The 56,991-nt window shown below is 63.5% G+C and carries 52 protein-coding genes and 1 pseudogene (1 of these 53 only partly in view); 28 read left to right on the top strand and 25 right to left on the bottom strand.

The genetic code is table 11. The annotated features are described in order from the left end of the window. Together hutZ and hutX are read right to left on the bottom strand one after the other, a co-directional pair. Positions 1-162: the beginning of a heme utilization protein HutZ gene (gene hutZ, locus BN1134_RS09820; RefSeq protein ID WP_042046932.1), read on the bottom strand. The gene continues 396 nt to the left of window position 1, outside the view; the window shows 162 of its 558 coding nt (coding positions 1-162); it begins with the start codon at positions 160-162; its stop codon lies off the left edge, out of view. Then, positions 155-658 (bottom strand): heme utilization cystosolic carrier protein HutX, encoded by a 504-nt coding sequence (gene hutX, locus BN1134_RS09815; RefSeq protein WP_042046931.1) that lies wholly within the window; start codon positions 656-658, stop codon positions 155-157. The genes hutZ and hutX overlap by 8 nt, the downstream gene beginning before the upstream one ends. Before the next feature lie 156 nt (positions 659-814). Between hutX and BN1134_RS09810 the strand changes: the two genes are divergently transcribed. The 3 genes and pseudogenes from BN1134_RS09810 (at position 815) to BN1134_RS09800 (ending at position 3,464) form a co-directional block, all read left to right on the top strand. Beyond that, positions 815-1,648: a heme/hemin ABC transporter substrate-binding protein gene (locus BN1134_RS09810; RefSeq protein WP_156991729.1), complete on the top strand. Its 834-nt coding sequence runs from the start codon at positions 815-817 to the stop codon at positions 1,646-1,648. 12 nt (positions 1,649-1,660) lie between these two features. After that, positions 1,661-2,685, top strand: a pseudogene (locus BN1134_RS09805) (FecCD family ABC transporter permease). 8 nt (positions 2,686-2,693) lie between these two features. Further along, entirely contained in the window at positions 2,694-3,464 is a 771-nt protein-coding gene (locus BN1134_RS09800; protein ID WP_042046930.1) for a heme ABC transporter ATP-binding protein, read from the top strand. 30 nt (positions 3,465-3,494) lie between these two features. Here BN1134_RS09800 and BN1134_RS09795 read toward each other — a convergent pair whose 3' ends face one another. Continuing rightward, positions 3,495-4,094, bottom strand: coding sequence for a YitT family protein (locus BN1134_RS09795; protein WP_042046929.1), 600 nt, complete (start codon positions 4,092-4,094; stop codon positions 3,495-3,497). A 242-nt stretch (positions 4,095-4,336) separates the two neighbouring features. On the opposite strand from BN1134_RS09795, the gene BN1134_RS09790 reads away from it, so the two are divergent. Then, positions 4,337-5,335, top strand: coding sequence for an NAD-dependent epimerase/dehydratase family protein (locus BN1134_RS09790; RefSeq protein WP_042046928.1), 999 nt, complete (start codon positions 4,337-4,339; stop codon positions 5,333-5,335). Here BN1134_RS09790 and BN1134_RS09785 read toward each other — a convergent pair. Genes BN1134_RS09785 through BN1134_RS09775 form a run of 3 tightly spaced genes read right to left on the bottom strand, consistent with a single transcriptional unit; the run spans position 5,332 to position 8,104 of the window. Beyond that, on the bottom strand, positions 5,332-7,020 hold the full coding sequence (locus BN1134_RS09785; RefSeq protein WP_042046927.1) for an ArnT family glycosyltransferase: 1,689 nt from the start codon (positions 7,018-7,020) through the stop codon (positions 5,332-5,334). The two genes, BN1134_RS09790 and BN1134_RS09785, sit on opposite strands and share 4 nt — an antisense overlap. Next, positions 7,014-7,367: a lipid-A-disaccharide synthase N-terminal domain-containing protein gene (locus tag BN1134_RS09780; protein WP_198133163.1), complete on the bottom strand. Its 354-nt coding sequence runs from the start codon at positions 7,365-7,367 to the stop codon at positions 7,014-7,016. Before BN1134_RS09780 ends, BN1134_RS09785 begins: the two co-directional genes overlap by 7 nt. Then, positions 7,364-8,104, bottom strand: coding sequence for a glycosyltransferase family 2 protein (locus BN1134_RS09775; protein ID WP_042046925.1), 741 nt, complete (start codon positions 8,102-8,104; stop codon positions 7,364-7,366). The genes BN1134_RS09780 and BN1134_RS09775 overlap by 4 nt, the downstream gene beginning before the upstream one ends. 237 nt (positions 8,105-8,341) lie before the next feature. Here BN1134_RS09775 and BN1134_RS09770 point away from each other — a divergent pair, with 237 nt between their 5' ends. The 4 genes from BN1134_RS09770 to BN1134_RS09755 all read left to right on the top strand — a co-directional run bounded on the left by BN1134_RS09770 (position 8,342) and on the right by BN1134_RS09755 (position 12,852). Further along, a complete protein-coding gene (locus tag BN1134_RS09770) occupies positions 8,342-9,157 on the top strand; it encodes a lytic transglycosylase domain-containing protein (protein WP_042046924.1) in 816 nt (271 codons plus the stop codon). Between the two features lie 147 nt (positions 9,158-9,304). Continuing rightward, positions 9,305-10,972 carry an energy-dependent translational throttle protein EttA gene (ettA, locus tag BN1134_RS09765; protein ID WP_042046923.1) on the top strand — a complete coding sequence of 556 codons (1,668 nt, stop codon included), beginning with the start codon at positions 9,305-9,307 and terminating at the stop codon, positions 10,970-10,972. A 75-nt stretch (positions 10,973-11,047) separates the two neighbouring features. Then, positions 11,048-11,371 (top strand): hypothetical protein, encoded by a 324-nt coding sequence (locus tag BN1134_RS09760; RefSeq protein ID WP_042046921.1) that lies wholly within the window; start codon positions 11,048-11,050, stop codon positions 11,369-11,371. A 152-nt stretch (positions 11,372-11,523) separates the two neighbouring features. Continuing rightward, the gene (locus BN1134_RS09755; protein WP_042046920.1) at positions 11,524-12,852 is read left to right on the top strand and encodes an NCS2 family permease; all 1,329 of its coding nucleotides are present in this window, start codon (positions 11,524-11,526) and stop codon (positions 12,850-12,852) included. Between the two features lie 18 nt (positions 12,853-12,870). On the opposite strand, the gene BN1134_RS09750 is transcribed toward BN1134_RS09755, so the two are convergent. Further along, positions 12,871-13,215, bottom strand: coding sequence for a DUF3135 domain-containing protein (locus BN1134_RS09750; RefSeq protein ID WP_042046917.1), 345 nt, complete (start codon positions 13,213-13,215; stop codon positions 12,871-12,873). 262 nt (positions 13,216-13,477) lie between these two features. On the opposite strand from BN1134_RS09750, the gene mog reads away from it, so the two are divergent. After that, the gene (gene mog, locus BN1134_RS09745; protein WP_042046916.1) at positions 13,478-14,014 is read left to right on the top strand and encodes a molybdopterin adenylyltransferase; all 537 of its coding nucleotides are present in this window, start codon (positions 13,478-13,480) and stop codon (positions 14,012-14,014) included. A gap of 215 nt (positions 14,015-14,229) precedes the next feature. Beyond that, positions 14,230-14,958 (top strand): carbonic anhydrase, encoded by a 729-nt coding sequence (locus BN1134_RS09740; RefSeq protein ID WP_042046915.1) that lies wholly within the window; start codon positions 14,230-14,232, stop codon positions 14,956-14,958. Between the two features lie 61 nt (positions 14,959-15,019). Here BN1134_RS09740 and BN1134_RS09735 read toward each other — a convergent pair whose 3' ends face one another. Beyond that, entirely contained in the window at positions 15,020-15,937 is a 918-nt protein-coding gene (locus BN1134_RS09735) for a pseudouridine-5'-phosphate glycosidase (RefSeq protein ID WP_042046913.1), read from the bottom strand. Beyond that, entirely contained in the window at positions 15,931-17,022 is a 1,092-nt protein-coding gene (locus BN1134_RS09730) for a PfkB family carbohydrate kinase (protein WP_042046910.1), read from the bottom strand. The genes BN1134_RS09735 and BN1134_RS09730 overlap by 7 nt, the downstream gene beginning before the upstream one ends. A gap of 161 nt (positions 17,023-17,183) precedes the next feature. On the opposite strand from BN1134_RS09730, the gene BN1134_RS09725 reads away from it, so the two are divergent. Continuing rightward, positions 17,184-17,639 carry an RNA methyltransferase gene (locus tag BN1134_RS09725; RefSeq protein ID WP_042046909.1) on the top strand — a complete coding sequence of 152 codons (456 nt, stop codon included), beginning with the start codon at positions 17,184-17,186 and terminating at the stop codon, positions 17,637-17,639. On the opposite strand, the gene BN1134_RS09720 is transcribed toward BN1134_RS09725, so the two are convergent. Further along, positions 17,630-18,382 carry a substrate-binding periplasmic protein gene (locus tag BN1134_RS09720; protein WP_332309659.1) on the bottom strand — a complete coding sequence of 251 codons (753 nt, stop codon included), beginning with the start codon at positions 18,380-18,382 and terminating at the stop codon, positions 17,630-17,632. The two genes, BN1134_RS09725 and BN1134_RS09720, sit on opposite strands and share 10 nt — an antisense overlap. Before the next feature lie 155 nt (positions 18,383-18,537). On the opposite strand from BN1134_RS09720, the gene BN1134_RS09715 reads away from it, so the two are divergent. Beyond that, the gene (locus BN1134_RS09715) at positions 18,538-18,978 is read left to right on the top strand and encodes a universal stress protein (RefSeq protein ID WP_042046906.1); all 441 of its coding nucleotides are present in this window, start codon (positions 18,538-18,540) and stop codon (positions 18,976-18,978) included. Between the two features lie 55 nt (positions 18,979-19,033). On the opposite strand, the gene BN1134_RS09710 is transcribed toward BN1134_RS09715, so the two are convergent. The 6 genes from BN1134_RS09710 to gpt form a co-directional block, all read right to left on the bottom strand. After that, positions 19,034-19,639: a murein L,D-transpeptidase catalytic domain family protein gene (locus BN1134_RS09710; protein WP_404800049.1), complete on the bottom strand. Its 606-nt coding sequence runs from the start codon at positions 19,637-19,639 to the stop codon at positions 19,034-19,036. A 110-nt stretch (positions 19,640-19,749) separates the two neighbouring features. After that, positions 19,750-21,021 (bottom strand): glutamate-5-semialdehyde dehydrogenase, encoded by a 1,272-nt coding sequence (locus BN1134_RS09705; RefSeq protein ID WP_042046904.1) that lies wholly within the window; start codon positions 21,019-21,021, stop codon positions 19,750-19,752. Positions 21,022-21,060: 39 nt separating this feature from the next. Next, positions 21,061-22,164: a glutamate 5-kinase gene (gene proB, locus BN1134_RS09700; protein WP_042046902.1), complete on the bottom strand. Its 1,104-nt coding sequence runs from the start codon at positions 22,162-22,164 to the stop codon at positions 21,061-21,063. An 88-nt stretch (positions 22,165-22,252) separates the two neighbouring features. Next, a complete protein-coding gene (gene crl / locus BN1134_RS09695) occupies positions 22,253-22,645 on the bottom strand; it encodes a sigma factor-binding protein Crl (protein WP_042046901.1) in 393 nt (130 codons plus the stop codon). 43 nt (positions 22,646-22,688) lie between these two features. Then, positions 22,689-23,960, bottom strand: a complete 1,272-nt coding sequence (gene frsA, locus BN1134_RS09690; protein ID WP_042046900.1) for an esterase FrsA — start codon at positions 23,958-23,960, stop codon at positions 22,689-22,691. Positions 23,961-24,094: 134 nt separating this feature from the next. Then, complete coding sequence (gene gpt, locus BN1134_RS09685) at positions 24,095-24,562, bottom strand: xanthine phosphoribosyltransferase (RefSeq protein WP_042046899.1); 468 nt, start codon at positions 24,560-24,562, stop codon at positions 24,095-24,097. Between the two features lie 672 nt (positions 24,563-25,234). On the opposite strand from gpt, the gene BN1134_RS09680 reads away from it, so the two are divergent. Beyond that, on the top strand, positions 25,235-26,686 hold the full coding sequence (locus tag BN1134_RS09680) for an aminoacyl-histidine dipeptidase (RefSeq protein WP_042046898.1): 1,452 nt from the start codon (positions 25,235-25,237) through the stop codon (positions 26,684-26,686). Positions 26,687-26,743: 57 nt separating this feature from the next. On the opposite strand, the gene nrdG is transcribed toward BN1134_RS09680, so the two are convergent. Both nrdG and nrdD read right to left on the bottom strand, forming a co-directional pair. Continuing rightward, positions 26,744-27,223 carry an anaerobic ribonucleoside-triphosphate reductase-activating protein gene (gene nrdG, locus BN1134_RS09675; protein ID WP_042046897.1) on the bottom strand — a complete coding sequence of 160 codons (480 nt, stop codon included), beginning with the start codon at positions 27,221-27,223 and terminating at the stop codon, positions 26,744-26,746. Between the two features lie 80 nt (positions 27,224-27,303). After that, positions 27,304-29,421, bottom strand: coding sequence for an anaerobic ribonucleoside-triphosphate reductase (gene nrdD / locus BN1134_RS09670; protein WP_042046895.1), 2,118 nt, complete (start codon positions 29,419-29,421; stop codon positions 27,304-27,306). 405 nt (positions 29,422-29,826) lie between these two features. On the opposite strand from nrdD, the gene BN1134_RS09665 reads away from it, so the two are divergent. Then, positions 29,827-30,792, top strand: coding sequence for an ABC transporter substrate-binding protein (locus tag BN1134_RS09665; RefSeq protein ID WP_232300620.1), 966 nt, complete (start codon positions 29,827-29,829; stop codon positions 30,790-30,792). Positions 30,793-30,837: 45 nt separating this feature from the next. Here BN1134_RS09665 and ligA read toward each other — a convergent pair whose 3' ends face one another. The 3 genes from ligA to BN1134_RS09650 all read right to left on the bottom strand — a co-directional run bounded on the left by ligA (position 30,838) and on the right by BN1134_RS09650 (position 37,386). After that, a complete protein-coding gene (gene ligA, locus BN1134_RS09660) occupies positions 30,838-32,850 on the bottom strand; it encodes an NAD-dependent DNA ligase LigA (protein ID WP_042046891.1) in 2,013 nt (670 codons plus the stop codon). A 78-nt stretch (positions 32,851-32,928) separates the two neighbouring features. Next, positions 32,929-34,008, bottom strand: a complete 1,080-nt coding sequence (gene zipA, locus BN1134_RS09655; RefSeq protein ID WP_042046890.1) for a cell division protein ZipA — start codon at positions 34,006-34,008, stop codon at positions 32,929-32,931. Positions 34,009-34,023: 15 nt separating this feature from the next. Next, on the bottom strand, positions 34,024-37,386 hold the full coding sequence (locus BN1134_RS09650) for an AAA family ATPase (protein ID WP_042046889.1): 3,363 nt from the start codon (positions 37,384-37,386) through the stop codon (positions 34,024-34,026). Between the two features lie 100 nt (positions 37,387-37,486). Here BN1134_RS09650 and cysZ point away from each other — a divergent pair, with 100 nt between their 5' ends. Both cysZ and BN1134_RS09640 read left to right on the top strand, forming a co-directional pair. Next, positions 37,487-38,254 carry a sulfate transporter CysZ gene (cysZ, locus tag BN1134_RS09645; protein ID WP_042046887.1) on the top strand — a complete coding sequence of 256 codons (768 nt, stop codon included), beginning with the start codon at positions 37,487-37,489 and terminating at the stop codon, positions 38,252-38,254. A gap of 128 nt (positions 38,255-38,382) precedes the next feature. Then, entirely contained in the window at positions 38,383-38,997 is a 615-nt protein-coding gene (locus BN1134_RS09640) for a trimeric intracellular cation channel family protein (RefSeq protein WP_042046886.1), read from the top strand. A gap of 45 nt (positions 38,998-39,042) precedes the next feature. Here the strand turns inward: BN1134_RS09640 and BN1134_RS09635 are convergent, their stop codons facing one another. From BN1134_RS09635 to BN1134_RS09620, 4 genes are all read right to left on the bottom strand, one after another. Continuing rightward, positions 39,043-39,291, bottom strand: coding sequence for a lipoprotein (locus tag BN1134_RS09635; RefSeq protein WP_042046885.1), 249 nt, complete (start codon positions 39,289-39,291; stop codon positions 39,043-39,045). Between the two features lie 81 nt (positions 39,292-39,372). Continuing rightward, on the bottom strand, positions 39,373-39,918 hold the full coding sequence (locus BN1134_RS09630) for a peptidoglycan L,D-endopeptidase MepK (protein WP_042046884.1): 546 nt from the start codon (positions 39,916-39,918) through the stop codon (positions 39,373-39,375). A 140-nt stretch (positions 39,919-40,058) separates the two neighbouring features. Continuing rightward, positions 40,059-41,534: a L,D-transpeptidase family protein gene (locus BN1134_RS09625; protein ID WP_042046882.1), complete on the bottom strand. Its 1,476-nt coding sequence runs from the start codon at positions 41,532-41,534 to the stop codon at positions 40,059-40,061. Positions 41,535-41,603: 69 nt separating this feature from the next. Beyond that, complete coding sequence (locus BN1134_RS09620; RefSeq protein WP_232300619.1) at positions 41,604-42,362, bottom strand: substrate-binding periplasmic protein; 759 nt, start codon at positions 42,360-42,362, stop codon at positions 41,604-41,606. A gap of 237 nt (positions 42,363-42,599) precedes the next feature. On the opposite strand from BN1134_RS09620, the gene BN1134_RS09615 reads away from it, so the two are divergent. The 12 genes from BN1134_RS09615 to BN1134_RS19990 form a co-directional block, all read left to right on the top strand. Then, positions 42,600-43,133 carry a hypothetical protein gene (locus BN1134_RS09615; RefSeq protein WP_042046880.1) on the top strand — a complete coding sequence of 178 codons (534 nt, stop codon included), beginning with the start codon at positions 42,600-42,602 and terminating at the stop codon, positions 43,131-43,133. Between the two features lie 36 nt (positions 43,134-43,169). Further along, positions 43,170-44,165, top strand: a complete 996-nt coding sequence (locus BN1134_RS09610; protein WP_042046879.1) for a glycosyltransferase family 2 protein — start codon at positions 43,170-43,172, stop codon at positions 44,163-44,165. Beyond that, positions 44,162-44,533 carry a GtrA family protein gene (locus tag BN1134_RS09605; protein WP_042046878.1) on the top strand — a complete coding sequence of 124 codons (372 nt, stop codon included), beginning with the start codon at positions 44,162-44,164 and terminating at the stop codon, positions 44,531-44,533. The genes BN1134_RS09610 and BN1134_RS09605 overlap by 4 nt, the downstream gene beginning before the upstream one ends. Then, positions 44,533-45,678, top strand: a complete 1,146-nt coding sequence (locus BN1134_RS09600) for a membrane protein (RefSeq protein ID WP_042046876.1) — start codon at positions 44,533-44,535, stop codon at positions 45,676-45,678. The genes BN1134_RS09605 and BN1134_RS09600 overlap by 1 nt, the downstream gene beginning before the upstream one ends. A 160-nt stretch (positions 45,679-45,838) precedes the next feature. Further along, entirely contained in the window at positions 45,839-47,911 is a 2,073-nt protein-coding gene (locus BN1134_RS09595) for an alpha-amylase (protein ID WP_042046875.1), read from the top strand. Positions 47,912-48,024: 113 nt separating this feature from the next. Continuing rightward, positions 48,025-49,296 (top strand): L-methionine/branched-chain amino acid transporter, encoded by a 1,272-nt coding sequence (gene yjeH / locus BN1134_RS09590; protein WP_042046983.1) that lies wholly within the window; start codon positions 48,025-48,027, stop codon positions 49,294-49,296. 258 nt (positions 49,297-49,554) lie between these two features. Continuing rightward, positions 49,555-50,547: a C-terminal binding protein gene (locus BN1134_RS09585; RefSeq protein ID WP_042046874.1), complete on the top strand. Its 993-nt coding sequence runs from the start codon at positions 49,555-49,557 to the stop codon at positions 50,545-50,547. 16 nt (positions 50,548-50,563) lie between these two features. Next, complete coding sequence (locus BN1134_RS09580) at positions 50,564-51,559, top strand: KamA family radical SAM protein (RefSeq protein ID WP_198133162.1); 996 nt, start codon at positions 50,564-50,566, stop codon at positions 51,557-51,559. Positions 51,560-51,574: 15 nt separating this feature from the next. After that, entirely contained in the window at positions 51,575-52,831 is a 1,257-nt protein-coding gene (locus BN1134_RS09575) for an ATP-grasp domain-containing protein (RefSeq protein WP_042046872.1), read from the top strand. Next, the gene (locus BN1134_RS09570) at positions 52,828-54,042 is read left to right on the top strand and encodes a hypothetical protein (protein ID WP_198133161.1); all 1,215 of its coding nucleotides are present in this window, start codon (positions 52,828-52,830) and stop codon (positions 54,040-54,042) included. Before BN1134_RS09575 ends, BN1134_RS09570 begins: the two co-directional genes overlap by 4 nt. Positions 54,043-54,130: 88 nt before the next feature. Continuing rightward, positions 54,131-55,621 (top strand): histidine-type phosphatase, encoded by a 1,491-nt coding sequence (locus tag BN1134_RS09565; protein WP_232300618.1) that lies wholly within the window; start codon positions 54,131-54,133, stop codon positions 55,619-55,621. Between the two features lie 460 nt (positions 55,622-56,081). Next, the coding region (locus BN1134_RS19990) for a S8 family serine peptidase (RefSeq protein WP_042046869.1) at positions 56,082-56,991 on the top strand (910 nt) is incomplete at its 3' end.

Below are 56,991 nucleotides of genomic sequence, written 5' to 3'. Positions count from 1 at the left end.
GAGCACGTAATAGCCATCTTCTTGCAGCACGAACGGCGCATAGCTGGCGTTGGGCACCCCTTCGCCATCGACGGTGGCCAGCTGCACGGTGCGGCAGGCGTCGCGAAACGCACGGATCTCCGGTTGCAGCCTGCCTTGCAGGCGCTCTTGACGTTCACTCATGGATGACTCCCTTGCGCAGGGCCATGAAGCGCGCCACTTGCTCCGGCAAGAGGTGGCGCTGGTGGTCACGGCCCAGATAGATCTTGAAGATGCAGCGCCCCGCCGCATCGAAAAACTGGAAGGAGTGCCCCTCCTTGCCCATGAAACGCTTGCTCACCAGGGCGATGTGGGCCACGGCGTCGAGCTTGAGGTGACCATGCAGCTCATCGTCGCGGCCCATCAGGTTGTAGTAGCCACGCGCGCACTTGCCCGGCGGGAAGGGGGCCTTCACCTCGAAGATTGAGCCGCAAGACTCGACAATCGTGGTGACGGGCCCCCAGTCGGCCAGCTGCCCCAGCAGTGACTCGGCCTGCTCCCCCGGCAGCAGGGTCACCAGCTCGGCCGGCAGGTGGCGCACCACGTCCCACTCGCTCACCCCCAGGGTGGTGGCGATGCGGGAAGGGTGCAAGTCCGGATCCTCGGTCAGCAGGTGGTGGATCTGTTGTGCAATGGTCATCGTCTCCCCATCGTTCTGCACGCTCAACGTGAGCACTACTTTACGAGAAGAGAATGAATAAATGCAATTGATAATAACTATCATTACCAGTGCATTTTGATGTTGCCCTTGTTATGCTGCGGCCCACCCTCATTTTCCTCTCTGGAGCCACTTGCCATGGAGTCTCGTATCGGACGCGTGCTCTGCCGCATCGCCCTCGCCACCCTGCTGGCTGCCCCATCCCTCTCTGCTGCCGAGCGCATCGTCAGCATTGGCCCCGCCACCACCGAGCTGTTGCAGGCGCTCGGAGCGGGGGAGCAGGTCATCGCCACCGACCTGAGCAGCCAGGGCCTCAAGGTGCCCAAGGTCGGCTATCACCGGGCTCTGGCCGCCGAGGGGATCTTAAGCCTGGCGCCGAGCCGGGTCATCGGCAGCGACGAGATGGGGCCGCAAGCGACCCTCGATCAGCTCACCCGGGCCGGGGTCACGGTGAACGAGCTACCCACCGCACCGACCCTGGACAACCTCTACCAGCGCATCGACACCCTGGCCGGGGTGCTCGGCCGCGCCCCCGAGGCCAAGGCACTGAAAGAGAAGATCGCCGCCGAGGCCGAAGCCCTGGCGGCCCGACGGGCCGGACAACCGGCGCGCAAGGTCGCCTTCCTGCTGCTGCACAAAGGGCAGCCGCTGAGCCTGGCCGGCGGCGACACCACGGCGGCCGCCCTGATCCGGCTGGCGGGGGGTGAGCACCTCGGGGCCGCACTCCAGGGTTACAAGCCCATCGCCGCCGAATCCCTCATCAAGATGCAGCCCGAGCTGGTGCTGGTGAGCGGCCGCGAATGGCAGCACTATCAGGATGCCGCCACCGTACTGGCCGAGGTACCGGCGCTGGCCGCCACCCCGGCCGGACAGCGCGGCGCCATCCACGCCATCGATGGGCAGGCCCTACTGGGGGGCCTCTCCCTCAGCGCCCTGACCCAGGCCCGCCACATCACCGATTGGATGCGCTGAGTCATGGCCACACTGCGCCGCCTGCCCCTGCCGCCTCTGCTGCTGGCCTTGACTGGCCTGTTGCTGTTGCTCGGCCTGCTTTCGCTGGCGACCGGGCCACTCTCGCTCAGCCTTGGCGAGAGTCTCGGCGCCCTGCTGCCGGGCTCGACCCTGGCCCCCCACCAACAGCTGGTGGTGCAGGAGATCCGCCTGCCACGCACCCTGCTCTGCGTCGCGGTGGGCGGGATCCTCGGTCTGTGCGGCGCCGTGATGCAGGGCCTGTTTCGCAATCCGCTGGCCGACCCCGGCATCATCGGCGTCTCGGGCGGGGCCGCGCTCGGGGCGGCGCTGGCCATCGTACTGTTGGCGCCGCTCGGCACTGACCTGCAACGCACCATCGGTGTTGGCGTGCTGCCCCTGCTGGCCTTTCTCGGCGGCGCGCTCACCACCACCCTGGTCTACCTGCTCGGCACCCGCGAAGAAGGCACCTCGGTCACCGTCATGCTGCTGGCCGGGGTGGCCATCACCGCCCTCTCTGGCGCCGCCATTGGCCTGCTCACCTACCTGGCCGACGATCAGATGCTGCGCAACCTGAGCCTGTGGCAGATGGGGAGCCTGGCGGCCGGCAAGCCGGCCGACGTCCTGCTCGCCATGCTGACGCTGGGGCTGCTGCTGGCGCTGTTCCAGCGTGACGCCGGCCCCCTCAACGCCCTGCTGCTCGGGGAGTCGGAGGCGCGCCACCTCGGCGTGGCGGTGCAGCCCCTCAAACGGCGCCTCATTTTGCTCACCGCCGCCGGGGTCGGTGTGGCGGTCGCGGTGTGCGCCTCATCGGCTTCATCGGCCTCGTCGTGCCTCATCTGGTGCGCCTGCTGGCCGGCCCCAACCACCACCGCCTGCTGCCGCTGTCGGCCCTGCTCGGCGCCACCCTGCTGCTGGCCGCCGACATGCTGGCCCGCACCCTGCTGGCCCCAGCCGAGCTGCCGGTCGGCATCATCACCGCCCTGCTCGGCGCCCCCTTCTTTCTCTGGCTGCTGGTGCAGGGGCGCAAGCACCTCTAGGAGTCTTCATGCCACTGCTGACCTGCCGCCAGCTCACCCTGCTGCGCAGCGGCCGCCGCCTCCTCGACCGGCTCGATCTCACGCTCGAGGCGGGCAGCGTTACCGCCCTGCTCGGCCCCAACGGGGCCGGCAAGAGCAGCCTGCTCAAGTGCATCAGCGGGGAGCTGGCCTGCGATGGGGAGATAACCCTGTTCGGCCGCCCGCGCGAGGCATGGCCGGCCAACCAGCTGGCCCAGCGCCTCGGGGTGCTGCCCCAGAGTTCGTCGCTGAGCTTCCCCTTTTTGTGCGAGGAGGTGGTCGCCATGGGACGGCTGCCCCACAGCGAGCCTGGCCACCAGCGCGATCGCATCACGGCGGCGGCCATGGCGCACGCCGGGGTGAGCCACCTCGCCGGCCAGCACTATCCCTCCCTCTCCGGGGGCGAGCGCCAGCGGGTGCAGTTTGCCCGGGTATTGGCCCAGCTGTGGCAACACCCCGACACCCCGCCAGCGCCGCGCCTGCTGCTGCTCGATGAGCCCACCTCGGCGCTCGATCTCAAGCACCAGCACCAACTGCTGACCATGGCCCGCGCCCTGGCGGGACGCGAAACCGCCGTGCTGGTGGTGCTGCACGATCTGAACCTGGCGGCGCGCCATGCCGATCGACTGGTGATGCTGGCACAGGGTAATCTGATGGCCGACGGCCCACCGCGCGAGGTGCTCACTCCCCCCCTGATCGAGCGGCTCTACGGCTACCCGGCGCGGGTGCTGCACGATGGCGACACTCCGCTGGTGGTATGAAAAAGGGGCCCCAAGGCCCCTTTTCGTGATTCAGGCCACCTGATAGCGGCCCGGCTTGTGGTTGAGCGTCAACACCAGGTTACAGAAGATGGCCGCCACGATGGAAAGCAGCAGCAACCAGGGCGACACCACGAAGAAGGAGGCGATGACGATGGCGCAATCGAGCCCCATTTGCAGCTTGCCGGCGCGAATGCCGACGCGCTCCTGAATAAACAGCGCCAGGATGTTGAAGCCACCCAGGCTGGAGCGGTGGCGGAACATGATGAGCAGCCCCATGCCGATCAGGGAGCCGCCGATGAGGGCGGCGTAGAGCGGCTCCACCTTGCCAATGAGCAACACGGCGTTGAGGTGATCCGTCATCCACGAGACCGCCGCCACCGAGAGGAAGGTGTTGAGGGTGAAGCGCGGCCCCATGCGCAGCCAGGCCAGCGCGTAGAAGGGCAGGTTGATGCCAAAAAAGAGCAGGCCAAAGCTCACGCCCGTGATCTGTTGCAGCAGCAAGGCCAGACCGGCGGTGCCGCCGGTGAGCAGCCCCACCTGGTGGAACAGGAAGATGCCGAGGGAGACAAAGCCCGAGGCGGTCAGCAAGGCGAGAGCATCCTCATAGAGGGGATGGGGGCGGTTATCCATAACATGTACCTGTTGGCGACAAGAGAGAAACGGCAGATCCTGATCACTGGATCGGGTGATGCTGGCGAGTCTATTTTCGGTGAGCCGGATCACAATAGCCCGGTGATGCGCCCCAAAACAGGGCGCGTCATTCTGGCGTTACACGGGCTGCACCAAAATATTACAATGGCGCCCCGACTCCCCCGCGGCCCGGCCACCGTATAGCATCAAGCTAAGGCAACCTCATCGAGAAATGGTGTGAGATGAACTATCTGGTTACCGGCGCTGCCGGCTTCATCGGCTTTCATGTGGCGGCGCGCCTGTGTGCCGCCGGCCATCAGGTGGTCGGGCTCGACAACCTCAACCACTACTACGACGTCAACCTCAAGCGGGCGCGGCTGGCGAGGCTGCTGGCCCTGCCCGGCTTTCGCTTCGTCGAGCAGGATCTGTGCAACCTCCCGGCCATCAACAGCCTGTTTGCCGAGGGGCGCTTCGAGCGGGTGATCCACCTGGCGGCCCAAGGCGGGGTGCGCCACTCACTGGAGCAGCCGTTCGCCTACAGCGAGAGCAACATCACCGGCATGCTGAGCGTGCTCGAGGGGTGCCGCCACCATGGGGTCGGCCACCTGATCTATGCCTCCTCCAGTTCGGTCTACGGCCTGGAGGGCAGCTTGCCCTCCCGCGCCGATGCCCCGGCCGGCCACCCGGTCTCGCTCTACGCCGCCAGCAAGCGGGCCGGCGAGCTGATGGCCCACTCCTACTCACACCTCTACGCCATCCCCACCACGGGGCTGCGCTTTTTCACTGTCTACGGCCCCTGGGGGCGTCCCGACATGGCCCTGTTCAAGTTCGTGCGCGCCGCCCTCGCCGACGAGCCGCTCGATCTCTACAACCACGGGGAGCTGGCGCGGGATTTCACCTACATAGACGACATCGTCGAGGGGGTGCTGCGCATCACCGAGCGGCCGCCCCAGGGGTGCCCGACCTGGCGGGGAGAGGCCGATGCCAGCCCGGCCCCCTATCGGCTCTACAACATCGGCCATGGCGAGCCGGTGCGCCTCGAGACGTTTGTCGAGGCGATCGAGCAAGCGCTGGGGCGACCGGTGCGCCGGCGCCTGCTGCCGATGCAGCCGGGGGATGTGGCGGCCACCTGGGCCGACAGCGCCCCGCTGCTGGCGACCACCGGCTACCGGCCTCAGACCGGAGTCTGCGAAGGGGTCAAGGCGTTCGTCGACTGGTACCTGGACTACTACCGGGTCTAAAGCACGGGCCGGTAGCGGTAAGGCTCCAGCGTGATGGGCAGGCCACGGCACGACGCCTTGAGCGCGGCGGCATCGGCCAGCCACCAGTCGGTGCGATGGCGATGGCCGAGGCGCGTCATCTGCGCCGGCTCAAAGCACAGGCCCATGATGTCGCTTGGGCCAAGCACTCGGCGCATCGGCGCCCCGACCACCCAGGCCGCCGCCGCCCGCCCCTGCTCCTCACCACCGAGGCGATAGCCGTAGTGGCGCAGCGGCGAGCGGGCAAACAGCAGCTGCTGCTCCTTAAATCCGGTCACGAGCAGCTCCCCTTGCGGGGGCAGCCGGGCGGCCGCCTCGGCCATGATGGCCGCCGGGGTGCGCAGCGTATTGAGCTGCACGCAGATCCAGCCCGAGTAGATGAGCCAGCCCGCGCCCAGCACGGCGCAGACGGCCGTGAGCGGCGCCCGGCGCAGGCGCAGCGTCAGCAGCAGGGCCAGCAGGCCAAACAGCAGCAGCGGCAGCCACAGCGCCTCCCCTTCCCCATCCAGCCTCGCCAGCAGGCGCTCGCTCAAACGCAGCGCCAGCGCCCCGCCCATGCCCACCAGCCCCAGCAACATGCCAAGCCCGAGCAGCAGCCGCGCCGGCCAGCGCCGTTGCAACACCCGGCCGATGAGGGGGGCCGCCAGCAGCGCCAGCGCCGGGGTGGCCGGGGTGAGGTAGACCCCGCGCTTGCCGGCCGAGAATGAGAAGAGCAGCACCACCAGCAGCAGGTAGCCAAGCAGCAGGATGAAGCGGTGATCGCGGCTGCGCACCGCCTTGACCCACTCGGGGATGAGCCAGGGTAGCAGCAGCGAGAGGGGCAGCCAGAACAGAGGGATCACCTCGGTGACGTAGTACCAGAACGGCTTGAGGTGGTGCCAGGCGTCAAAATAGCGGGTCACCGTCTGGCGCAGCAGGATCTCGTCACGGTAGGCCAGCAGCTGGGGATCGCCGCTCTGGCTCACCGCCAGCAGCATGGGGGCCAGCCACAGGGCCATGGCCGCCGCCATGACAGGCGGCCCGGCCAGCGCCGCGAGCCAAGCTCGCCACCTGCTCGCCCGAACGGCCTGCCAGTGGGTCAGCAGTGCCGGCAGCAACACCAGCAGGGCCAGCACGCCGATGCCCTTGCTGATAACCCCCAGCCCGGCGGCAAACCAGCCGAGCCAGTACCAGCGCCAGCCATCGCCACACAGCAGGAAACGCAGCAGGCCGTAGAGGGCCAGCATCACGAAGGCGGTGGCAAACAGATCGATCTGCGCCGTCTTCGCCTGCAAGGTGAACTGGAGGGTGAACAGCAGCAACAGGCCGGCGCTAAAGCCGGTCTCGCGCGACCAGAGGCGGCGGCCGAGATCCCACACCAGCGCCAGAATGAGCAGCGCCGCGCACAGGGAGGGCAGCAAAAAGGCGATGCGCAGCGATCCGGTCAACTGGTAACCGAGGGCGATGGCCCACATGAACAGGGGCGGCTTGTCGGCATACAGCTCGCCGCCGCGCATCGGGAACAGCCACTGATCGCTTTGCACCATCTGCAACGCAGCCAGGGCAAAGCGCGGCTCGTCGGCCGGCCAGGGGTCGCGCAGCCCCAGCCCGGTTCCCAGCAACAGCAACGCCAGCAGCAACAGGCCACCCAGCGACTGCTGGCGCAGCAAGAGACGATCGCTCACCATGGCTCACCTCGCGCATCCCCCTTGCGGCCACGCCAACCCCGGTGACGGATGTCGAGGTAGAGGCTGTAGCCGGCCGTGAAGGCGGGAAACAGGTTTTGCAGCGCCCCCACCGAATCGCGCTGCGGGGAGAGCAGGAAGTAGCTCAGCGCCATCAGGCTGCCGAGCACGCTCATGTACCAAAAGAGGCGCGGGATCACCGGCCTTCCGGCCCGGCGCGAGGCCCAGAACTGCACCAGCCAGCGGCTGCCAAACAGCAGGGCGCCGCAGTAGCCGACCAGCGTCCAGCCGGTCAGCTGCCACGCCTGCGGCACCGGCCACGGCAGGGGAGCGGTCAGCCACTCCATCATCCCTTCCACTCCTGCGCCTCAACCACCCGAGTACGCCGCAGCAGCCACCAGACGCCGAGCACATCCAGCAGACCGGGCCAGAAGCGGTTGCGCACCCCGTACTTGGAGACCCCGGCCCGCCGTGGCCTGTGATTGACCGGCCAGGGGGCCATCTCTGCACCCTGCGCCCGCAGCAGGGCGGGAATGAAGCGGTGCATGTGATCAAAGGCCGGCAGCCGCAGATACCAGTCGCGGCGCACCACCTTGAGGCCGCACCCCGCATCGGGGATCCCATCCCCCAGCAGCGCCCCCCGGTAGCGATTGGCGAGCCAGGAGGAGAGGCGCTTGATCCAGTCGTCGCGGCGCACCACCCGGTGGCCAATCAGCCCCACCCGGTGCGCTGAGCCGGCGAAACGGCACCGCGCCTCGGCCAGCATGGCCGGAATGTCGGCCGGGTCGTTCTGGCCGTCGCCATCGAGCACCACCAGCCATGCGCCCCTTCCGCAGCGCGCCCCACTCAGCACCGCCATGCTCTGGCCGGCGCAGTGGGCGTGGCGCACCACGCGCAGGGTCGGATAGCGGCGGCCCAACTCGCCGAGCAACGCCGCAGTGCCATCCTGACTGCCGTCATCGACGATGATGAGCTCATGGGCCTCCTCCGCCAGTGCGGCGCCTATCTCGGCCACCAGCGAAGCCAGGCTGTCGCACTCATCCTTGGCTGGCACCACCACGCTCACCCGGATCTCCTGCTCAGTCATGGCCCCTCCTGCCCCCATCTGGCTCACCCTCGATTATGGCCCAGCCCAGTGGATGAAAACATGACCAGAGCGCCGTTCCTGGCCCCCCACTCCCCCTTGGCCACGTGGCCAGGAGAAAAAGTTCCATATCGTTTCGTTCTCTGTCATGACGGGAAAGAACAACAGGATCCACTGCCAGGCTGGCGAAACCCCAGCTCGATTCCTATATCTGTTGAGGCATGTCAGGAGAACATCTCAATGAAGGACACCCTCCTCTGCCGCTGCTGGCCCCTGCTGCTGGGGCTGCTGCTCGGCGCGGCCGATGCCACCCCCTTCCGTCAGGCGCCCAAGGCAGTTTCGGCGCTGCAACGCGGCCAACAGGTTGAACGCAGTGGCCAGATAGGTCAGGCCATCGCCCACTACTGCACCGCAGCCAAGCTCGGCAACCCCGAGGCCTACTACCGCATCGGCCGCCTGCTGGTGCGCCGCAATGCCCGCCAAGCCAACGCCTACCTCGCCATGGCCATGCGCCTTGGCAACCCACAGGCGGCGCGCTATTACAACAACAAGGTCGGCAACGCCCCCCTCGGCCACTGTGGCGCCGGCGGTGGCGGCGGCGCCCCCTTCATCCGTCCTGACACCCCCTTTAACATGGAGCGTTACCTGGCCCGCCAGACACCGGCCAAGCAGCGGCTGGCCACCCTGATCCGTCAGGCGGCCCAGCGCCATCGGGTCGATCCCAAACTGGCGCTGGCCATCGCCATCGCCGAGTCCAACCTCGACAGCGGCGCCATCTCGCCGAAAAATGCCCAGGGAGTGATGCAGCTCATCCCGGCCACCCAGCAGCGCTTCGGCGTGACCCGGCCGTTTGATGCCGAGCAGAACATTCGTGGGGCCATGACCTACCTCAAGTGGCTCGAGGGGCAGTTCGGCCGCGACTGGGTGCGGATCAGCGCCGCCTACAACGCCGGTGAGAATGCGGTCACCCGTTATGGCGGCATTCCCCCCTATCAGGAGACCCAGGAGTATGTGCAGCGGGTGCTCTACTACGGTGGTCATCCCCGGCCCCATTAGCAGCCTCGCCTGGCGCCGGTCGCCTTTATTTTCCCCTTGGTTTACAATCGGCGGGTTTTCTGGAACCGGGGCTGCGCCCCGGCCCCACCTCGGCCCCAGGGAGCGGGCGCGTCTGCCAGCATCCTGAAAAGAAAAGAGAATTAGCCAATGGCTCAATTTATTTACACCATGAACAGGGTTGGCAAGGTCGTGCCGCCCAAGCGTCATATTCTCAAAAACATCTCCCTCTCCTTCTTCCCGGGCGCCAAGATTGGCGTGCTCGGCCTGAACGGCGCCGGTAAGTCCACCCTGCTGCGCATCATGGCCGGCATCGACACCGAGATCGAAGGGGAAGCCCGTCCGCAGCCCGGCATCAAGATTGGCTACCTGCCTCAGGAGCCCAAGCTCGATCCGGAGCAGACCGTGCGCGATGCGGTCGAGGAGGCCATGGGCGAGGTGAAACGTGCCATGACCCGTCTCGACGAGGTGTACGCCGCCTACGCCGATCCGGATGCCGACTTCGACAAGCTGGCCAAGGAGCAAGGCGAGCTGGAGGCGATCCTCCAGGCCCACGACGGCCACAACCTGGACAACCAGCTCGAGCGCGCCGCCGATGCCCTGCGCCTGCCGGCCTGGGATGCCCAGATCAAGCACCTCTCCGGGGGTGAGCGCCGCCGGGTGGCCCTGTGCCGTCTGCTGCTGGAAAAGCCGGACATGCTGCTGCTGGACGAACCCACCAACCACCTGGACGCCGAGTCCGTGGCCTGGCTGGAGCGCTTCCTGCACGACTATGAAGGCACCGTCGTGGCCATCACCCACGACCGTTACTTCCTCGACAACGTGGCCGGCTGGATCCTGGAGCTCGACCGCGGCGAGGGCATTCCCTGGGAAGGCAACTACTCCTCCTGGCTGGAGCAAAAAGACGCCCGTCTGGCTCAGGAAGCCAGCACCGAGGCGGCCCGTCGCAAGTCCATCGAGAAAGAGCTGGAGTGGGTACGCCAGAACCCGAAGGGGCGCCAGGCCAAGTCCAAGGCCCGTATGGCCCGCTTCGAGGAGCTCAACACCAACGACTACCAGAAGCGCAACGAGACCAACGAGCTGTTCATTCCGCCCGGACCGCGCCTCGGCGACAAGGTGGTGGAAGTGGCCAACCTGCGCAAGTCCTACGGGGATCGGGTGCTGATCGATGATCTCTCCTTCACTATTCCCAAGGGCGCCATCGTCGGCATCATCGGCCCCAACGGTGCCGGTAAGTCGACCCTGTTTCGCATGATGTCGGGCCAAGAGCAGCCGGATGCCGGCAGCATCACCCTGGGTGAGACCGTGGTGCTGGCCTCGGTGGATCAGTTCCGTGACAGCATGGATGACAAGAAGACGGTGTTCGAGGAAGTCGCCGACGGTCAGGACATCCTGCGTATCGGCAACTACGAGTTCCCGAGCCGGGCTTATATCGGCCGCTTCAACTTCAAGGGCTCCGACCAGCAGAAGCGGGTCGGCGAGCTCTCCGGTGGTGAGCGTGGCCGTCTGCATCTGGCCAAGCTGCTGCAAACCGGCGGCAACGTGCTGCTGCTGGATGAACCGACCAACGATCTGGACATCGAAACCCTGCGCGCCCTCGAGAACGCCCTGCTCGAGTTCCCCGGCTGCGCCATGGTCATCTCCCACGACCGCTGGTTCCTCGACCGGATCGCCACCCACATCCTGGACTATCAGGACGAGGGCAAGATCGAGTTCTTCGAAGGCAACTTCACCGAATACGAAGAGTGGAAGAAGAAGACCTACGGCGCCGAGGCCATCCAGCCGCACCGCGCCAAGTACAAGCGCATCACCAAGTAAACCGGTGAAGCAGGTGAAGGGGAGCCTCGGCTCCCCTTCTTGTTACGCCCCCCACCTCCAGACCGGGAGAGCGTCATGCCACTACCCAAGCTGACCCTGCTGTTTCGCATCGAGCCCGGCTGCCTCGGGCCGGATGGGCCGCAGCATATCGCGCCGTTTTGCACCCTCGCCATGCAACTCTTCCCACGCCTCGAACCCGACAGGGTGCAGTGGCAGATTGTCCCGCGCCACGACAAGCGGCTCGATGAGCTGGAGTTTCACCTGGCCAGCCGCCGCCTCAGCGAGGAGCAGGCGAGCCAATACCTGGCCCAAACCGGCGTCAGCCTGCCCCAGCTGCGTGAGCGCATCGATGAGACCCTGGCCAGGCTGGTCGAGCGTTATCTCGCCTCACTGGATTGAGTGACCGGCCCCCTGCGACTCCCTTTTTTAAAAACGTTTGTCTTTCGGCGACGTTGCGGTCATTTTCCCGTTTGTGAGCGCCCCCCCTTGTGCCAAAATGTGCGGTCTGGTCACCCAGACCATCCCCCAACTGGAATCAAACGGAAAGAGAGATGACCCAATCGCACCACGCCACCGGGCAGGGAGTGCTCGAGCGCCTGTTCGGCCTGAAAAGCCATGCCACTGATGCCAAAACCGAGGTGATCGCCGGTATCACCACCTTCCTGACCATGGTCTATATCGTGTTCGTCAACCCGCAGATCCTCTCCAATGCGGGCATGGACACCCAGGCGGTGTTCGTCACCACCTGCCTCATCGCCGGTATCGGCAGCATCCTGATGGGACTGCTGGCCAACCTGCCCATCGCGCTGGCCCCCGCCATGGGCCTCAATGCCTTCTTCGCCTTCGTGGTGGTCGGCGGCATGGGGTACTCCTGGCAGATTGGCATGGGCACCATCTTCTGGGGGGCCATTGGCCTGTTGATCCTCACCGTGTTCCGGGTGCGTTACTGGCTCATCGGCAACATCCCGCTCTCCCTGCGGGTCGGCATCACCGCCGGTATCGGCCTGCTGATCGCCCTGCTCGGCATGCACAATGCCGGCATGGTGGTGGCCAGCCCCGCCACCATGGTGACCGTCGGCAAGCTCACCTCCCTGCCCTGCCTGCTCGGAGCGCTCGGCTTCTTCCTCATCTGCATCCTCTCTTCCAAGGGGATCCACTCCGCCGTGCTGATCGCCATCGCCGTCACCACAACCCTCGGCTGGGCCTTCGGTGACGTCACCTTCCAGGGCGTGGTCTCCCTGCCGCCGAGCATTGAGCCGGTATTCGGCCAGCTCGATCTGATGGGCTCGCTCGACATCGGTCTGGCCGGCGTCATCTTCTCCTTCATGCTGGTCAACCTGTTCGACTCGTCGGGAACCCTGATTGGCGTCACCAACCGCGCCAAGCTGGCCGATGAGCGCGGTCACTTCCCGCGCATGAAACAGGCCCTGATGGTCGACAGCGTCAGCTCGGTCGGCGGCGCCTTCATGGGCACCTCCTCGGTCACCGCCTACATCGAAAGCAGCTCCGGCGTGGCCGTGGGCGGGCGCAGCGGCCTGACCGCCGTGGTGGTGGGGTTGCTGTTCCTGCTCGCCATCTTCTTCTCCCCGCTCGCCGCCATGGTGCCGGCCTACGCCGCCGCCGGCGCCCTGATGTACGTGGGGGTATTGATGAGCTCCGAGCTGACCCGGGTGGAGTGGGACGATCTGACCGAAGCCGTACCGGCCTTCATGACCACCGTCATGATGCCGTTTAGCTTCTCCATTACCGAAGGGATCGCGGTGGGCTTTATCTCGTACTGCGTGATGAAGGCCGGTACCGGCCGCTGGCGCGAGGTCAACCCGTGCGTACTGGTGGTCGCCCTGCTGTTCATCCTCAAATTTGTGTGGGTGGACCACTAAGAAACAGAGCGGCCGACATCATGTCGGCCGTTTTTTTCTGCTGCGCCACTCTTGCAACGAGATCACCTGCCCCTCGCCACTGGCGGGCTGAGCCGTCAGCTCTTCTTGTAGCCGGTTCAGGCTGTGGCCCAATTCAGTGCAGTGGGCACGCAACATACGCGAGAGACGCACGCAGCGCTCGATGGGGTTGTGAGAGAGTCGCTTCTCGCAGTCGATCCGAAACTGTAACCCCCGCAGCCGCTCGCGGCATTGGGGAGTGGCCGCCTCCAGCAGGGCTGAGATCTGGGCCTCCAGCAAGGCATCGAGCGCCCCCTCATCCTGTTGTGCCAGCGCCTTGAGCGTGTCGAAATCGGGCAGTGACATGGTATCCCTCGGCAATTGCGCACTTTTCATCCACCCTTGCAATACAGCACGCAACCTTCCCCCCTTCCATGCCTTCCTGCCCGCTCATTTCTACCGGCCCCATAGCATGAGAAAAAAAGAGCGGCTTTTCAGAACGTTGGAAACGTGCCATGAGGCCAAGCACGGCTAGAATTTATTCTCCTAATAATCCTTTGGATATTCTCATCTGCCGCAGTCTGACAGGGCATGGTAAGGTGTGCCGCGACAGCAACAGGAGGCAACCGTGAACCAGAAACCCGCCCGTATCGGTATTCTGACCGTCAGCGATCGCGCCAGTGCCGGCGTCTATGAAGATCTCTCGGGTCAGGCCATCATCGATACCCTCAAGTGCTATCTCACCTCGGAGTGGGAGCCGGTCTATCGCCTGGTACCCGATGAGCAACCCCTCATCGAGCAGACCCTGATCGCCCTGGCCGATGAAGAGCAGTGCTGCCTCATCGTCACCACGGGAGGCACAGGCCCGGCCAAGCGTGACGTCACCCCAGAGGCAACCGAAGCGGTATGCGATCGCATGATGCCGGGCTTTGGCGAACTGATGCGCGCCGAGTCGCTCAAGTTCGTGCCGACCGCCATCCTGTCGCGCCAGACCGCCGGCCTGCGCGATGACAGCCTGATCGTCAACCTGCCGGGCAAGCCCAAGTCGATCCGCGAATGTCTCGATGCCGTCTTTCCGGCCATCCCCTACTGCATCGACCTGATGGAAGGCCCCTATCTGGAGTGTGATGAAACGGTCATCAAGCCGTTTCGCCCCAAGAAATGAGTCAGCGGCGGGGGGTCACAAGGCCCCCCGCCGGTTATCCGCCAAAAGATTGATCCGCCCCAAATCTCCCCCCCAGGTCATCGGCCATGATGATGCGCCCTACGCCGTGATGGAGCCAGACGCCGCTCCTCCGGGAAAACAACAGCAAAACAACTTACCCCGGTCGCCTCTTCGCTGTGCCAAGAGGCCTTGTTCCGTTCACTCTGGATATGGATATGAAGATAAACACTCTCGGGCTGACCTGCGCCCTGCTGCTCTCCACTCCCGCCATGGCCGCCCCGCACTGGGGTTATGAGGGCGCCGAGGGCCCCGATCACTGGGCCAAGCTCTCCCCCGATTTTGTGGCGTGCGCCGGGCAGAACCAGTCGCCGGTCAACATCGAGGGCACGGTCGAGGCGACCCTGACCCTGCCACAGGCAAACTACCAGCCTGGCGGCGCGAGCATGATCAACAATGGTCACACCCTTCAGGTCGACTACGCCGCGGGCAGTACCCTGCTCATCGACAAGCAGCCGTTCACCCTGAAGCAGTTCCACTTCCACGCCCCGAGCGAAAACCAGATCCGCGGCCAATCCTATCCGCTGGAAGCGCACCTGGTACATGCCAATGACAAGGGGGAACTGGCCGTGCTGGCCGTCATGTTCGAGGAAGGAGAAGCCAACCCACTGCTCACCGACGCCTGGCACCACCTGCCACTGGCCACCGGGCAGCGCATTGCGCTCAAATCTGCCCTGGATGCCGGCCAACTGCTGCAACCCCGGCTGGATGTCTATCGCTTCAACGGCTCCCTCACCACCCCCCCGTGCAGCGAAGGAGTGCGCTGGTTGGTGCTCAAACAGCCCATGACCGCCAGCGCCGAGCAGATTGCCGCCTTCAAGGCGCTGTTGCACCACCCTAACAATCGTCCGGTGCAACCGATCCACGCCCGCCAGATCCTGGAATAAGCATCACCAGGATAAACGGCGCCGCGCCGCAAAAACCAAAGAGGGCCGAACGGCCCTCTTTTCATGCTGCCGCCATGGCAACGGCGATGCGCGCCCCCAGCTCGGCGTTGTTCAGTACCAGCCGGATGTTGGACGCCAGGCTCTCGCCCCCGGTCAGCTCGCAGACCCGGGCCAGCAGGAAGGGGGTGGCGGCCTTGCCCTTGATCCCTCGCTCCTCGGCCTCTTGCAGTGCCTGGTGGATCACATCGTCAATGTCGGCCTTGGGCATGGCGTAGGGCTCAGGAATCGGGTTGGCCACCACCACGCCGCCGCTCAGCCCCAACTCCCACTTCAGGCGCAATGCCTTGGCGATATCCTCCGCCGAGTCGAGGCGGTAATCCACCTTGAAGCCGCTCTCGCGGGTGTAGAAGGCCGGCAGCTCCTCGCAGCCATAGCCGATCACCGGTACCCCTTGGGTTTCGAGGTACTCCAGGGTCAGGCCGATATCGAGGATCGACTTGGCACCGGCGCACACCACCGCCACCTCGGTACGGGCCAGCTCCTGCAAGTCGGCCGAAATATCGAAGCTCTCCTGCGCCCCGCGATGCACGCCGCCGATGCCGCCGGTGGCAAACACCCGGATCCCGGCCATCGCCGCCACGATCATGGTCGATGCCACCGTCGTGGCCCCCATTCCCCCACCGGCCAGCACAAAGGGAATGTCGCGCCGGCTGCACTTGATCACCGCAGCGCCCCCCTGCCCAAGCGCCTCGAGCTCAGCCGTCTCGAGCCCCACCTTGAGCCGGCCGCCCATGATGGCGATGGTGGCGGGCACGGCGCCGTTGTCACGCACCACCTGCTCGACCCGGCGCGCCGTCTCCACGTTCTGTGGGTAGGGCATGCCATGGGAGATGATGGTGGATTCAAGCGCCACCACAGGGCGGCCGATGGCCAAGGCATCGGCCACCTCAGGCAGCAGATCGAGATGCATGTTCAGCATGGATACTCCTCCAGGACTCTCTGTGCGGCGGCCCGTGAAAGGCCGGCAAACACGGTATCTTCACTCCCTGCGGCCAAGGCGGCGCAGGCCAGGGCAAAGCGGGCGCTCTGATCCATCGCCATCCCCTGCAACCAGGCGTGCACCAGCGCCCCCATGAAGGCGTCGCCGGCCCCGGTCACATTGACTACAGGGCTCGGCAGCACCGGCAGGTGGGCCTGCTGCTCGCCATCGCTGTAGTAGATCCCCTGCACTCCTAAGCTGAGGAACAGCCGCTTCACCCCGGCGCGGTGAAACCAGGCCGCCACCATGGGCCAGCTCTCCGGGCCGGCAATCGTGATGCCGCACAGGCGCTCGGCCTCCAGGCGATTGGGCTTGAGGGTATGGATGGCCGGCAACCAGGGGCGGATCTTCTCTACCTTGGCCACCGAGACGGTGTCGACGAAGAGAGGCAGATGACCGTAGCGGTCAAATAGCCAGCCGAGGCTCTGGCTCGAGAGGTTGGTGTCGAGCACCAGGGCGTGGGCGGCGCCGAGCAGGCCATCGAGCGGGGCGAGGCGCTGCGGGGTCAGCGACTCCAATATGCTCATGTCATTGATGGCGCACAGCATTTCACCGCTGCCGTCATGCAGGCTCAGGTAGCATGAGGTGGGTTGACCATCGAGCACCAGCACGTGGCGCATGTTGATGCCGGCCTGCTGGCTGGCCTCGATGAGGCGCTGGCCATGGGGATCGTTACCCACGGCGGTGATAAGACGGGTATCGGAGCCAAGGCGAGCCAGGTTTTCGGCGATGTTGCGCGCCACCCCGCCGGCCGCCGTATGCACCCAACCGGGATTGGAGTCACCGCCGCGCAGCTCACCGTGGACGCGGCCGCAGATATCCATGTTGGCGCCGCCGATCACCACGGCGTAGGGCCCCTCGCGCAGCACATAGCCGCGCCCCATCACATATCCCTGCCGCATCAGGCTGGAGATGTGCGTGGCCAACGCCGATCGGCTGATGCCGAGCCGATCCGCCAGCTCCTGCTGCGGGATCATCGGATCTTCGCGCAGCAGCCTCAGTACCTCTTGCTCTCGTTCCGTCATAGACAAACACCCAGAGGTCAACTTTTGTCCATTATTTCCTCTTCAAGGCAGCCAGCAACCCGCCGACCCCGAAAGTGTCGGGCCGAGCACAAAAACGGCAAGAGATGCGCAGGCAACGCCATGGGCCTATAATCGCGCCCCTGAATAAGGGAGGAGAAGTGATGAAGCAGGTTACCCTGGGGTTGGTCAATCCGAAGTCACCGGAGAATGTCGGCGCTGTGCTGCGCGCCGCCGGCTGTTATGGCGCTGATGCCATCTTCTATACCGGGGTCAGGTTCGATCTGGCGCGCCGCTTCGTCACCGACACCAAGCGCATCGCCCAGCAGATCCCGCTGGTGGGCGTGGATGATCTGTTTGCCGCCATGCCGCCGGGCGCGGTACCGGTGGCGGTGGATCTCATCGAGGGGGCCATTCCCCTGCCCGACTACCAGCATCCGCACAATGCCTTCTACCTGTTCGGCCCGGAGGATGGCACCCTGGGGCCCGAGATCCTGCGCCGCTGCCGCGACGTGGTCTATGTGCCAACCCGTGGTTGCATGAACCTGGCCGCCTCGGTCAATGTGCTGCTCTATGACCGTCAAGCCAAGGCATGGCGCCAGACGCCGTCTCAGGGCTGACGGCTGGCCTGACGGTAGTAGTCGAAGTAGTCGCTCAGGGCATGGCGCCGGTAGAGCGCCTGGAGGGTTCCATCGCGATAGAGCCGCCGGAGCCCCTCATCCCACAGCCGTGCCAGCTGCTCGCCCCGAGTCGAGGCGACAAACACCGGATAGGTTGGTAACCAGCGCAGCAGCCGCCACTCCATGCCGGCCGGCAGGCTCTGCTCACGAAACAGCACACCGGCGCCGAGGTAGTAGTCGTAGCGCCCCTTCTCCAGCAGTTGCAGCGCCATCTGGTGGCTGTCAACCTCATGCCAGAACATGGTGACCGGGATGTACTTGTCATAGGCCCAGCCACGCTGCCACACCACCCGCTTGCCACGCAGGCTCTGCTCACCTTGCCAGGCCGCGAGCCGCTCCTTGGTCATCAGCACGCTGACATCGTCGGCGAAGGCGGACAAGGTGGGCCATACCACGCCGTTCACCTCGTTCGGATAGACCCCTATGGTCATGTCCGCCTCCCCTTCAACCACCAGCTTGACGGCTCGCTTGTAGGGGGTGAGACGGGCCACCACCTGATAGCCGCGCGGCTCGTAAACCGCCCGCACCAGATCGAAATAGAAGCCGCGCCCATCCGGCTCGCAAAACCCCTGCCAGCGTTCGCAGTAGATGCTGAGCGGCTCGGCAGCTCGTGCCCCGACGCTCAACAACAGCGCCACTATCAACCACACCCAGCGCATGCTGCGGATTCTCCCGAAACCCATAAAAAATCTGCTCCCTGTCAAGTTACTGCATAACAAGGGTGTCTGTTTGCATCTTAGCGTCTTAAGATAGGAGACGGCAGTGCAGCCCGTCATTGACCGCGACGCGCTCACACTTTTTCTTCCCAGCCTCACGGCGTTCTCCACAGGAGTGTCCCATGTCCATTCAGAGCATCTTGTGTCCCGTTGATTTTTCTCCCATGTCCAAGCCGGTGCTCGACTATGCCGTGTCCATGGCCCAGACCCACAACGCCAGCCTGCGCCTGGTGCACGTGGTCGATCAGTTGCAGGGGTTCGATAGCTACAAGATCCTGCACATGACCGCCGCCGAGATCACCTTCCAGCTCGAGCAGCAAGCCAAGGCCCACCTCACCGAACTGGCCGCCAGCCTGCCGGTACCGACCACCTTCGAGATCTGCTTTGGCCGAGCCCCGGACGAGATCACCGCCCTGGCCGCCAAGGAGAAATGCGATCTGGTGGTCATGGGCAGCCATGGCCGTACCGGTATCGCCCACCTGCTGGTCGGCAGCGTGGCCGAGGCCGTGGTGCGCCACTCCCCCTGCCCGGTGCTGATCGTGCGCCAGCCACCAGAGGCGTAAATGGGGAAATGATAAAAGCCGCCTGAAGGGCGGCTTTTTGTTGGGCAGCCGCCGACTAGCCATGGGCATAGATCACGCTGCCATCCTTGATCAGATTGATGATGCGGGCTGCCTGCTCACGGGGAACGGCCGGACAGCCCCAGCTGCGACCCAGCTTACCAAAGCGCTTGATGTGGGCCGGGCTGGCGTACTCCGCGCCGTGCAGCACGATGGCCCGCCGGCGGGCGTTGAGGTTCTTGCCCGGCGAGAGGCCGTCAAGACGCAGGGAGTAGCCGTGTTTGCCGAGGTAGGTCTCGCCGGTGCGAAACACGCCGAGGGAGCTTTGCAGCGAGTCGGGCCGATCCGAGAACGAGAAGGCGCGCTCCTCCCCCGAGTTGCGCCCGTGGCTGACCCAGGTCGCAGCCAGCAACTTGGCTCGCCGCAGATCGAGCACAAACAGGCGCGGCTCGTTCGATGGCTTGCTGTAGTCGATGATGGTGAGCACCGACTTACGCTTGCCTGGCGTGCGGCGGTAGTTCTCCAGCGCACTGCTGAACACCTCGGCGCTCAGCACCCGCACCAAGCCGGAGTCGTAATACAAAGAGGTGTCGTTGGGCTGGGCCCACGTCAGGGCGCTCCAGCCCCACACACAGAGCCACAGCGCTCGCCATCCATGCCGCATTCTGCCTCTCTCCCTCATTGACGCACATCTGCCCCTTATACCCGTGACCGCAAAACCTGACAAGGAAAATGCCGGCATCATGCCGGCATTGTGTCGACAACGTCACTAAATCAGGGGCGACTTAAGTAATCTGCCTGTCCCACCCACTTGTAGCTGGTCAGCTCCACCAGCCCCATGGGGCCGCGGGCGTGCAGCATCTGGGTCGACACCGCCACCTCGGCACCGAGGCCAAACTGGCCGCCATCGGTAAAGCGGGTGGAGGCATTCACATAGACCGCCGCCGAGCCGGCGCCGTTGATGAAACGCTCTGCATGGGCGAGATCGTTGGTCAAGATGGCGTCGGAGTGGCCGGCGTTGTGCTCGCGCATATGGGCGAGCGCCTCATCCACGTCCTTGACCAGCTTGACCCCCAGGGTGAGCGAGAGCCACTCGGTATCGAAATCCTCGGGGCCGGCCTCACGCAGCTGCTTCGCGCCTTGTAGCAGCGCCTTGGCATTGCCATCGGCCACGAGCGCGACGTGGCGCTGATTCATCCGTGCCACCAGCGCCGGCAGGAACTCGGCTGCGATGGCCTGATGCACCAGCAGGGTATCGAGGGCATTGCAGGCGGAGGGGCGCTGCACCTTGGCATTCTCAATCACGTCGAGGGCGCGGGCCAGATCGGCGCTCGCATCGACAAAGGTATGGCTGATGCCAAAGCCACCGATGATGACGGGGATGGTGCTCTGCTCCTTGCACATCTTGTGCAGGCCGGCGCCACCGCGCGGGATGATCATGTCGACATAGCGATCGAGGCGCAGCAGCTCGGTCACCAGGGCGCGATCCGGGTTGTCGATGTACTGCACCGAGGCCGCCGGCAGGCCGCTTAGCTCCAGCGCCTGCTGGATCACCTGCACCAGCACCAAGTTGGAGTGGAAGGTCTCGCGGCCACCGCGCAGTATGCTGGCGTTGCCGGTCTTGAGACAGAGGCTGGCGATGTCGATGGTGACGTTGGGGCGCGCCTCATAGATGACCCCGATCACCCCGATCGGTACCCGGCGCCGCGACAGGCGCAGGCCATTTTCCAATACCCGGCTCTCAAGCTCGCTACCCACCGGATCGTCGAGGACAATTACCTTGCGCACATCGCCGATGATGCCGGCCAGACGCGCCTCGTTCAGCAGCAGGCGATCGAGCATGGCATCCCCCATGCCACTGGCGCGGGCCACCTCAATATCCTTGGCGTTGGCGGCGAGGATGGCGTTGCTATTGGCCTCCAGCGCGTCGGCGATGGCGGCCAGCGCACGGTTCTTTTGGGCCGTCGTGGTGACGGCAAGCACATGGGCGGCAGAACGGGCGGCCTGCCCGAGCGCGGTGAGCGGAGAGTGGCTTTCCTGGCTCATGACTGTTCCTTTACTTGCGAAGCGGCAATACCGCCCGTATTACAACAGGACCATATCGTCGCGGTGGATGGCCACGGCGCCGTAGCCATAGCCAAGCACCTGCTCGATATCGTCGGAATGGATGCCGCACAGGCGGCTCAGCTCGTCGTGGTTATAGCGGCTGATGCCGCGCGCCAGCTCGCGCCCCTCCGGGCTGAGGATGCGCACCACCTCGCCGCGTACGAAGTCGCCGGCCACCCGCACAATGCCTTTGGGCAGCAGGCTGGAGCCCTTCTCCTGCACAGCCACCACGGCGCCGGCATCGACCTGCACCTCACCGTGCGGCGGAGGACCGGCCAGGATCCAGCTCTTGCGCCCCTCCAGCGGGGTGGCCAGCGCCGGGAAACGGGTTCCGATACGCTCGCCTCTGGCCAGACGGCCGACCACCTCGGGCACCTGGCCGGTGGCGATCACGACGTTAATGCCGGCGCGGCGCGCCACATCGGCCGCTTGCAGCTTGGTGGCCATGCCGCCGGTGCCGAGGCCACTGACGCTCCCCCCCGCTAGCTTGCGCAGGGTGTCGTCGATGGTCTGCACCTCCTCGATCAGCTGGGCATCGGGATTGGTGCGCGGATCGGCGGTAAACAGTCCCTTCTGGTCGGTGAGCAGGATCAGCAGATCGGCGTCGGCCAGGATGGCGGCACGGGCCGACAGGTTGTCGTTATCCCCCACCTTGATCTCGGCGGTGGCGACCGCGTCATTTTCGTTGATGACCGGGATGATACGGTGGTCGAGCAGGGCGCGCAGGGTATCGCGGGCGTTGAGGTAGCGCTCGCGATCCTCAAGATCGGCGCGGGTCAGCAACATCTGGCCGATATGCAGGCCATAAAGATTGAAGAGATCCTGCCACACCCGGATGATCTGGGTCTGCCCCACGGCAGCCAGCATCTGCTTGTTGGCCAAGGTAGGGGCGAGCGAGGGGTGGCCCAGGTGCTCGCGACCGGCGGCGATGGCCCCGGAGGTCACGACCACCACCTGATGCCCATCCCGGTGCAGCGCCGCACATTGGCGCACCAGTTCCACCATATGGGCGCGGTTGAGGCGGGAAGACCCCCCCGTGAGCACGCTGGTGCCCAGCTTGACGACTATGGTTTTGTTTTCCATGGAACCAACAGAAATAAAATAAGGGACTGAGTATAAAGAACCTTTATACCCAGCCCCCTTACACCCTGCAAGGCGAATTAAGGTGCTGTCAGGCAGCCGAGATGATCCGCTCCGGCGCCAGATGGCCGGCCGGCGCTATCTGTCCGCCCAGCTCACCGAGGCAGTGGGCCAGCCGCTCGTAGAAATGGCCGAGGGTACGATTGACCTCTTCCTGATGCTTCTTCGGCAGATTCTTCTCGTGCCACAGCCCTTCGGCGTCGTAATAGCCAAATTGATAGTGGTAAGTGAACAGGACACCACTCTGGGAAAGGGTCAGCCACCACCCCCAGAACTCCCGCTTGTCCGGACTCGGTTTCGCGCTGGCGCACACCGAGAGGCAGTCGAAGTAGTACTCCCCTTCCTGGCACTTCTCCTCTCGCAGGTAGGGGCCGATGGCCAAAAATTTGCGCAACAGACGTTTGTAGGTGACTCTTTCAGGCATATCAACCATCCTGTCAATTACCAATGGAGCCCAACACGGGCGGTCAGATCGTCAAGTGCTGCTTCAACCAGCTGATGGTCTCCATGATCCCTTTCTGGTGAACATCCAACAGCGCCTCCTTGTCGTACACGATCGCCTTGCCACTGCGGCTGGCGTTCGCCAATGCCCGGATATCCGACTCCGGACAGATAAAATCCTGCTTATGCCCGATGCTCAGGATCGGCACAGTGGTTCGCGTGCTGAGCAGCCCCTGCACCTTGAGCGAGAAGACCTGGCACTTGGTGCGCAAGATGTCCCAATCGGCCGCATCCGCGCCGAGCCGGTTGGCCAGGCTGTCGCGCATCATGCGCGGGCACTTGGCAAACAGCTCGGGTTGCATGAACACCTGGTTGACCCCCGCCCCGATGCAGACCACAGCCCGCAGCTTGAACGGCTCGATGAAGGCCAGCCGCGCCGCCACATTGCCCGCCAGGCGAAAGCCCATCATGGCGATGCGCTGATGATCGACCCAGGGCACCTCGGAGAGGTAGTTGAGCACCGCCTGGTGCAGGCGGCTGGTGTCCTGCACCAGCGGCCACTGCTCGGCATAGCCGATGCCCGGCATATCCAGCGCCAGCATGCCGATGCCTGCCGGCTCCAGATACTTCTGATAGAGATTGATGAAATCAATGCTGAGTGAATCGATACCACCGCTGACCATCACCAGCGGCACCGGTCGCTCCGTGGTCGGCAGGTGCAGGAAACCCTGGATGGTCTTGCCATGAAATGGCACCTGCAACTCCTTGACCGGCACAGAGAAGAGCTTGCCCGCCTCGCGGTAAGCCTGGGTGCCGAGCAGCTGAGCCTGATCGGCCAGCTCGTCATTCTTGAGGTGGGGATAGCTGGCAATGGAGTAGTAGCGCACCGCCTTGAGCAGCGAGTCCAGTGCGGCATCCGGCTTCCCCTGCACCGCCTCCTGCTTGCCCTGCTGATGGTAACGGCCGGCCAGCTGGCTCCACTCATAATTCCAGTTGCCCGGAACGTATCCCTTGACGGTATCGAGGTATTGCTCGTGGCTGCGCTCCCCCTTGCTGATGGCAATGCGCGAGAGCACCTCCTCCAGCTCGAGCGGATCGGCCCCCTGCCAGATCCAGGAGGGGCGGCGCAACAAGCGATACCAGTGGCGTGAGTAGGAGCCGTCGATGAAGGGGCGCTCGAGTTCGGGCTCCTCATCGGCATTCGGGGCGCTGCGGTTGGAAATCTGCGATGTCTCCTGGACCTTCTTGACCCGGGTGAACAGCTTCTCGGTCAGATTGATGTCGTCATTCGGTTCCACTACAGACCTCACTACCTTGGGTTACCACTCGATTCAATGGTCCATATTAAGCTGAGCCCCAGCCGAAAAGCACCTATTTTACCTACACACCATAAAGAAAAGGCCCCGTACGGAGCCTTTTCTTACCGAATTCATCACTCTTCATCACAGATGGGAGTAATGAAGGAGACCGCCATGTCCCACGGTTGCTCGATCCAGGTGTCCTGCGGGATGGCCACTTCGAAATCATCCACCAGCGGCTCGCCCATCGGCTTGGCGAAGATGGTGATGAACTTGGCGCGCGGGTAGAGTTCGCGGATCGCCTTGGCGGTGCCACCGGTGTCAACCAGATCGTCCACCACCAGCCAGCCTTCGCCGTCGCCGGCCGTGCTGGCCGCCTTGACCACCACCAGCTCACGCTGGTTGTCATGGTCATAGCTGGAGATGCACAGGGTCTCTACGTTGCGAATGCCCAGCTCGCGGGCCATCAGAGCGGCCGGAACCAGACCGCCGCGGCTAACCGCGATGATCCCTTTCCACTGGCTGGCAGGCATTTGACGACGGGCAAGGCGGCGCGCTTCGCGCTGCAGGTTGTCCCATGAGACGTAGTACTTCTTCGGCATGATGACCTCGGGGGGGCGGCAAAAGCGCTCATGGCGCGTAATACAGGCTCCTGCGGATACGAAAAAAATCCGGCACTGACAGGCAGGCTGGTTTTCATCGAACACCGGCAGGGGAAAAGTTGTGGCGCAATATTATAGTGACCTTCCCCCATATTGCCAGCCCGATATCTCACCTCCCCGAACAAAAACAGCAGGCGACTGGCCTGCTGTTACGCTCCTGGCGCCGAAGGCGCCTGCCGTCAACGACGGCTGAAGGGATTGGGATACTGGAAGCCCTGGGTATACAGGGAGTGGGCCAACCAGTATTGGGCGTTGCTGCCAACCATCATCGACTCCTTAATGCATCACAAGTAACGGACCTTGGGTGGCGGGCTTTTCCGTAAGCGGTAACTCGGTTCCTTGGAGGCGCGCACTTGCCTGGCGATAGCGCTTGAGGCGTCAACCCGGCCTCAAGATGTGACTTTAATCACATTTCGTACTCTAGACCGCTCTGCCCCCCGAATACAAGCGGCACGACGGAATGAAATTCGTTTTCGCCCCAAAAAAACGTCACCGATTCGGCTTTACGCCCATGTTCGGCACGAATGAGCCGCGATGACTCACGTTTTTGCCGCGCTGGCTGTATTATCGTTAGCTCTGCGCATAACCTCTTCCAGCCGTAAGGAGTCCGACGTGGCACAACTGAGTTCCCTCTCTCCCTCCCTGGTGTGGCACTTCTTCGACAAGATCTGCTCCATCCCCCACCCCTCCAAGCACGAGCAGGCCCTCGCCAGCTGGATCACCGAATGGGCCCGCTCCGAAGGGCTGGCGGTGAAGCAGGACAAGGTCGGCAACCTCTTCATCAAGAAGCCGGCCACGCCGGGCATGGAGCAGCGCAAGCCGGTAGTGCTGCAAGCCCACCTCGACATGGTGCCCCAGGCCAACGCCGACACGGCGCACGATTTCACCAAAGACCCCATCGATGCCTATGTCGACGGTGAATGGGTCACCGCCCGCGGCACCACCCTGGGAGCCGACAACGGCATCGGCATGGCGGCCTGCCTCGCCGTGCTGGCCGACAAGAGCCTCAAGCACGGCCCGCTCGAGGTGCTGCTCACCTCCGACGAAGAGACCGGCATGACCGGCGCCTTCGGCCTGGAAGCCGGCTGGCTGGAGGGGGAGATCCTCATCAACACCGACTCGGAAGAGGACGGTGAGGTCTACATGGGCTGCGCCGGCGGTGTCGACGCCAATATCCGCTTCCCGCTCGAGCTGAGCGCCGCACCGGCGGGCGAGGCGTTCGAATTGCAGGTGAAGGGGCTGGTCGGTGGCCACTCCGGTGGCGATATCCACCGTGGCCGCGGCAACGCCAACAAGCTGCTGGTGCGCCTGCTCAAGGCGACCCAATCCCTGAACGTGGAGCTCGCCGCGATCCACGGCGGCACCCTGCGTAACGCCATCCCGCGCGAGGCGCGCGCCACCTTGCTGGTGCCGGCGGCCAACGTCGCCGAGTTCAAGGCCCTGGTCGATCGCTTCACCGGCATCTACCAAACCGAGCTGGCCGCGACCGAGCCGCACCTGACCGTGCTGCTGAGCGCCACCGAGGCGCCGGCCAAGGTGATGGCGGCCTCCCTGCGCGATCGCCTGCTCGATGCCCTGATGGCCTGCCCCAACGGGGTGATGCGCATGAGCGACAGCATGAGCGGCGTGGTCGAGACCTCCACCAACCTCGGCGTCATCAAGACCCTGGATGGCGAGGTCTACGTCCAGTGCCTGATCCGCTCCCTCATCGACTCAGGTCGCGACCAGATTGAGCAGATGACCCGCTCCCTGTTCACCCTGGCCGGCGCCAGCTGCGAGTTTACCGGCGCCTATCCGGGCTGGGCTCCAGACGTCAACTCCCCGGTGATGGAGCTGGTGCGCGGCACCTATCAGGAGCTGTTTGGCAGCCGCCCCAACATCATGGTGATCCACGCCGGCCTCGAGTGCGGTCTGTTCAAGAGCGCCTACCCGCAGTGGGACATGGTCTCCTTCGGCCCGACCATTCGCGGCGCCCACTCCCCGGATGAGAAGGTGCACATTGTGGCGGTCGAGCGCTTCTGGCAGTTACTGACCCGCGTGCTGGAGCAGATCCCGGCCAAATAAGGGATGACAGAGATAAAAAAACCGGGCCACAGCCCGGTTTTTTTATCTCCCACCTTTTCAAGCGTCGTCATCGAGGCGAAAGCGGTGGATGATCTGGTTGCTGCTGCCGCGCCACACCAGGCCGGGATCGGCCAGTGCCTGCTCGAAGCGGCCGTCGATCAGGGTATCGATCAGGCTCACCACCTCCTGCTGGGCAGGGCTCAACGCCTCCAGACGGTAACCCGTCCAGCACCAGATGTCCTTGCCAGGGCACTCGGCGCGCACCCGTTTAACCAGCGCCAGCACGTCGGCCAGGTTGGCCGGATGCAGCGGATCGCCGCCGGAGAGCGAAAGGCCGCGCCGCTTGATGCGGGGGTCATTGAGATCGGCGATCACCCGGTCGCTCATCGCCTGATCGAACGGGTGGCCGCTGTCGAGGCGCCAGGTGGACTGGTTGTAGCAGCCGCGGCACTGGTGCTCGCAGCCCGACACGAACAAGGTGGCGCGGGTGCCGGGGCCGTTCACTACATCGACCGGGTAGTACTGGTGATAATGCACGGCGCACTCCTCTCTTAACCGCTGCATGAAAAAGGCCCCTTTCCGTCGCGGTCAGGGGCCGTCGGGTCACTTACCGCCGCTTACAGATGCTTGACGCGGCGCTTGACCTCTTCCTGCTTGCCGGCATTGAAGGGGCGCGCATCCGGGCTGCCGAGGTAGCCGCACACCCGGCGGGTCACCGACACCTTGGCCGGATCGTGGTTGCCACAGCGCGGGCAGGTAAAGCCCTTGGAGGTGCACTCGAATTCACCGGTGAAGCTGCACTCGTAGCACTCGTCGATCGGGGTGTTGGTGCCATAGTAGGGCACCCTGTCATAGCTGTAGTCCCACACATTCTCCAGCGCCTCCAGGTTGTGCTGGATGTTGGGGTACTCGCCGTAGCAGATGAAGCCACCGCTGGCGATGGGCGGATAGGGGGCCTCGAAGTCGAGCTTGTCGTAGGGGTTCACCTTCTTCTCCACGTCGAGGTGGAAGCTGTTGGTGTAATAGCCCTTGTCGGTGACACCAGCGACCACGCCAAACTCCTTGGCGTCGAGGCGGCAGAAGCGCGAGCAGAGGTTCTCACTCGGGGTGGAGTAGAGGCTAAAACCGTAGCCGGTCTCGTGTTTCCACTCATCCACGGCATCGCGCAGGCGCTGTACGATGGCCACCGCCTTCTGGCGCAGGGTCTCTTCATCGAACACATGGGTGCCATCACCAAACAAGGCCTTGATGGTCTCATGCACGCCGATGTAACCCAGCGAGATGGAGGCACGGCCGTTTTTGAAGATCTCGCTGATGTTGTCGTCGGCCTTGAGGCGAACCCCGCATGCCCCTTCCATATAGAGGATGGGGGCAACCCGCGCCTTGACGCCGTTGAGGCGATCGATGCGGTACATCAGCGCCTTCTTGGCGACGCGCAGCATGGCGTCGAGACGATCGTAAAAATCGGCTTCGTCACGCGATTGCAGGGCAATGCGCGGCAGGTTGAGGCTCACCACGCCCAGGTTGTTGCGCCCCTCGTGGATCAGCTCGCCGTTCTCCTCGAATGCGCCGAGGAAGGAGCGGCAGCCCATGGGAGTCTTGAACGAACCGGTCACCTTGACCACCTGGTCATAGTTGAGGATATCCGGGTACATCCGCTTGGAGGCACACTCCAGCGCCAGTCGTTTGATGTCGTAGTTAGGGTCGCCCTGCTTGTGGTTGAGGCCATCCTTGATGGCGAACACCAACTTGGGGAAGACCGCGGTCTTCTTGTTTTTGCCCAGGCCCGCGATGCGGTTTTGCAGGATGGCGCGCTGGATCATGCGCGACTCCCAGCTCTCGCCAAGGCCAAAACCGAAGGTGACAAACGGCGTCTGGCCGTTGGCGGTGTGCAGGGTGTTGACCTCGTACTCGAGAGACTGGAAGGCATCAAAGCACTCCTTCTCGGTACGGGACATGGCATAGGCCTCCACATCCGCGATGCCCCACTCCTCGGCCACCTGGCGGTGCTTGTGCCAGCTGATGGTGACATAGGGAGCCAGCACCTCATCGATGCGGTTGATGGTGGTGCCGCCATAGATGTGGCTCGCCACCTGGGCGATGATCTGGGCCGTCACGGCCGTGGCGGTACTGATGGATTTGGGGGTGTCGATCTCGGCATTCCCCATCTTGAAGCCGTGGGTCAGCATGCCCTTCAGGTCGATCAACATGCAGTTGAACATGGGGAAGAAGGGGGAGTAGTCGAGATCGTGGAAGTGCAGCGCACCGCTGTCGTGGGCCTGTACCACATCGCGCGGCAGCATGTAGGTGGTGGCATAGTGTTTGGCCACGATACCCGCCAGCAGGTCACGCTGGGTCGGGATCACCTTGGAATCCTTGTTGGCATTCTCGTTGAGCAGGGCCGCGTTGGTCTGCTCGACCAGGCCGCGGATCTCGCGGGCCAGGTTGCCACGGGTTTCGCGCTCGCGATCCCGGTCGTGACGGTATTCGATGTAGATACGGGCGATCTCCTTGTGATCGGAGCTCATCAGGTGATTCTCAACCCGGGTCTGGATCTCGTGGATATCGACTTCGCCACGCCCCTCGAGTTCGACGCTCACCTGCGCGGCGATATTGTCCGCCAGACCGCGCTGGGGCATGCCCACCGCTTCGCTGGCACGATAGACCGCCTCGGCAATCAGATGGGCATCGAACGGTGCGCGGCAGCCGTCACGCTTGATCACAACCGGTTTCATGAGTCACTCCCCGTAAAAAGCCGGCCCACTAGGCCGGTATTACCCTGAAATAAGCTCCCGCCATCTTCCTTGACGCTGGACACAGGCCAACCGTACCCGTCGATGTCGAACCCAGGTACAGCAAGGGCAGGAGACGTTTATACACAACTTATAAACACAACATATAGGAGTAAATTTGAATGCAGCACCTATATGTTGTGGCCTATTAGGCCCCAAAGCGCAATGCTGAATATTGATCCAGAACAGGTTTTGGCGACCCTGACGCCCCCTTAATCAGACTCAATAAAAGCCAGATCCCATGGAGCCCGCGCCACACGCCATGGCAAGGGAAATGTCGAGCAAGAGGTCAGTCCCTGACGCGTGGATAAACCGTTATGCTGTCATAAACCGACCATGGAGGGGCACATGCTGATCCGACTGTTATTAATGCTGTTGCCGACTCCCCTGTATGCGGGAACCCTGCTCATCGTCAGCAGCTACCATCCGCAATACCTGTGGGACATCAGCTACAACCAGGGCTTGCAGAGCCACCTGGCGGGCCACCCCGACGTGCATTACTTCTACCTCGACACCAAGCGGTTACCCCGTGAAGCCTTCGACAGCCGGGCCAATGAGGCGCTGCGGGTCTATAACCGGCTCAAGCCGGACTGGGTGCTGCTGTCCGACGACAATGCCATCAACTACCTGGCCCACCCCATCGCCGATGCGGGGACACCCGTGGTGTTTCTCGGCATGAACGAGAACCCGCGCTACAAGGGGCTGATTGGCCATCGCAATGTCACCGGCGTATTGGAGCGCCCCCTGCTCAAGCGCAACATCCAGGAGATGGCGCGCATGATGGGGGGATTGGAGCGGGCGCTGGTGCTGTTTGACTCGAGCAACGTGTCGCTGGCCGCCATCGAGGATGAGTTCGATGCCCAGACCGAGCTGCGCATAGGTCGAACTCGGGTCACCAGCGAGCTCTATGAGGATTACAACCTGTGGCAGGAGGCGGTACTCAAGGCCAAACAGAACGGCTACCGGGCACTGTTTATCGGCCTCTACCACACCCTGAAAAATAGCGCCGGCGAGCACGTCGACGAGAACGAGGTGCTGGCATGGACCGTGCGCAACAGCCCGGTGCCGGTCTTCTGCTTCTGGGAGTTTGCCGTCGGCCAGGGGCAGGCCATCGGCGGTCTGGTGCTCGATGGTCACGAGCAAGGGGTGCGCGCCGCCGAACTGCTCAACGCCATCATGGCCGGCGCCCGGCCCGAGAGCATGGCGCCACGGGCCGCAGAGCGGGGCAAGTACAGCTTCAGTCGCAGCGAGCTGGCGCGCTGGCATCTCCAGCCCCTGCCCCAGTGGCAGGAGAAAATTGAGTGGCGCCCATAGTGAAAGGCCCCGCAAGCGGGGCCTTTCACTGTTTATGGAACGCGGTCACTGCTGCCCGGCCAGCGCCTGTTGCAGCTCATCTTCGCTCCAAACCGTGATGCCCAGCTCCTGGGCCTTGGCGAGCTTGGAGCCCGCCGCCTCACCCGCCACCACCACATCGGTCTTGGCCGATACCGAGCCCGCCACCTTGGCCCCGAGGGCCTGCAACGCCGCCTTGGCATCGCTGCGCGACAAGGTGGTGAGGGTGCCGGTCAGCACAAAGGTCTTACCGGCAAAGGGCTGATCGCTCGCGGCTCTCTTCTCGATGGCCGGCCAGTGGATCCCGGCGGCCAGCAGGGCCTCCAGCACCTCGATATTGTGGGGCTGGCGCAGGAAGTAGTAGACGTGCTTGGCCACCACCTCGCCCACATCCGACACCACCAGCAACTGCTCAACCGAGGCGTCACGCAGGGCCTCCAGGGTGAGGAAGTGGTTAGCCAGGTTCAGGGCCGTGGCCTCCCCCACCTCGCGGATGCCGAGGGCAAACAGGAAGCGTGGCAAGGTGGTGCTGCGCGCCTTATCGATGGCATCGACCAGATTCTGCGCCGATTTCGGCCCCATCCGCTCCAGGGCGGCCAGGGTATCGGCCTCGAGGGCAAACAGATCGGCCGGAGTCTGCACCAGCTCTTTTTCCACCAGTTGATCGACGATCTTATCGCCCAGCCCCTCGATATCCATGGCGCGGCGCGCGGCAAAGTGCTTGAGGGCGGCGGCGCGCTGGGCGCCGCAGAACAGACCGCCTGAGCAGCGGGCCACCGCCTCCCCCTCGATGCGCTCAATGGCCGAGCCGCACACAGGGCAGGCATCCGGGAACAAGATGGCGCGCGCATCCGCCGGGCGTTTGGCCTCGACCACCGAGACCACCTGCGGGATCACGTCGCCGGCGCGGCGCACGATCACCGTGTCGCCGATCATCACGCCAAGGCGCTCAATCTCATCGGCATTGTGCAAGGTGGCATTGGAGACGGTGACGCCGCCGACAAAGATGGGCCTGAGCTTGGCCACCGGCGTGATGGCGCCGGTACGCCCCACCTGGAACTCGACGTTCTCCAGCTCGGTCATCTCCTCCTGGGCCGGGAACTTGTGGGCGGTAGCCCAGCGCGGCGCCCGTGCCACGAAGCCAAGCTGCTGCTGCAAGGCGATGTCATCGACCTTGTAGACCACGCCGTCAATCTCGTAGGGCAGCGCATCGCGCCGCGCCAGGATCTCATCGTGGAAGGCCTGACACCCCGCCGCCCCTTCGGCCAGCTTCACCTCAGGACAGATCGGCAGCCCCCACGCTCCCAGCTGCATCAAACGGCCATGGTGGGAGCCCCCCAGCTCGTCGCCCCCCACCCCGACGCCATAGGCATAGAAAGCGAGCGGGCGGGAGGCGGTGATGCGCGAGTCGAGCTGGCGCAGGCTGCCGGCAGCGGCGTTGCGCGGGTTAACGAACACCTTCTCCCCCTTCTCGAGGGCACGGGCATTAAGCTGCTCAAAGCCGGCCTTGGGCATGAACACCTCGCCACGCACCTCGAGACGCTCGGGCCAACCCGCCCCCTTGAGGCGCAGTGGAATGGCGTGGATGGTGCGCACGTTCTCGGTGATCTCCTCTCCCGTGCTGCCGTCTCCCCGGGTGGCGGCCCGTGTCAGCAGGCCGTTCACATAGAGCAGGCTGACAGCCAGCCCGTCGAGTTTGGGCTCGCAGCAGAAGGTAAAGGTCTGCGCTTGCTTGAGCCGGTCTTGCATGCGCTGGTCGAAGGCTTGCAGCTCCTCATCGCTGAACACGTTGTCGAGGCTCAGCATGGGAAGCTCGTGGGTCACCTGGGCGAACGCGGAGAGCGGCATGCCCCCCACCCGCTGGCTCGGGGAGTCGGGGGTGCGCAGCTCGGGGTGCTCAGCCTCAAGCGCCAACAGCTCGCGCATCAGGCGATCATATTCAGAGTCGGTGACGGTGGGGTTATCCAGCACATAGTACTGATAGCCATAGTCGCTCAGTTGCTGGCACAGGGTCTGGTGGCGGGATTGGTATTCGCTCATGGGGCTCTTGTCCGAGATCCAGAAATGACGATGCGGTACCAGGTACCGCATCGTAGGGGGTGAGTAGGAGAGAGCGACTTAGTCGCGGCTCGCCTCGTAGGCCGCCAACTCGCGGCGATAGCGCGTGATCGTATCTTCACACAGCGGGCTGCGCTCCATGTCGGTCAGCATGGCATCCAGATCGCTGGCCAGTTGATCGGCGGTACGCAGCATCTCTTCAAACGCCAGGGCCGTGTTGCTGCGCAGCGGCAGCTGCATAAAGAGCGACACGCCAGGGGTGGAGAACTGCTCCATCCGGTACGGGTTGAAGGTGCCGGGTTTAACCATGTTGATGATGGAAAACAGGATCTCGCCGTGGCCATCGCGATCTTCGTGGCGATGGAAGATATCCATCTCGCCAAACTTGAAGCCATTGGCAAGCAGGGAGGAGAGCAAGCTTGCCCCTTCCAGCTCACGACCGGGGCGCGCCATCAGGTTTAGCACATAGACATCCTGCCACACCTTCTCGACCGGGGCGCGGCGCGGCTCAGGAACCGGCTCTGGCTGCGGCTCGTAACGGGGCTCGGCACGCAGTACCGGCTCCTCACGATAGACAGGCTCGGGCTCATAGGCGGGCTCAGGCTGCGGCTCATAGGCCGGCACCTGCGGCTCGTCATCGAGCGGGGCGGTCATGACCGGCTCACGCTGGGAGCGGGTACGCGGCTGCACCGGGGTGCGACGGATCACCGGAGAGGGCTTGCGAACCGGCTGCGGCTCCTCTTCTTCTTCCGCGGCAAAGACGATGGGCTCGGCCACTCGCGGGGCCGGCTGGACATAATCGGGCTCGGGAGCATAGGCCGGCTCGGCATGCGGCAACGGCAGATCGTCATCCTCATCTTCTTCCTGGCGGCGATAGATGGGGGCGGAGGAGCGGCGCATCGCCTTGGACTCTTCCGGCTGGATCTTGGGCTCGGCGCGACGATTGCTGACCACACGCACCTGACCGATGCCATCGTCGTCGAAACTGTCGTCACCTCGGGAACGGGTCTCGACCCGGCCAAGTGGCTTCTCCTTGATGGGAGTCTTGCGGTTCTTTCTGTTGGTCCACAGACCGTGAATGAGCAATGCCGCAATGGCAATTCCGCCCAAGGCAACCAAGATGTAACGCAATTCCTGCATTAGCTGCTTCTCTTTCTAGTTTTGCTCAGCCAGAGCGACGGCTTCACCAATATCAACCGAGACGATGCGGGAAACCCCGGGCTCTTGCATCGTCACGCCGACCAGCTGCTCAGCCATCTCCATGGAGACCTTATTATGACTGATGTAGACGAACTGTACTGTGCCCGACATCTCTTTGACAAGAGCGCAGAAGCGACCCACGTTCACTTCATCGAGCGGTGCATCCACCTCATCCAGCATACAAAAAGGTGCCGGATTGAGTCTGAAGATGGCGAAGACCAGTGCCAAGGCAGTCAAGGCCTTCTCCCCCCCAGACAGCAGGGCGATGGTAGCATTCTTTTTACCGGGAGGTCTCGCCATGATGGTGACCCCCGCCTCCAAAAGATCGTCAGAGGTGAGTTCAAGCCATGCATTCCCCCCTCCAAATACTTTTGGAAACAGGGATTTTAAATCTTCATTGACCTTATCGAAAGTGTCTCGGAAGCGGATTTGCGTCTCCCGATCGATTCTTTTTATCGCCTGCTCGAGGGTATCCAGCGCCTGCTCGAGATCCTGACACTGGTTTTCCATGTAGGTGGCTCGGGTTCGCGCCTCCTCAAACTCCTCCAGCGCGGCCAGGTTGATGGCACCGAGTGCCGCCACCTGCTCCTCCAACGCCTGGATCTCCTGCCTCAGCTTACTGCGGTCGGCCTGTAGCAGCGTCCCCTGGTCAAGCTCGGCGAAACGCACGCCGAGCTCTTCAAGTTGTTCGTGCAGCGCCTGCCTTCGCGTAAGCAAACGCTCACGTTCAAGCCGCAGCTGTGCCAGCGTCTCCTGTAGGGCCACCAGGCGCTTGTGATCGCCCTGGCGCCGCTTTTCCAGCTCGCCCAGCTCACTTTCAAGCTGGGTGAGCACCTGGTGAGTGGCCAGTTGCTCCGCCTCCAGGCGGCGCTGGGTCTCGAGCAACGGCGCCAAGTCAACGGCCTCAGTGGCATCCGGCGCCTTGAGCTGCATCAGCTCACCACGCACCCGCTCCAGTTCGGTGCGATGCAGCTCCCCCAGTTGCCGGCGCTGCTCTTGCTCCAACTGACCGCGCTGGCGCTCGGCGCGGGCCAGCTCACTGCCGTTGCGGGCGGCGGCCACTGCCGCCTCCAGCGCCTGTTGCCGCGCCTGCGCCTCACGCAGGCGCTCATCGTGTTCGCCCCCCAGCGCCTGCCAGTGGGCGAGCTGCTCTTCGAGCTCGAGGATCTGCGCCTCACGCTCTTCAAGGCGGGTCTGCTCCTCGGTAAGCTGCGCCGCCAAACGCGCCAGCTCGGCCACGATCTCGGCCTGACGCTGCCCCCGCTCGGTCAGCCTGCCCTCTTGCAACCGCCACGCCTCACGCGCTTGCTGCAAGGCAAGCTCTGCCTGTTGCAGCTGGGCCTGGGCCCCCTCCTGCTCTTCCAGGAGGGTAATCCGCGTCTCTTCACGTTCGGCCAATGACCGTGATAGCGCCTGTTCCTGTCGCGACAGGGTGGCGATGGCCTCACGCAGATGCTCCTGCTCCGCCAGCATGGCCATGGTGCCGAGTCGTTTGCCATCGGCACGATCCACCCAGTTCACCCCAAACCAGTCACCCGCCGGGGTAATCACCGACTCGCCCGGCCCCAGCGTTGTGGCGCGTTGCCGCGCCGCCTCGAGATCCGGCGCGGTGAAGATGGCGTTGAGAAACGCGGGCAGATGCGGCCCTTGAACCCAGCAGGCCAGCGTGCCTGTCACGGCGCGGCCCGCAGGCCCCACCACCCGGCCACTTTCGACCAGCTGCCAGCGATCGTCCCCTCGGGCGGTGAGCCAGTGGCCAAGCACCTTGTCGAGCGCCGGCGCCCACTGCGCATCCAGCGTCAGCTGCTCCCCCAATCCGCCCTCCTGCCACTCGCCCAGCAGCTCGGTCAACGCTTGCAGGCGTGCCTGCCGTTCACGTACGCCCGTTTGAGCCTGATGCCACTGCGCACGCAGGGCCGGCAAGGCCGCCTCCAGCGCCTCATACCGCTGGCGCAGCGTCGCCTGACGCTCGGATGCGGCCGCTCGGGCGTGTTCGAGCGGGGCAAGCTCGGGCAAGGCCGGCTCATCCCCACGCGACTCACCTTCATCTTCCAGCTTGAGGCGGGCCAGACGGGTGCGGGCCAGCAGCTCATGCTGGTGCTGTCGCTCGCCCCTCGCCTGAGCCAACGCACCTTGCAGCGCGGCCAATTGCTGTTGCCACTGTTCGCGGGCCGCGCGCCACTGCTCCACCTGTTGCCCGCCCTCCTGCTGACAGGCCAGCGCCTCTTCCTGGCGCGCTTCGGCCAGCTCAAGGCGCACTTCGGCCTGCTCCAGCGCCAGGGTGGCCTCAGCCAGCGCCTGCTCTTCGCTCTCCAGCTGCAACTGCAGCGCCGCCATCCGCTCGCCCAGCGCCGCACGCCGGCTCTGCCACTCGCGGCCCTGCTCGGCTTGGTGCAGCCCTTGCTGCTCCAGCCGGGCGATCGCCTGGCCACCGAGAAACAATTGCTGCTGACGATCCGCCTGCTCCGCCTGCCGCTCCTGACGGGTGGTGGCGAGGATGAGGCTCCTGGCCTCATCCTGAGTGCGCCGGGCATCGAGCTCGGCCAATGCCCGCTCGTGTTCGCTCAGCGCCCCCTTGATCTCAACCAGCCGGCTCTCAATGCCCCATAGCTCGGAGCCGACCAGCTCACTGCGCGCCGCCCGACTGCGCGCCTTGAGCTGACGATAGCGCTCGGCGGTCTCGGCCTGCTGGCGCAGGTGCTCCAGCCGCTCCCCCAGCTCGCCGCGAATGTCGCCAAGGCGTTCGAGGTTGTCACGGGTGTGGCGGATGCGCTGCTCGGTCTCGCGGCGACGCTCCTTGTAGCGCGAGACGCCAGCGGCCTCCTCGAGAAACAGCTTGAGGTCGGCCGGGCGCGACTCCACCAGCCGACTGACGGTGCCCTGCTCGATGATGGCGTAGCTGCGCGGGCCAAGGCCGGTGCCGAGGAAGAGATCGGTCACGTCCTTGCGCCGGCACTTCTGGCCGTTGATGAAGTAGTGGTTGCTGCCGTCACGAAAGACCTCGCGACGCACCGCTATCTCGGTGAAACGCCCGAATTCGCCCGGCACCCGGTTGTGGGGATTGTCGAACACCAGCTCGACCGACGCGCGCGAATGGGGGGGCCGGTTGGTCGAGCCGTTAAAGATGACGTCGGTCATGTTCTCGCCGCGCAGGTGGCGCGCCGAGCTCTCTCCCAACACCCAGCGCACCGCATCGATGACGTTGGACTTGCCACAGCCGTTGGGGCCGACCACGGCCGTCATATCCGCAGAAAGGCTGATTTTGGTCGGCTCCACAAACGACTTGAAACCGGCAAGCTTGATCAATTTCAGGCGCATGGGAGGGGGAGGCGATCTCGATAGGTATGGCCGGCAACTTTACCAAATCAAGGGCTTGTTTGTAATATGCGGCTATCTTCGCTCATTTGATGGACACCTCATGACACAACCACTGATGAAGGACCCGGTTGGCGGCGCCGACTATTTCCTGCGCGGCTTCGCCCTGATCCGGCGCCCCGGGATCCGCGCCTTCGTGCTGATCCCCCTGCTGGTCAACTTCGTGTTGTTCGCCGGGGCCTTCTATGCCCTGCTGCTGCAACTCGACAAGCTGTTTGCCTGGCTGCATGGCATGATCCCCGAGTGGCTCTCCTGGCTCGACTATCTGCTCTGGCCGCTGGCGTTGATCACCGTGCTGGTGCTCTTCTCCTTCCTGTTCAGCTCGGTCGCCAACTGGATCGCCGCCCCCTTCAACGGCCTGCTGGCCGAGAAGGTCGAACAGGTACTGACCGGGGAGAGCGCCGCAGACACCGGGATGCTGGACGTGGTCAAGGATATCCCGCGCACCCTGAGCCGTGAGTGGATCAAGCTCAAGTACTACCTGCCCAAGGCCATCGGCTGCCTGATCCTGTTTCTCATCCCGGTGGTCGGGCAGACGGTGGCCCCCGTGCTCTGGTTCCTGTTCAGCGCCTGGATGATGGCGATCCAGTATGTCGACTACCCCTTCGACAACCACAAGATCGACTTCATCACCATGCGTGAGGCCCTCAAGCAGCGCCGTGGCAAATGCTTAAGCTTCGGCGCCCTGGTCACGCTGTTTGCCTCCATTCCGGTGGTAAACCTGTTCGTCATGCCGGTCGCCATTTGTGGTGCTACAGCCATGTGGGTCGATCACTACCGTCCGACCTACCGAAAAACAGGAAATCCCTGACCACCGCGCAGGAAAAGGGGCGTAATACGTCCCTTATTCATTAGAAAAACTAACATGAATTTTTTAACGTTGTCCCGTCATTCCTGGGTTGATAGCATTCGCGCTTTCTATTAACCCTGGGATTCCTCATGCTTTACGCCCTCTTTATCATCGGCCTCGTCGCCGAAGGCATGACCGGTGCCCTGGCGGCCGGTCGCCGGCGCATGGACTTGTTCGGCGTCATCATCATCGCCTCGGCCACCGCGATCGGCGGTGGCACCATCCGCGATGTGCTGCTCGGCCACTACCCACTCTTGTGGGTGGAGCATCCCGAATACGTGGTCCTGGTGGCGGCCGCCGCCATGGTCAGCGTCGCCTTCGCCCCCCTGATGCGCTACCTCACCAAATTGTTCCTGGCGCTGGATGCTCTGGGGTTGGCGGTCTTCTCCATCTTCGGAGCGGCGCGAGCGCTGGATATGGGGCACGGCATGGGGATCGCCTGCATCATGGCGGTGGTGACGGGGGCCTTCGGCGGGGTGCTGCGGGATCTGCTCTGCCAGCGCTTGCCACTGGTGTTTCGCCGCGAGCTGTATGCCGCCGTGTCGCTCATCACCGGCATGCTCTACTGCATCGCGCTGGATCAAGGTCTGCCGAAGGATTGGGCCACCTTTGGCGCGATCGGGATCGGCTTCGTCTTGCGTCTGCTGGCGGTACGCTTCAAGTGGGGCTTACCCACCTTCCACTACCAGTTCGCGACCCACTGAGATCAAAAAAGCGCCCCGCAGGGCGCTTTTTTCATGCGGTGTCGCTCAGTTGATCCCTTCCGAGCTGAACAGGGCGGCCTTACCGGCGATGAACTTGACCTGGATGTTCTTCTTCTCCTTGCCCCAGATGCAGCTGGAGGTGCCGAGCACATCGTCACAACGATCGGCTTTGCCCAAAATGGTGGCCACCTCGTCATAGTTCATGCCCATCTTGAGCTGCTCGTAGTGCTCACGATCCAGCTTGCCGCAGCCGGCAAGCAACAGGGCCAGCGTGGCGGCCAGTGCGATACGCATTATTCAACTCCTACTGAGTACGAAAGTACCGATAGGGTAATGGCAGAAGAGGGGGATAGCCAGTGCACAAGAGCCCTTTGACTACCAGCGGCGCACCGGACCAGTATCGAGGTGAACGAAATTGTCGTTCGGGTAGTAACCCACCCCACCCACGCTCAGTTGGAGTGCCGCCTGACGCAGATGGGCCAGCTGCACACCCGGCATGCGGATATCCACCGCCTGCCCCAGAGTGTGGTAGCTGCGCTTGGCCACACCACGGCTGTGGCGATGCTTCTGGTTATTGGTGGCCAGTGAGCGGTAACCGGAGATGAGCTCGATCTGCCCCTTGCGTCCCAGCTTGTGCTGCAACAAAAAGAGTTGGTCGAACAGCTTGCGATCGATGTCGAACACTTCGTTGCGACGGTGATCGCGCAGGATGTGGTTGAGCTCGGCCAGCCCATCCGGCAGATAGCGACCATTTTCCCAGTAACTGGCCCTGACTTTCTCGCCGGTGTTGAGGTTATGGATGACCAACTCGCGGCTGGTGGTGCTGCGGCTAGCCTGGGCAGTCTGCGGCAGCAGGCCGGCGGTGAGCAGCAGGCCGCTCCCGAGCAGCAGTTGTCGACGGCTGATCCCTTTGTCCAACATGGCGATTTTTTACCCTAAAAGATGTAACAACCGTCCGACACTACCCGCCAGAGCGGTAAACTGTCAAACCCGAGGCTCAAAAAATGACACCCGGCAGCGGCCGGGTGTCACAAACGTGATAATGGTCACGACGTCTTTCGTCACAACACGCTCTTGAAGCTGCCCTTGTCGAAACCATAGATATCGTTACGGAAGTGCTGCTTGCCCTCGCCGTCGATCCAGCTGCTCCAGTAGACGGTGAACACCGGCACCGGCGTCGAGAGCGGCATCCACCGGGTGGTGGTCTGCTTGAGCAGGCCATTGATCTCCTGCTGTTTGCGCGGGGTCGGCGCCAGCAGCAGTTGCGCCAGATTCTCCGCCTTCTCAACCCGCACACACCCGGAGCTCAGAGCCCGCGCCCCCTGCTCGAACAACCCCTTCTTCGGGGTCGAGTGCAAATAAATGGCATCGTTGTTCGGCAGGTAGAACTTGTAGCGGCCGAGGGCGTTGTGATCGCCCGGCTTCTGGCGCAGGCGATAGGGGAAACCGGAGGCCAGGGCGTGGCTCCACCCTTCAGGGGAGAACTGCACCGGGTTGCCCTGGCCGTCGATCACCTCGATCTGCTGACGGGAGAGGTAACCGGGATCACGCGCCAGCTTAGGCAGGATGTCTTTGCGCATGATGGAGGTCGGCACATTCCAGGAGGGGTTGATCACCACGGAGCGGATCTCGCTGGCCAGAATGGGGGTGGCCCGCAGTTGCTGGCCGACGATGACACGGCTGGTGAAGATCTCGCGCCCCTGCTCGACCACGCTCAGGTGGTAATCGGGAATGTTGACCAGCACGTAGCGCTGCTCGGGCAGGCGGTCGACCACATCACGCCGCCACAAGTTGCGCAGCAGCAGGCGGGCACGCGCCTCCGGGCCGGTGCTGAGCCAGCTCTGGGTCTGCCGACCTATGATGCCATCGGCGGTCAAGCCGTGACGGGATTGAAACGCCTTGATGGCGCTCAGGGTCTCACCGTCATAGATGCTCTCGCGGTCATGATCCTGCGGCATGTCACCGAGCTCAACCAAGATCCTGCGGATCTCGGCCAGAGAGGGGGAGCTCTCCCCCTCACGCAGGGTCGGGATGGAGAGGGCGGGCCAGCGCTCGGCCATCGGCAATGCCAGTAGCTTTTGCACCTCGTTGCGCACGATGGCGTATTCAGACACCGAGGGGCGCAGCGCCGTCACCGCATCGAGCAAGCCCTTGGTCTCGATGCTGGGAGCCGCCTTGGAGAGATCCACAGTCATACTGCCGATCTGCTCGCGCGAGACGAAATCGAGCCCGCGCCAGATATGCTGGAAGCGGCTCAACTTGCGAAATGCCTCATCATAGAGGGGGCCACGCTGCTCTTCGGACGTAGTTTGCAGCGATTTCCACAGATGGACGAAATCGGGATGGAACTGGGCCAGCGCGGCCTCAAACAGCTGTTGCTGCAACTCTTCGCGGGCCGCGACCTCGCTTCCCCAGTCATGGGAAACCCTGTCGGTAGCCGCAACCACGGCAGACACCTCATTGGCCTGCACCGCGGTAACCGGCCAGCATCCCAACCAGATCAGATTGGCCAATGCCAGCCATAACCTCATACCCATATCTACCTCAAACCCTACATGGCGGCAGACCAGCTGCCTTCGCAAAAGCCGAAAAACGAAGTATCCCCATTACGGGCGCACCCCTACCGGCGCGTAGCGGCGCAGAAGCGCATCATACTCTCGGTCAGCCTGAAAGGCAGCCAGGGCTTGATTGAATTGTGCCACGAAGGCGGGGTCAAACCGCCGTTTGGATAGCATGAATCGGGTCGGCATGGCGATGACGCGCGCCTGGTGCGGCACTATGTCTGCCAGCAGGTTTTCCTGCTCCAGTTTCCAGCGGGTAGCAAACGCATCCCCGAGAAATCCGTCGATACGCTGCAATTGCAACTTGCCGTAGTTGCGCTCCTCCTCGACCAGAGGCGTGACCTGTTTGGCATGCTCAGCGAGCAACTGCATCACCGGATCGCCATAATCAAATTCACGCGTCGTACCCAGACGCTTCCCCTGCTCGAGCCACTCTCTCAGACTGGTTGCGCCATCCTGCTCCCCTTCCCTGACCCACAACAGAATGAGACCAGGGCTATAGGGGTCAGAGAAATAGGCGTAGCGGCTGCGAGCCTCACTCTGGGTGGCCTCCATGGCAATATCCAAATCGCCGCTGGCCACCCCTTGCAGGGTGCGCTTCCAGGGGCGCTCGCGAAACACCACGTAGCAGTCCATCCGCTTAGCAACGGCCTCCAGTACCTGCACGGCAAAACCGGTGAGTACCTGCTCCTGATTACGGTAGTGGTAGGGAGGCCAGTCATCGTACCCGACTCGCCACGGACGCTCACAACCCGCCTGGGCCGCACCACTTAACAGCATCACGATCCATATCCAGCATTTCATGCTCACCATCCCTGCCCGCGAGGCCACCTAATTCGGACTCAAAGTAGCACGCCACTCACTCTTTTTATCGCCATATTTTTGCGAGATTGACCGCATCCTGCTGTTTTGCAGGATGGTCTGAGCAGCGTTTAAATTCCGAACAAAATTTATTTTTGTGAGCCACTAGGCTTTTCTGGCAAATTGATTAGCATGTGCGCTTGAAAGCCCCTTCTGTTCTGTGAGTGAGCGAGAGTCTACATGTTCAAGAAAGCCGGTTTCGCATCAGCCATTCTGGCCCTGAGCGGATTCTATCTTTACACCCTTTACCTGGCGGCCCACCCCCAGGTCAGCCTCTCCTATCGCCTCTATTACATGGAGGGTAAGACCCAGTTCTGGGAGCACAACTCAGACCTGGTCTACCACACCGGCAATCAACTCGATTTGGCCAAGCCGAGCCGCTTCCTTTCCAGCGAAGGGTGGGCCAGCAAGCCGACCGCGCAGGGGACCCAGCTACAAGGGGAAGGCGGGCTCTACTTCGTGCTGTCCAAGCAGCCCGACGCCCTGACCGTGCTGGCCAAGGTGGACAGCCCCAAGGCAGGCACCCTGCTCAAGGTGGCCCTCGGCCACGACTGGACCACCACCATCAAGCTGGCCAAGCAGGGGCTCAACGAGGTCAAACTCAACCTGCCGGGCAACCTGCTCAAGGCGGACCCGAGCCAACCCAACTTCCTGGCCATCTCGACCCCAGAGCCGTTGAATTTTCACACCGTGCAGATGAAAGTCGCACAATAGAACACGTCGCTGCCTTCACAATAAGGATGTCACTCCATGTCGAATACTTCTTTCCGACTCTCGTTGGTCGTCCCTGTCTATAACGAGGAAGAAAGTATCGATGCCTTCATCGCCGCCATCGACGATGAACTTGCCCCACTCAAGGATCAGCTCGAGATCGTCTTCGTCAACGACGGCAGCCGTGATCGCACCCGCGAGGTGGTCGAGCAGGCCATTGCCCGCGATCCGCGCGTGACCCTGGTCAATCTGGCGCGCAACTTCGGCAAGGAGGCGGCCCTGACCGCCGGCCTGCACCAGGCGCAAGGGGATGCCGTGGTGCCGATGGATGTGGACTTGCAAGATCCGCCGGCCCTGATCCTGGAGTTCGTCAAGCTGTGGCAGAGCGGCGACTATGACACCGTCTACGGCATCCGGGTCGATCGCAGCGCCGACACCCCGATGAAGCGCCTCACCGCCGGCGGCTTCTACCGTTTCTTCAACGCCCTCTCGAGCCAGACCAAGCTGCCGGAGAACGCCGGTGACTTCCGTCTCATCGACCGCCGCGTGGTCGAGGCCATCAAGCAACTGCCCGAGCGCAACCGCTTCATGAAGGGGCTGTTTGCCTGGGCGGGCTTTCGCTCGGTCGGTGTCCCCTATGAGCGCCCGGCGCGCCACGCCGGCGAGACCAAGTTCAACTACTGGAAGCTGTGGAACTTCGCCCTCGACGGGCTGCTGAGCTTCTCCAGCTGGCCGCTGCGGGTGTGGAGCTACGTGGGCGTCGGTGTCTCTGCCGTGGCCTTCCTCTACATCCTCAAGATCATCACCCAGGTGATCTTCTTTGGCATCGACGTACCCGGTTACGCCTCACTGATGTCGGTGGTGCTATTCCTCGGCGGGATCCAGCTCATCTCCCTCGGCATCATCGGCGAGTACATCGGCCGCATGTTCGTCGAGGTGAAGCAGCGCCCCGTCTACCTGATTGAAGGGGTCTACGGCGAATATGCCCGCCGCACCGAGCCGCAGGCGCAAAGCAAGGAGCAGGGCGAGGCATGATCTCCCGCGATGAGTTCTGGCGTCTGGTGCGTTTCGGCTTCGTCGGCGGCGGCGCCACCCTGGTGGATCTGGGCACCTCGTTTGCCCTGTTCCACCTGTGGCCCGGCATCTCGGAGCACCTGGTCACCACCCTGGCGTTTGCCGTGGCTTTCTGGTTCTCCTTCTTCGGCCACCGCTACATCACCTTCCAAAAGCAAGGCGCCGCCAGCAAGTTCCTGCTGGTCGCCCTGTTCTCACTGTTGGTGCGCAACCTGATCCTGAGCGCTCTGCTGTGGGGGGGGCTGGCCGGCCTGCTGCCGGTGGTGATCGCCACCCTGACGGTGACCATACTGACCTACCTTCTGTCTCGAATCTGGGTATTTGCCTGATGAGTGAATCTGCACTGACGGGGCCTTACCGCCCCTCCCTGCGTCTGAGCCGCCAAGACTGGTGGCTGGTCATGGCGGCATTTTTGCTAAGCCGCATCGCCCTCTATGGTTTTGGCTATGCCGGTGTCCACCTCTATGGCAACCCGCAGCTCGGCCCCTTCCAGGCCTATTGCCAGTTTGACTGCGTCTGGTTTATGCGCATCATCGAGAACGGCTATGACCTCTACCCGCGCTGGCTGAGCAAGGGTAACGCCGCCAACTGGGCCTTCATGCCGCTCTACCCCATGCTGAGCGGCGGCCTCTCCAAGCTGATCGGCGGCGACACCCTGACCGCCTTGATGCTGGTGGCCAACACCGCCTTCTTCTTCGCCCTGCCAGCCATGCTGCTGGTGCTGCGCCAGATCAAGATGGACGAGGAGACCGCCCGCTTCGGGGTCTGGCTGCTGGCCTTCTCCCCCTTCTCCGCCTACTTCGTCTCGGGTTATGGCGAGTCCATGTTCATGCTCTTCATGCTGCTCATGTTCCTGTTCGCCTACCGCCAGCAGTGGCTGCTGGTCGGCCTCATCGGCATCCTTATCTCAAGCACCCGTAACCTCGGGGTCATGATGGTGTTCCCGGTGCTGATCCTGGCGTTGCAGGCCTATGGCTGGCGCGAGTTCTTCCGCTTCACCGAGAATGCCTTCAAGGTGGTGTTCGCTCTGTGGCTGATCCCACTTGGCCTCTTCTCCTACATGTTCTACCTCTATCACCTGACCGGTGACGCACTGGCCTTCAAGCACATCCAGGTGGCGTGGGGCCGGGCGATGGACAGCCCGCTCGACTGGTGGATCAGCGGCTTTGAGCTGGGGGGGCGCAAGATGTACCTCTCCATCATGGTGATGTTCGGCTGGGCGCTGAACCTGTGGCTGTTCAGTCAGAAGCGCTGGGCCGAGGCGACCCTGATGGTCATCTGCTGCACCATACCGCTGATGACCGGCCTCAATGCCATGCCACGCTACATGTTCGGCCTCTACCCCACCCTGCTGGCGATCATCCTCATCAGCCGGCGCTGGCCGGCGCTGCGGCCCGCGATATTGTGCCTAAGCGGCATGGTGGCCTCCTTCATCGCGGTGGCCTTCGTCAACGCCAAGTTCTTCACCGTCTGACAGACGCAAAGGGGCCTTCCGGGGCCCCTTTTTTATTCCATCTCATTGAAACCGTTCTCATTTCAAACCAGTTCACAGTTCCGGGCCAAGCTTGTCCCCCTTTCCCTCCCCCGGCGCCTAGAATGGGGCAACTCGTTTATCCCGTGTCAAAGGATTGCCCATGTACCGCTCGCTCACGCCACTGTGCTTCGCCCTGCTGACCGCCCTGCCGACCCTGGGTCAGGCAGCCGCTCCCCTCTATCTCACCGTCGACGGCAAGCCGATTGCAGCCCCCTTCGATGGCGGCAAGGTGGTCCATCCCCTGACCAAGGGCAGTTACCAGATCCAGATCACCGATGACGGCCGCCTCTGCGGCCCGGCCGAGGCGGCCCCGCTGCCGTTTGGCAAGGCACTGCCACTGGCCGAGTGCGGCAAGGCAAAGGCCTACCAGCTGCGGGTCATGCTGCCCGGCGACTATGAGTTCTCCTTCGATGAGCAACGCGCCACCCTCAAGGTGCTGCGCGCCACCAAGAAGGGGGTGGTCACTCGTACCCCGCCCGAGGTGGAGTGTGCCCGCTGGGACGGTGGCCCGGTCACCGCCTCCGTCAAGGGGGTATGGCCGGACGGCACCCGGCTGCGCGACGCTTATTCGGGGCAGGAGGGCGTCGTCAAGGGCGGCAAGCTGACCCTGACCCCCTCGGCCAGCAGCGGTGGCCTGCTGCTGCTCGAGCCGGTCAACGCCGCCAAGAGTGCCCCCTTTGATTGGGATCAGGCCAGCGTCTACTTCGTGCTGACCGACCGCTTCAACAATGGCGACCCCAGCAATGACAACAGCTTTGGCCGTCAGAAGGATGGCAAGGATGAGGTGGCCACCTGGCACGGCGGCGACTTCAAGGGATTGACCGAGAAGCTCGACTACATCAAGGCGCTCGGCATGAACGCCATCTGGATCACCCCCATGGTGGAGCAGATCCACGGTTTCATCGGCGGGGGTGAGCAGGGCAGCTTCCCCTTCTATGGCTATCACGGCTACTGGGCGCTCGATTTCACCAAAATAGACCCCAACTACGGGGACGAAGAGAGCCTGCGCACCCTGGTCGACGAGGCCCACAAGCGCGGCCTGCGGGTGCTGCTCGACGTGGTGATGAACCACGCCGGCTACGCCACGCTGGCAGATTTGCAGGATCTCGGCCTCACCTCGCTGGCCCAGAACACCGGCAAGCTGCCCAAGCGCTGGAACAGCTGGACCCCGAGTGGCGGCCTCGACTGGCATGGCTACAACCAGTTTATCAACTACCAGTCCAATGACTGGAACCAGTGGTGGGGCAAGGATTGGGTTCGCGCCGGTCTGCCCGGTTATCCGCAGCCCGGCTTTGATGACGTCACCGGCAGTATCGCCGGCATGCCCGACTTCCTGACCGAATCGAACCAACCGGTCGACTTGCCCGAGTTCCTCAAGCGCAAGGCCGATACCCGCGCCACACCGATCCCGGGCGCCAGCGTCAGCGACTATCTGGTGGCATGGCACACCGACTGGGTGCGCCGCTTCGGCATCGACGGCTTCCGCGCCGATACCGTCAAGCACCTCGAGCCGGCCGTCTGGGCCAAGCTCAAGGCCGCCGGCAATGCCGCACTCAAGGAGTGGAAGAGCGCCAACCCAGACAAGAAGCTCGACGATCTCCCCTTCTACATGGTGGGTGAGGTGTGGGATCACGGGGTGAGCAAGGACTTCTGGTACCAAAACGGCTTCGACTCGCTGATCAACTTCGACTATCAGCGCGAGGGGGCACTCACTCACGCCCAGTGCATGAGCCAGGCCGAGCCGACCTATGCCTCCTACGCCCAGCGCCTCAATACCGACCCCAACTTCAACGTGATGAGCTACATCTCCTCCCACGACACCAAGCTCTTCTTCGGTGACTATCAGGACGTGGCGCTGCAAAAGCGGGTCGCCAACAGCTTCCTGATGCTGCCGGGCGGCGTGCAGGTCTACTACGGTGACGAATCCGGCCGTGGACTGGCCAAGGATGGCGGGGTGTTTGACCAGGCCCTGCGCAGCGACATGAACTGGAGCGAGCTTGGCAGCGGCGACAAGGCCGGCCTGCTGCGTCACTGGCAGAAGATCGGCCAGTTCCGCGCCAGCCACCCCGCCATCGCCAGCGGCAGCCACAAGAAACTCTCCGACGCGCCCTACAGCTTTGTGCGCGAGAAGGATGGCGACAAGGTGGTGGTGGTGTTCGCCGGTCGCAATTAAACCGCATGAAGACACCAAGGGCCCTCACGGGCCCTTTTTTCGTTTATGCCTTGCAGTGACCGGAAAACAGCCTAGCATGGAGGCCTCCCTTGGTTTTTCTGGACAATAAGGACATGTCTCGCCTCAAAAAAGAGCTGGGTCTGTGGCAGGGAATGGGGTTGCTCGCCACCTCGTTGCTCGGTACCGGCATCTTCGTCGTACCGGCCACCGCCGCCGCGCTCGCCGGCAGCGCCTCCCTCTGGGCCTGGCTGCTGCTCATCACTTTAGTGCTGCCCATCGCCTTCACCTTCGCCCGCCTCGGGCGCCGCTACCCCCACGCAGGCGGTGCACCGCACCTGATCGGCCTGGCCTTCGGCAACGGCGCCGAGCGCTTCTCCGCCTTCCTGTTTCTGGCCGTGCTGCCGGTCGGCTTGCCGGCGGCGCTCTCCATGGCGGCCGGCTTCTGGCACGCCCTGTTCGAGATGAACGCCGTGACGCTCTGGCTGGTGCAGCTCGCCACCCTGCTCGGGGTCTATCTGCTCGGCCTGCGCGGCGCGCGCTCCTCGGGCAACCTGCAACTGCTGATCGCACTGGCAATCCTGGCGCTCACCCTGCTGGTGTGGTTCCAGGGCGATCTCGCCATCAGTGACGGCGTCCGAGCGCTGCCGACCCAGGCTGAGTGGCCCGCCATGAGCACGGCGCTGGCGGTGATGTTCTGGTGCTATGTGGGGCTCGAGGCCTTCGCCCATCTCGGCGAGGAGTTCAAGCGGCCGGAGCGGGACTACCCGCTGGCCCTGCTCGGCGGCGTGCTGCTGGCCGGCGTCATCTACTGGGCCAACTCGGTGGCAGTGCTCAAGTTCGGCCACTACGGCAGCGAGGCGCAGAACACCACCGCCATCCCGGCCCTGCTGGCTGACCTGTTCGGGCCCGAGGCCAAGGTGCTGGCCGCCCTGCTCGGCTACCTCTCCTGCTTTGCCAGCATCAACATCTACCTGCAAGGGTTTGCCCGCCTGATCTGGAGCATGGCCAGAGAGGGTAAGCTGCCGGCGCCGCTGGCCCGCCTCACCGCCCGTGGCTCGCCGCTCAACGCCCTGAGCCTGGTGCTCGGCGTCTGCCTGCTCTCCATCACCCTGATCCTGTGGTGGCAGCTGCCCCTCGACAAGCTGATCCGCTACGCCAACGGCAACTTCATCCTGGTCTACCTGCTGTCGATGGCGGCCGGTTTCGTGCTGCTGCCGCGCATCGGCAAGTGGCTGGCCGGGCTCAGCGCCCTGCTCTGCCTAGCGGTGTTCGTGGCGCTGGCCGAGGAGTCGGCCTATGTGCTGCTGCTCGCCATCGGCTATGGCCTGTGGCGCTGGGGACGCCGCTGGTTAGCCACGCGCGCCACCTCGAGCGCATCCCGCTGACTCCGATGACAGGCCCGGCGACGGGCCTGTCATATCTGACAAGCCCTCCCGCCGGATTGCTGATTGACATATCACAAAGCCCCCTCCCTTCACCTGGGATGCGCCATCTCCCTCCACCACCTCCCATTTTTTGCACTATATCGCCCACATAAACTGGTCATTTATTCTATTAAAGCGCCATATTGTTTCGCCAATATCGCCATGTTGTACTAGCCGCCGTTCTCATTTGTTACCGACTTGTCACACGGCGTCACACTCATGGCTCGCATATTGATCATCGACTCCACCACGGAGCAGCACTTCCCCCTCCCTCAGGTCGAGCAGGAGTTCCTGCTGGGGCACCAGCTCGAGCTGCGCCACATCGCTCACACCGATGAGCTGTCCGACGCGCTGCTGGCCAGCCAGGACTACCTGATCATCTGGGCCTGCATCCCGGCCATCCAGTTCGATGCCGCCTTCCTCGCCCGCCTGCCCCGCTGCCGCGCCATCGTCAAGGCCGCGGTCGGCTATGACAACATCGACATCGTCGCCGCCCGCCAGCTGGGGATCGCCGTCTATAACATCCCCGACTACGGCACCGAGGAGGTCGCCGATCACGCCATGGCCCTGTTGCTGGCCCTAGCGCGCAAGCTGCCCCAAAGCGATCGCCAGGTGCGCGAGGGGGGGTGGGACTGGTCCTGCGTGAAGACCCTGACCCGCCTGCACGGCCGTCACCTTGGCCTCATCGGTTTTGGCCGCATCGGCAGCGCCATGGCCCGGCGGGCCCAGGCGTTCGGGCTGCACGTGCACTTCTACGATCCCCATGTGGCAAGCGGCCTCGACAAGGCGCACGGGGTACAGCGCTGCGAACGGCTCGACGAGCTGCTCGGCTGCTGCGACATCCTCTCGGTACACGCGGATCTCAATCCCGGCAGCCACCACCTGCTCGATGCCGATGCCTTCGCCAAGATGCGGCCACAGACCCTGCTCATCAACACCGCCCGTGGCGCCATCATAGAGCGGGAGGCACTGCTGGCGGCCTTGCAGCAGGGCATCCTGGCTGGCGCAGGGCTCGACGTGGTGGAGCACGAGCCGGCGATCCCGGCAGCGCTGCGCGCCCTGGACAATGTGATCCTGACCGCCCATTCGGCCTTCTACTCCGAGGCGGCGCTGCACGAGATGCGCAGCAAGTCCGCCACCCTGATCCGGCGGCTGCTCAGCGACGAGCAGCCGCGTGATTGCGTCAACCCCTTGCCACTGACCCTGGCCTGATCCCCGAGGAATGTTCATGGACGACACCATCGCCCTGTTTCGCCCCGAGAGCGATACCCGCTTCTCGGAGAAACTGACCCCCTATCTCGCCGCCCTGAGCCAGCGCAGCGCCGCCATCCGCGAGATGTATCGCTTCAACCCCGAGCACGAGACCCTGCCGGCCAACCTGGAGGTCGATCTGCTCAACGAGAAGAGCTCCTCCCCGATATTTGGCACGGTGCGCAAGTACGAAGGACAGCTGCTGGTGCTGCTCTCTTACACCTGCGCCGCCAACTGCCGCTACTGTGAGCGTCAGGATCGAGTCGGCGTCGGCCTGGATGTGGAGGGGCGGCTCAGGACCGAGCAGATCGACCAGATCGTGGAGTACATCCGCCAGGATCCCACCATCTACGAGGTGATCGCCAGCGGCGGCGATCCGCTCACCAACCCCAAGGGGTTGCAGTACCTGTTTGCCCGCCTCAGCGAGATCGAGCACGTGAAGGTGGTGCGCATCCACACCCGCTACCCGTTGCAAAACCCCGAGCGGGTACGCCTCGAGCTGATGGAGGAGCTGGCCCGCTGCAAACCCACCGTCTACCTGAGCCTGCACATCGATCACCCGGATGAGCTGCAACCCGAGGTGATCGCGCTGATCCAGGCGTTTCGCCGCATGGGGTTCGTCATGCTCTGCCAGAGTGTCTTCCTCAAGGGGGTCAACGATGACAAGGAGACGCTCAAGCGCCTGTTCCTGCAACTGTTTGAGCTGGGCGTGCGCCCCTACTACCTCTACCACGGCCAGGAGGTGACCTCGACCCGCCGCTTCGTCATGACGCTGGAAGAGGAGATCGCCATCGTGACGGCGCTGCGCAACGAGCTCTCCGGGCTGGCCTTCCCGCAGCACGTCATCGACATTCCCGGCGCCTCCGGCAAGGTGGTGGTGCCCAGCGACCACTGGCAAAGCGACACCGCCCTGGTCACCGACTTCAACAGCAAGACAGTGCGCACCCGCGACTGGTCTGCCGTTCCGGCCTGAGCAAAGGGAGAGAGCATGAAGACCTTCATCGTCCTGCAAAACATCGTCACCTTTCGCGCCGACTGGCAGCGGCTGGCCGCCCCCGGCCAGTACGCGCTCTGCCTGCTCACCGGCGAGCAGGGGTGGGCCAACCTGAGCGATGCCCAGAAGGCCTGCTTCGATCGCATCGACATCTGCCACCCCTATGATCAGACCCGCCTCGAGCAGGCCTGCCGCACCCTGTTGCAAGAGCGCCACCTCAGCGACATGGACGAGGTGCGCATCCTCACCAACGACGAGTACTTCCTCGGCCACGCCGCCCTGCTGCGCGAGCGCTTCTCCATTCCAGGCCCGGATCACGCCGCCATCCTCCCCTTTATCAACAAGCTGCGCATGAAGGAGGTGATGAGTAAGGGCGAAGTGCCGGTGCCGCGCGCCGTCCCGTTCCTGCCCGAGCGCCATGAGCAGGAGGGGGAGGATTACTGCCGCGAGCTGGCCGAGCACCTCGGCTTTCCCATCTTCGCCAAGCAGGTCGATTCGGCCGGCAGCGAGCGGATCGCCAAGCTGACCGATGCTACGGCCCTCGCCCTTTGGTGCCGGCAACACGCCGGGGTGAGCAACTACGAGCTCGACGAGTTTCTCGACGGGGATCTCTACCATGTCGATGCCTTGGTCTATCGGGGGGAGGTGCGCTCGCTCTACCTGTGCCGCTACAGCCACCCCAATGCCGAGTTCATCAACGGCAAGCCGGTGGGCAGCCTGCCCCTCTCCCCGGAGGACCCCCTGCACGCCCGGCTGGTGGCGTTCAACCATCAGGTGTTTCGCGCCCTCGGCCAGGTGCCTGACGGCGCCACCCACCTCGAGCTGTTCCACACCCGCGATGACCGGCTGATCTTTCTCGAGATCGCCGCCAGGGCGCCGGGGGGCTGGATCCCGCAGATGCATGCCCGCTGCTCGGGGCGCAACATCGAGGAGCAGCACTTTCTGGCCCAGATGGGCCGCCTGCCCCCGCCCGACCTCGAGACCGGCGAAGTGGCCGCCTGGGTCTGGTATCCCCAGCGCCCCGGCCAGCACGCCCACACCCGCCATCCCTTGCCGCTACAGAGCCAACATCAGGCGAGCTGGGAAGTCGCCCACGGCGCACCGCTCATCCAGCCCCAGAGCGTGCGCGATCGCATCGGCGGCGTCCTGCTGTGGAGCCGCTCGCGCGCCCTGCTGGAGGCCGACTTCCGCTGGCTGGTCGAGGAGTTTTGCCCCTATCAGGCCGCCAAGGAGCAGGAGACGCAGCCGTGACCCTGGGTGCCATGCTCAGACTCTGGCTACCCAGTGCCATCAGCGTCAGCCTGCTCAACCTCGAGTTGCCGGTCATCTCGCTGATCCTGGCCGCCAGCAACCTGGCGGCCAGTGCCGACTATGCCTTGGCGCTCAGTACCTTCATGTTCGCCAACGCCTTTGTCTTCCCGCTCTGCACCCTGGTCGTCAAGGAGCGCAAGCGGTGCGAGGTGCTGGTCGCGGCGGCGCTGCTGGCCCTGACCACCTTCCTGCTCTTCAACGCCGCCATCGCCGGGTGGGATGCCGGCCGCGGCGGCCACCTCGCCACCTTGCTGCATCTTTTCTCCTTCTCGCTGCTGGCGGTGGCCCTGCGCCGCTACCTGCAGGGGTGCTGCATCCTGGCTGGCGAGACCAGGCCGATGAGCCGCGCCTCCTTGCTGCGGGTGCTGATCTCAACCCTCGGTTGCTATCTGCTGGTGCAGCAGGGGTGGCCGGTCGATCTGGCCGCCATCACGGCGCTGGTGGCGGCGGCCTGGCTGGAGTCACTGCTGCTGGCCCTGCTGCTATGGCGACGCGCCATTCCCTGGCATGCGGGCCATGGCGCCGGCTACCGCTCCCTGCTGGCCCCCTACGGGGCGGCTTTCCTGATGACCGCCTCAGCCCTGATGAGCAACCTGGTGGTGGTGCTCTGTCTGGGGCGAGTGGAGGGGGGGGAGGTGCTGCTGGCCTACTGGCCGCTCACCTTTGGCCTGCTCTGCGTGGCCATCGGCACCGTGCTCGATCTCGAGGGGATCCTGCTCAAGATCCTCGATCAGTCGCCGCCGCCGCAGGCACTGCGCACCTTCCTGCTGTTGCAGGCTGGGCTGCCCGCCTGCCTGTTCTTGCTGCTTGGGCTGTTGTTGGATCACTACGCGCTGTGGCCCGCCGGCAGCCGCGATCTCTACCTCACCTGGCCCTTCCTTCTCGGCGTCGCCCTGGTGGCCGTGCTCTGGGTGTGGCGGGGCGAGCGCAGGGCCAGATTGCTGCGCGCCAACCGGCTCGGCCCCATCCACCTGAGCGTGCCGCTGGCCCTGCTCACGCCGCTGCTGCTGTTTCACCTGCTGGTCATCCCAAATCCGGGCATGCTGATCTCGCTGCTGATCTTCGCCCTCCCCATCGCCCTGGAGCTGGGCTGCTACCTGCTGACGCCCTGCCATGCCCTCCCATGGCAGGAGAAAACCGAGGGGGCCTGAGGGCCCCCATTTGCACATCTGACATGTTGCTGTCATCTTGGCCTCTTACCTTGCAGCCACTCCATTTCCGCTGTCTTCAAGGATGAACATGTTGCAACACGCCCCTCTCGCCCTCTCCGTCACGCTGGCCCTGCTGCTCTCTGGCTGTAATAGCTCGTCAAACGACTCCAGTGCTCCACCGCCATCCAGTGAATATCAATACAGTACCAAGGCGGTCTATCAGCCGCGTCAGGCCAGTGCCAGCTACCACGCCGCCCCGGCCGGCTTTCAGCCGGTCTTCACCGAGCTGGTGGCGCGCCACGGCTCGCGCTCGCTCTCGAGCCCCAAGTACGATGTGCTGACCAAGTTGGTGTGGGAGGCCGCCGCCAAGCAGGGGGCACTGACCGAGCTGGGTCAGGGGCTCGGCGCCAAGGTGGATGCGGTCACCGCCGCCAACCAAAAACTCGGCTATGGCCTGCTCAGTGAGCTGGGAAAAGAGGAGCACGCCAACCTCGCCACCCGACTGGCCGAGCGGCTGCCCACCCTGCTGACCCAGGGGGCAAGCCCCTTGTGCCTCAAGGTCGAGACCTCGGGTAAGGATCGCGCCAACGAAAGCGCCTACTACTTCATGCAGAGCCTGGCCAAGCGGGTCAATCTGGTGGCCGATAGCAGCGACTGTTATGTCCGTCAGGAGAACCCCTCCGAGATCGACAAGGGGCTGCGCAACAAGGCCGAGCTCTACTTCCACAAGACCGAGCCCGAGGAGGCGAAATACCTGCCCGCCTTCCAGGCCTACCAGGCCTTCATCGGTGACGAGGATAACGGGGTGGCCCCCGCCCCCGAGCTGACCGCCGCCCTCGACGCGCTCAAGGCGCTGCCCCAGACCAAAGTGATGGCCCGCGAGATGCTCGAGCGCCTCTACAGCAAGCCCTTCGTCGATGAGCTGGCCGGCGGGGTGGAGTATGTGGCCGTCAATCCGGAGGATGGCGACAAGACCTATGTGCGCGACGAGGTGGATGCCGCCCTGATGCTCTACAACCTGTTCATCATTGGCCCCGGCATGATTCGTGAGGCGCAGGCGCAAGGGGCGCCGTGGGATCTCGAGCAGTTCATCACCCCGGAGGAGTCGGCCTGGTTCTCTTATCTTTCCGATGCCGAGGATTTCTACGAGAAGGGGCCGAGCCTGAGCAGCCAGAGCGCCACCTATGCGGTGGCCCAGCCTCTGCTCGATGGCCTGTTCAACGAGGTGCAGCGTCAGGTGGTGGAAGGGGCCGGCGAGCATGTGGCCAAGCTGCGCTTCGCCCATGCCGAGACCATGATCCCGCTGGCCGCCCTGATGAAACTCGAAGGCAGCCGCCAGAGCGCCACACCGGGCGAGCTGATGAGCCAGGCCAACAACGAGTGGCGCGGCGGCTGGGTCTCCCCCTATGCGGCCAACATCCAGTGGGATGTCTATCGCAACCAGGCGGGTACTGTGTTGGTCAAGCAGCTCTACAACGAAAAAGAGCTGGCCTTCAAGCGCGACTGCGCCCCCATCGAGGCCGGCAGCCTCTTCTATGAGTTCGGCGAGCTCAAGCGCTGCTACGGCTATCAGCCCTAATCCCACCTCACGCACGAAACAGGCCGGCTATCGCCGGCCTGTGGTCTATCCGGTGGGCTCTGCCTGACGCCCCCACACACCATGCCCATCAAGGCCGTGATGATGGCCGCGCTCCCACGCCACGAGGGAAGCGCCTGATCCTCACCACTGCGCCGTCGCTCCATCCATGCTCGCACGGCAGACCACGACCAATGGCCTGAGTTCTGGCCCCATCGCATCACATATCAGAACATAAAACCAAACAATCCCGACACATTCGAGATTTAATACTGAATAAAGTGTCAATAACTGACGCAAATATCCACAACCACACTTTGTTAGCAAAACAAAAAAACATATCCACAATCCAATGGGTTACATACGAAACCCACTCATTGTCATAAAATCTTCTTATTTTACCCCCTACAAAGACTCATTCGAAAAACTCACTATTCTTGCAGCTATCACAAAGGAGGTAATGATGAGAATTGTATTTCAAGCCACCAAAAGCATTAGCCAAGACGACATTCATACATACCATCTCAATAAGGAAATTAATGAAGAAACCTACCTAAAGTTATTAAAACATAAGGATAAAGCACTCCACCCTGAGCAATATCAGCAGCATGTTGACAACCTCAACCTTCTCTATTCTGTTGAGGTCGCTGAAGGTGAAGATATTGATGTTCTCAAGAGCTCGCTGAACCAGCATCTTCCTATCAAGAAGCTCTACGTCGAACGTCATTATAAGGAGAATAATATAGACCCTGTGGAGACCGAAGAGACCAGAGCCAGTGATCCCACCACAAATCCCTATTTCCTAGGTCAGGTTTATCTGCGTGATGACGCTCTCGGCGTCAATGCTGAGTACTCTTACACCCGCACCGGAGGCTCTGGAGAACAGATTAGACTCGTTCTCATCGATGGTGGTATCAACCCCCATGAAGATTTAGAAAACCGCGACATTACTTTTATTAATAATGAGAGTAATGGTTCTGACCATGGTACTCATTGTATGAGTATCGCGGGGGCAGAAGATAATAACATCGGTATTATTGGTGTCAGTCCAAAATCAGACCTTTATTTCGGTAGTGTCGAAGGAAAGGATGTCTGGACTAATGTTATCGATTATATCTCCCCCGGCGATGTCATTTTTTCACCACGACAAAATGAGTATCGACCACTGATCACCAATGCCACAAGGCGAGCAGAATTCAGAATATTGACGGCTTATGGGGCCATCATTGTTATCATTGCTGGTAATAGTGCCGAGAATCTTGATGAATATCAGGATGGGGATGGCCGCTACATTCTCAATCGTAATTCAGATGACTTTGAAGAAACCGGCGTCATCATTGCCGGCGGTTGTAACGCCGATGCCAAACGCACCC

Source organism: Aeromonas simiae, from assembly GCF_000820125.1.
In the GTDB taxonomy this organism is placed as follows: Bacteria; Pseudomonadota; Gammaproteobacteria; order Enterobacterales; family Aeromonadaceae; genus Aeromonas; species Aeromonas simiae.
This window is presented reverse-complemented; position numbering and strand designations above follow the sequence as displayed.

Bases quoted from the DNA above. Each gene is read 5' to 3' on its own strand.
- hutX (WP_042046931.1), bottom strand. From the start codon at position 658: ATGACCATTGCACAACAGATCCACCACCTGCTGACCGAGGATCCGGAC.
- BN1134_RS09810 (WP_156991729.1), top strand. From the start codon at position 815: ATGGAGTCTCGTATCGGACGCGTGCTCTGCCGCATCGCCCTCGCCACC.
- BN1134_RS09800 (WP_042046930.1), top strand. From the start codon at position 2,694: ATGCCACTGCTGACCTGCCGCCAGCTCACCCTGCTGCGCAGCGGCCGC.
- BN1134_RS09795 (WP_042046929.1), bottom strand. From the start codon at position 4,094: ATGGATAACCGCCCCCATCCCCTCTATGAGGATGCTCTCGCCTTGCTG.
- BN1134_RS09790 (WP_042046928.1), top strand. From the start codon at position 4,337: ATGAACTATCTGGTTACCGGCGCTGCCGGCTTCATCGGCTTTCATGTG.
- BN1134_RS09785 (WP_042046927.1), bottom strand. From the start codon at position 7,020: ATGGTGAGCGATCGTCTCTTGCTGCGCCAGCAGTCGCTGGGTGGCCTG.
- BN1134_RS09780 (WP_198133163.1), bottom strand. From the start codon at position 7,367: ATGATGGAGTGGCTGACCGCTCCCCTGCCGTGGCCGGTGCCGCAGGCG.
- BN1134_RS09775 (WP_042046925.1), bottom strand. From the start codon at position 8,104: ATGACTGAGCAGGAGATCCGGGTGAGCGTGGTGGTGCCAGCCAAGGAT.
- BN1134_RS09770 (WP_042046924.1), top strand. From the start codon at position 8,342: ATGAAGGACACCCTCCTCTGCCGCTGCTGGCCCCTGCTGCTGGGGCTG.
- ettA (WP_042046923.1), top strand. From the start codon at position 9,305: ATGGCTCAATTTATTTACACCATGAACAGGGTTGGCAAGGTCGTGCCG.
- BN1134_RS09760 (WP_042046921.1), top strand. From the start codon at position 11,048: ATGCCACTACCCAAGCTGACCCTGCTGTTTCGCATCGAGCCCGGCTGC.
- BN1134_RS09755 (WP_042046920.1), top strand. From the start codon at position 11,524: ATGACCCAATCGCACCACGCCACCGGGCAGGGAGTGCTCGAGCGCCTG.
- BN1134_RS09750 (WP_042046917.1), bottom strand. From the start codon at position 13,215: ATGTCACTGCCCGATTTCGACACGCTCAAGGCGCTGGCACAACAGGAT.
- BN1134_RS09740 (WP_042046915.1), top strand. From the start codon at position 14,230: ATGAAGATAAACACTCTCGGGCTGACCTGCGCCCTGCTGCTCTCCACT.
- BN1134_RS09735 (WP_042046913.1), bottom strand. From the start codon at position 15,937: ATGCTGAACATGCATCTCGATCTGCTGCCTGAGGTGGCCGATGCCTTG.
- BN1134_RS09730 (WP_042046910.1), bottom strand. From the start codon at position 17,022: ATGACGGAACGAGAGCAAGAGGTACTGAGGCTGCTGCGCGAAGATCCG.
- BN1134_RS09725 (WP_042046909.1), top strand. From the start codon at position 17,184: ATGAAGCAGGTTACCCTGGGGTTGGTCAATCCGAAGTCACCGGAGAAT.
- BN1134_RS09720 (WP_332309659.1), bottom strand. From the start codon at position 18,382: ATGGGTTTCGGGAGAATCCGCAGCATGCGCTGGGTGTGGTTGATAGTG.
- BN1134_RS09715 (WP_042046906.1), top strand. From the start codon at position 18,538: ATGTCCATTCAGAGCATCTTGTGTCCCGTTGATTTTTCTCCCATGTCC.
- BN1134_RS09710 (WP_404800049.1), bottom strand. From the start codon at position 19,639: ATGCGGCATGGATGGCGAGCGCTGTGGCTCTGTGTGTGGGGCTGGAGC.
- BN1134_RS09705 (WP_042046904.1), bottom strand. From the start codon at position 21,021: ATGAGCCAGGAAAGCCACTCTCCGCTCACCGCGCTCGGGCAGGCCGCC.
- proB (WP_042046902.1), bottom strand. From the start codon at position 22,164: ATGGAAAACAAAACCATAGTCGTCAAGCTGGGCACCAGCGTGCTCACG.
- crl (WP_042046901.1), bottom strand. From the start codon at position 22,645: ATGCCTGAAAGAGTCACCTACAAACGTCTGTTGCGCAAATTTTTGGCC.
- gpt (WP_042046899.1), bottom strand. From the start codon at position 24,562: ATGCCGAAGAAGTACTACGTCTCATGGGACAACCTGCAGCGCGAAGCG.
- nrdD (WP_042046895.1), bottom strand. From the start codon at position 29,421: ATGAAACCGGTTGTGATCAAGCGTGACGGCTGCCGCGCACCGTTCGAT.
- BN1134_RS09665 (WP_232300620.1), top strand. From the start codon at position 29,827: ATGCTGATCCGACTGTTATTAATGCTGTTGCCGACTCCCCTGTATGCG.
- ligA (WP_042046891.1), bottom strand. From the start codon at position 32,850: ATGAGCGAATACCAATCCCGCCACCAGACCCTGTGCCAGCAACTGAGC.
- zipA (WP_042046890.1), bottom strand. From the start codon at position 34,008: ATGCAGGAATTGCGTTACATCTTGGTTGCCTTGGGCGGAATTGCCATT.
- BN1134_RS09650 (WP_042046889.1), bottom strand. From the start codon at position 37,386: ATGCGCCTGAAATTGATCAAGCTTGCCGGTTTCAAGTCGTTTGTGGAG.
- cysZ (WP_042046887.1), top strand. From the start codon at position 37,487: ATGACACAACCACTGATGAAGGACCCGGTTGGCGGCGCCGACTATTTC.
- BN1134_RS09640 (WP_042046886.1), top strand. From the start codon at position 38,383: ATGCTTTACGCCCTCTTTATCATCGGCCTCGTCGCCGAAGGCATGACC.
- BN1134_RS09635 (WP_042046885.1), bottom strand. From the start codon at position 39,291: ATGCGTATCGCACTGGCCGCCACGCTGGCCCTGTTGCTTGCCGGCTGC.
- BN1134_RS09630 (WP_042046884.1), bottom strand. From the start codon at position 39,918: ATGTTGGACAAAGGGATCAGCCGTCGACAACTGCTGCTCGGGAGCGGC.
- BN1134_RS09625 (WP_042046882.1), bottom strand. From the start codon at position 41,534: ATGGGTATGAGGTTATGGCTGGCATTGGCCAATCTGATCTGGTTGGGA.
- BN1134_RS09620 (WP_232300619.1), bottom strand. From the start codon at position 42,362: ATGAAATGCTGGATATGGATCGTGATGCTGTTAAGTGGTGCGGCCCAG.
- BN1134_RS09615 (WP_042046880.1), top strand. From the start codon at position 42,600: ATGTTCAAGAAAGCCGGTTTCGCATCAGCCATTCTGGCCCTGAGCGGA.
- BN1134_RS09610 (WP_042046879.1), top strand. From the start codon at position 43,170: ATGTCGAATACTTCTTTCCGACTCTCGTTGGTCGTCCCTGTCTATAAC.
- BN1134_RS09605 (WP_042046878.1), top strand. From the start codon at position 44,162: ATGATCTCCCGCGATGAGTTCTGGCGTCTGGTGCGTTTCGGCTTCGTC.
- BN1134_RS09600 (WP_042046876.1), top strand. From the start codon at position 44,533: ATGAGTGAATCTGCACTGACGGGGCCTTACCGCCCCTCCCTGCGTCTG.
- BN1134_RS09595 (WP_042046875.1), top strand. From the start codon at position 45,839: ATGTACCGCTCGCTCACGCCACTGTGCTTCGCCCTGCTGACCGCCCTG.
- yjeH (WP_042046983.1), top strand. From the start codon at position 48,025: ATGTCTCGCCTCAAAAAAGAGCTGGGTCTGTGGCAGGGAATGGGGTTG.
- BN1134_RS09585 (WP_042046874.1), top strand. From the start codon at position 49,555: ATGGCTCGCATATTGATCATCGACTCCACCACGGAGCAGCACTTCCCC.
- BN1134_RS09580 (WP_198133162.1), top strand. From the start codon at position 50,564: ATGGACGACACCATCGCCCTGTTTCGCCCCGAGAGCGATACCCGCTTC.
- BN1134_RS09575 (WP_042046872.1), top strand. From the start codon at position 51,575: ATGAAGACCTTCATCGTCCTGCAAAACATCGTCACCTTTCGCGCCGAC.
- BN1134_RS09565 (WP_232300618.1), top strand. From the start codon at position 54,131: ATGTTGCAACACGCCCCTCTCGCCCTCTCCGTCACGCTGGCCCTGCTG.